This is a genomic window from Pseudomonas sp. S3_A09, from assembly GCF_054668065.1.
This window is the reverse complement of sequence record NZ_CP162752.1, coordinates 2,620,113-2,676,120: the sequence shown is the minus strand read 5'-3', so window position 1 is coordinate 2,676,120 and position 56,008 is coordinate 2,620,113. Positions and strand designations below refer to the sequence as shown.

The following is a 56,008-nucleotide window of genomic DNA, read 5'->3' as shown; positions in this document are numbered from 1 at the left end:
CTGGTGACGTCCTTTGTCGGCCAGGGCTTGATGGGGCTGATGCCCGCCCTGGCGACGATGCTCGGCGCCGACGTCGGTACGGCGCTGATGGCGAGGGTGCTGACGTTCGACTTGTCCTGGCTATCGCCACTGCTGATCTTTCTCGGGGTGATTTTCTTCCTGTCGCGCAAACAGACGCGGGCAGGGCAGTTGGGACGCGTGGGGATCGGCCTCGGGCTGATCATTCTCGCGCTGCAACTCATCGTCGAAGCCGCTGGGCCTATCACCCATGCCCAGGGCGTCAAGGTGCTGTTCGCTTCCTTGACCGGCGACATCCTGCTCGACGCCTTGGTCGGCGCCTTATTCGCGATGATCTCCTACTCCAGCCTGGCCGCCGTCCTACTGACCGCCACCCTGGCCGGCGCCGGTGTGATCGGCTTGCACGTAGCCATCGGCCTGGTGATCGGCGCCAATATCGGCAGCGGCGTGCTGGCCTTCCTCAGCACCAGCATGCAGAACGCCGCCGGTCGCCAAGTCGCGCTGGGTAGCCTGTTGTACAAATTGATCGGCCTGTTGCTGATCATTCCGGTACTCGACCCGCTGGTGCTGTGGATGGACGGCCTGGACTACAGCGCCCAAGGCATGGTCATCACCTTCCACCTGCTCTACAACGTCACGCGTTGCCTCATTCTGCTGCCCACCATCGGGCCGATGGCACGGCTGTGTGCCTGGCTGCTGCCCGAGCGCGAAGAAACCAATGGCAAGGCCAAACCCCGTCATCTTGACCTGGCCGCGCTCGCCACGCCGAGCCTGGCATTGGCCAACGCTGCTCGGGAAACACTGCGCCTGGGCGACCTGATAGACAACATGCTCACCGCCATGCAGGAAGTACTGCGCGGCAAACAGACGGCCATCACCCAGGAAATGCGCAGCCTCAGCGACGACGTCGAATCGCTGTACAGCGCGATCAAACTCTACCTGGCGCAAATGCCCCGCGAAGACCTCAGCGAGCAAGACAGCCGGCGCTGGGCTGAAATCATCGAGCTGTCGATCAACCTGAAACTGGCCGGCGACCTGATCGAACGCATGCTGCGCAAAGTCCAGCAGCAGAAAACCTCCCAGCGTCGCCAGTTTTCCGAAGTCGGCCTGGAAGAACTCACCGGCCTGCACGGCCAGTTGATCGCCAACCTGCGCCTGGGCCTTTCGGTATTCCTCAGCGCCGACCCGGAAAGCGCTCGCCAATTGCTGCGCGAAAAACGCCGCTTCCGCGCCCAGGAACGCCGCCTGGCCCATGCCCACGTGAGCCGATTGCAGCGAAAAATCGTACAGAGTCTGGAGACCAGTTCCCTGCACCTGGAACTGATTGCGGACATGAAACGCCTCAACTCGTTGTTTTGCAGCAGTGCTTATGTAGTGTTGGAAACGTCCGACACCGGCGCGCTCTCCGCCGAAGATATTGCCGACATCACACATTCGCCCTGAACGGATGATGGCCCGTGAAGTCAGTTAACATTGACCTCACACGCCAGGAAGCTTGTTATGCGTCGCCTGTTGTTCGCTTGCCTACTCATGGGTTCTGCCCACGCCTTTGCCTTTGACCGTCTGCAAGTCGAGGGCTACACCTTGCCCAATGGCCTGCAATTGTTGCTCAAACCGGGCACCGAGCGCGGGCATGTGGCGATCCGCCTGGTGGTAGGCGTGGGCCTGGATGACTTCGGCTGCGAAGACAAGGAATTGCCACACCTGCTGGAACACTTGCTGTTCAGCGGTATCGACGGTGGCGGCGAAGGCGAGCTGGAAGACCGCATGCAGGCCCTGGGTGGCGAGTGGAACGCCTACACCAGCAACGCCGATACCACCTTCGTGATCGAGGCGCCCGCGCAGAACCAGCGCAAGGTGCTGGACCTGCTGCTGGCGATCATCACTCGCACCGAACTGACCGACGCCAATATCAACGCCGCCAAGCGCGTGGTCGAACGCGAAGACGGCGGCCACTACTCACACCTGCAACGCCTGCTGGACCGTCAGGACCTGGGCCACACGGCCAGCAACCAGCTGGCCGTTGAACTGGGGCTCAAGTGCGCCGAACGCGCCCAGGTCGACCACCTGACCCGCGACCAGTTGGAGAACCTGCGCAAACACTGGTACGCGCCCAACAACATGACCCTGATCATCGTCGGCGACCTCGACAAACTGCTGCCGGCCTATCTGGAACGCACCTACGGCCAACTCGAACCGGTCGAGCCCAGCGAACATTTGGCGCTGCCTGAGATCCAGCACGCCGCCGCCAGCCATCGTGAACTCATCCACGGCTGGGTCGGCGACGGTGCCAAGCTGCACTGGCTGTTCCCTGAACCTGTGCTGGACGACGGGCATGACGAAACCTACGACCTGCTCAAGGACTACCTCGACTGGGCGTTGTACCGCCAACTGCGCCTCAAGCATGGTTTGTCCTACGGCCCGTGGAGCGAGCGCGAAGTACTCGGCGGCGTTGGTTTCCTCAGCCTGAATGCCGACCTTGAGCGGGAAAATCTCCCCGAAGCCGAACAGGTACTCCAGGACCTCAAGGCACACCTGCTCAAGGACGGTCTCGACCCGGCGGTATTCGCCCGCCTGCAACAAGCCGCCATCGCCCGTCAGGCCTGGGCGGTGCAGGGCAACAGCGCGTTGGCCGATTACTACTGGAGCGCATCCGGCGATTACAACAAAGGTCACTTCAGCGACCCGGTCAAACGCATCAAAGCCGTGAGCCTGGACCAGACCAACCAGGCCATGCGCGACGTGTTCAAGCAGCCGGGCTACTGGCGCATCGAAAAACCGCTGCTGAGCTACGATGCTCTGAGCTGGATCGGCGCCGGGCTGCTCGGCTTCATCGCTATTGTATTGATCGGGCTACGGAGTTATCGCAAACGGATCGCGTAATGAGGCACCGAACGCCAGGCTAAGACGCTATTCTGTCTGGGATTTTTTCCTACAAAGACTGCGAACTGTCGAATGCAAACCCTGACCCGCTTGATCACCCGCATCCTCGAACTGATGAAGCGTTACCCAGGGGTGATTGCACTCGGCGGCTTCATCTCGGGTGTGGGCAGCTTCATCCTGGTGGATCGCCAGCAGGGCATGGCCAGTTGGATCGCGGTGATCATGCTGGTGAGCTGGCTGTGGCTGATGTTGGAAAACAGCTTCACCCAGCTGTTCGCCCAGGTCTTCAAGCGCGAAATCCCCGAACCGCTGCTGCGCTACGCGACCCAGATGATCCACCAGGAAAGTCTGTTTTTTGTGTTGCCGTTCTTTTTCATCACCACAGCGTGGAACAGCGGCCAATCGATTTTCACCGGCCTTCTCGGCGCGGCGGCGCTGGTGTCGATCGTCGACCCGCTGTACTACAAATGGCTGGCGCCCAAACGCTCACTGTTTCTCGCGCTGCACACCTTCACCCTGTTCGCCGCGCTGCTCACCGCGTTGCCGATCATTCTGCACCTGACCACTGCCGAGAGTTACAAACTCGCCTTGGGCGTGGCCATGGCATTGTCGATTCCAAGCCTGGCAGTGAGCTTGCCGCTGCGCAGTATCAAAGGCTGGGCGATGTTGCTCGGGGTCACGGCTGCGATTGGTTGCGCCGGGTGGTTCCTGCGCAGTTGGGTGCCACCGGCCACCTTGTGGATGACCGAAGTGGCCATCAGCACTGAGTTGCAAGACCGCACGCCAGGCGACGATCTCAAGGAAGTCACCGCCGCCCAACTGCGCAGCGGCGGGCTGTACGCCTACACCGCGATCAACGCGCCGCGCGGGTTGGACGAGCGGATCTATCACGTGTGGCAATTCAACGGTAAAGAGGTCGACCGTATCGCCCTGGATATTCACGGCGGGCGCAAAGAGGGCTATCGCGCCTGGACCCACAAGCAGAACTTCCCCGGCGACGCCGTAGGCCGCTGGCAGGTACGGGTGCTGACCGAAGACGGGCAGGTGATCGGCGTGCTGCGCTTCAAAGTGACGGACTCAGCACAAACGGACAACCCAAAGTAGGCAGGTTCATGCTATTACGTAAGGATTGCGGATAGCCAAACAAGCTCGGAGCTTATGACCCCCCCTACGACGGCCGGTGCAGCCCACCTCGATACGTCCACCACCCCGCCACAGCTGAGGATTACGGGGGACTGGACGCTTGCCCACTATGCCAATCTGAAGAAGCTGTCAGACAAGCTCGACGGCCAATACGACGCTGGCGCGCGCATCGACCTTAACGGCCTAGGTGCCCTGGATACCGCCGGCGCCTCGCTGCTGGTGGAGTTGCTGGGGCCGACCCGCATCGAGCAATCTGCGGAGCAGACCGATTGCAGTTTGTCTGCCGCCGACCGCGCACTGCTCAAGACCGTCTACCGTTCCCTGAATGATTTTTGCGTGCCGGACAAGGCACCGGAAGAAGCTGCCGGGATTCAGGTGCTGGCCCGCATCGGTCGAGCCGTGGACACCGTCTGGCAGGACAGCAAGAAACTGCTGGGCTTTATCGGCCTGATTCTCGAAACCTTCGCCCGTGGCATTTTCCGACCCAAGCGCTGGCGCATCACGCCGATGGTCGCGCATATCGAACAGACCGGCCTCGATGCTGCGCCTATCGTAGCCTTGCTGACCTTTCTGGTGGGCGCGGTGGTGGCGTTCCTCGGGGCCACGGTGCTCAAGAGCTTCGGCGCGACGATTTTTACCGTGGACCTGGTGGCGTTCTCTTTTCTGCGCGAGTTTGGCGTACTGCTCACCGCGATCCTGATCGCCGGTCGTACGGCCAGTGCGTTTACCGCGCAGATCGGCTCGATGAAGGCCAACGAAGAAATCGACGCTATCCGCACGCTGGGCTTGGACCCAATGGAACTGTTGGTATTGCCGCGCGTGCTGGCGTTGCTGGTGTCCTTGCCGATGCTGACCTTCCTGGCAATGCTCTCAGGAATAGTCGGCGGTGGTGTGGTGTGCGCTGTAGCGCTGGATATTTCGCCAGCGATGTTTCTCTCGCTGCTGCAATCTGACATTGGTGTGCAGCATTTTCTGGTGGGCATGGTGAAAGCGCCGATCTTCGCTTTCCTGATCGCGGCCATCGGCTGCCTGGAAGGCTTCAAGGTCAGCGGCAGTGCTGAGTCCGTCGGCGCCCACACCACCTCCAGCGTGGTGCAATCGATCTTCGTGGTGATCGTGCTGGATGCGGTGGCCGCGCTGTTCTTCATGGAGATGGACTGGTGAGTCGCCTACACCGAGCGCCCGCCGAGGCGGTGATTGAAGTGCGCGGCCTGTGCAATCGCTTTGGCAGCCAGAGCGTGCACGAGAACCTCGACCTGGACTTGTACAAAGGCGAGATCCTCGCAGTGGTCGGCGGCTCCGGCAGCGGCAAGTCGGTGCTGCTGCGTAGCATCGTCGGCCTGCGTCGCCCCACTGAAGGTGAGGTGCGGGTGTTCGGCAAGAACCTGCCGAGCCTGCCGGAACATGAGCGCTCACTGGTGGAACGGCGCTTCGGCGTGTTGTTCCAGAAGGGCGCGCTGTTTTCCTCGCTGACTGTCACCGAGAACGTTGCACTGCCGTTGATCGAACACGCGGGCCTCAGTCGCCGTGACGCCGAGCATCTGGCCGCGGTGAAACTGGCCCTGGCCGGGCTGCCGCTGTCGGCAGCCGACAAGTACCCATCGTCGCTGTCCGGCGGCATGATCAAGCGCGCCGCCCTGGCCCGCGCGCTGGCGCTGGACCCGGATATCTTGTTTCTCGACGAACCCACCGCCGGCCTCGACCCGATTGGTGCGGCGCAATTCGACCAACTGATCCTGACCCTGCGCGATGCGTTGGGCTTGAGTGTGTTCCTGGTCACCCACGACCTGGACACGCTGTACACCATCACCGACCGCGTGGCGGTGCTGGCACAGAAGAAAGTGCTGGTGGCCGATGCCATCGATATCGTTTCGGAAACCGACGACGCGTGGATTCACGAATATTTCCACGGCCCCCGTGGCCGCGCGGCATTGGATGCCGCTCAATCGCTAGACGAGGTATGACATGGAAACCCGAGCCCATCATGTGATGATCGGTCTGTTCAGCGTGATCGTGGTGGTCGGCGCGATGCTGTTCGGCCTGTGGCTGGCCAAGTCCAGCGTCGACAGCGCCTTCCAGGACTACGAAGTGATCTTCAACGAGGCGGTCAGCGGCCTGTCCCAGGGCAGCGCGGTGCAGTACAGCGGGATCAAGGTGGGCGACGTCACCAGCCTGCGCCTGGACCCTAAAGACCCGCGCCGCGTTTTGGCACGCATCCGCCTAGCCGGACAGACACCGATCAAGGAAGACACCCAGGCCAAACTGGCGCTGACCGGCATCACCGGCACCTCGATCATCCAGCTCAGCGGCGGTACTCCGCAAAGTGCCGAGCTCAAGGGCAAGAACGGTGAGCTGCCGCAGATCATTGCGTCACCATCGCCCATCGCGCGCTTGCTGAACAACAGCAACGACCTGATGACCAGCATCAACCTGTTGCTGCACAACGCCAACCACATGTTCTCCCGCGAGAACGTCGAACGCCTGAGCAACACCCTGGACAATCTGCAACAAACCACCGGTGCCATCGCCGACCAACGCGGCGATATCAAGGTGGTGATGCAACAACTGATGCAGGTGAGCAAACAAGCCAGCGCCGCCCTGGAACAGACCACCGTGCTGATGCGCAACGCCAACGGCTTGCTCAATGAACAAGGCAAGCAGGCCTTCGGCAGTGCCGAGCAGGCCATGAAATCCCTTGAACAAAGCACCGCGACCCTCAACACCTTGCTGACCAACAACAAGGACTCGGTGAACAGCGGCATGCAAGGCCTCAACGAACTGGCGCCGGCCGTGCGCGAACTGCGCGAAACCCTCGGTTCGCTGCGCGCCATCTCCCGCCGCCTGGAAGCCAACCCCAGCGGTTACCTGCTGGGCAGCGACAAGAACAAGGAGTTCACGCCATGAAGCGTGCTTACCAAATAATCGCCCCTGTAGCCTTGGCGCTGGTGAGCGCGTGCTCGATCCTGCCCAAGGCCGACCCTTCGGATGTGTATCGCCTGGCCACCGCGCAGACCACCAGCCAGGCCACGCCGGTCAGTTGGTCACTGCGTGTGAACAAGCCGCAGACCAGCGAGTTTCTCGACAGCCCGCGCATTGCCGTGGTGCCCAATGGCGACCTGATCAGCAGTTATGCCAACTCGCGCTGGAGTGACCCGTCGCCGGTGTTGCTGCGCAACCGCTTTATGGATGGCTTCCAGCGCGATGGCCGGGTGACGCTGCTGAGCACCGACGATACCAATCTGCAGGCCGACTATGAGCTGGGCGGGCAATTGCAGGCGTTCCAGAGTGAGTACCACGGCAGTACGGTGGAGGTGGTGATTCGCCTGGATGCGAGGTTGGTGCGTGGGCGTGATCAGCGGATTATCGCCAGCCGACGCTTTGAGGTGAGGCAGCCGGTGAACGACACCCAGGTGCCGGCGGTGGTGGCCGGGTTTGGGCTGGCGGGGGATCAATTGAACAAGCAGGTGGTGGATTGGGTGGTTACGCAGGGCAATGCATCAGCGAAACGCTGAGGGCCTCTTCGCGAGCAAGCCCGCTCCCACAATCGACCGCGTTTCGTCAGGATGAACACGGTCTAATGTGGGAGCGGGCTTGCTCGCGAAAGCGGTACAAGCCTCAGCCAAAGAACCAGTAGCACACCGCAATCGCCGCCACGACACCGGCAAACTCTGCCAGCAACGCACATCCCACCGCATGCCTGGCGCGCTGAATCCCCACCGAACCAAAGTACACCGCCAACACATAAAAGGTGGTTTCCGTACTGCCCTGAATCGTCGCCGCCACCAGCGCCGGGAAGCTGTCCACGCCCTGGGTCTGCATGGTCTCGATCAGCATCGCCCGCGCGGCACTGCCGGAGAACGGCTTGACCATCGCAGTCGGCAAGGCATCGACAAAGCGCGTGTCCATGCCGGTCCAGGCGACCACATGGCGAATGCCTTCCAGGCCGAAATCCAGTGCGCCGGAAGCGCGCAACACGCCGACGGCGCACAGCATCGCCACCAGGTACGGCAGCAGGTTCTTCGCAACGTCGAAGCCTTCTTTAGCCCCTTCGACGAAGGCCTCGTAGACCTTCACCTTGCGCAATGCGCCGATCACCAGGAACAGCATGATCAAACCGAACAGCGTGAGGTTGCCGAGGATCGACGACAAGCCCGCCAGCGCAGTCGCGGAAAGTGTCGCCAGCAACGCCATGAAGCCGCCCAAGACCAGTGCGCCCGGAATCAGATAGGCCAGCACCACCGGGTCCCATAGCCGCAGGCGCTGCATGATCGCCACCGAAAGCAGGCCGACAAGGGTTGAGGCGCTGGTCGCCAGCAGGATCGGCAGGAACACCAGCGTCGGATCCGCCGCGCCTTGCTGGGCGCGGTACATGAAGATGGTCACCGGCAACAGCGTCAGCGACGACGCGTTGAGTACCAGAAACAGGATCTGTGCGTTGCTCGCGGTGTTGGGGATTGGGTTGAGCTCCTGCAGCGCCTTCATCGCTTTCAAACCGATGGGCGTTGCCGCGTTATCCAGGCCCAGGCCGTTGGCGGCGAAGTTGAGGGTGATCAAGCCGATGGCGGGGTGGCCGGCGGGCACTTCCGGCATCAGGCGGCGGAACAGTGGGCCGAGGGCCTTGGCTAGCCAATCGACGATCCCGGCCTTCTCGGCGATGCGCAGGAAACCCAGCCACAAGGTCAGGGTGCCGAACAGCAGCACCATCACTTCCACGGACAGCTTGGCCATGGCGAAAATGCTTTCGACCATTGCCGCGAAAATCCCGGCGTTACCGCCGACCAGCCATTGCGCCAGTGCCGACACCATTGCCACGACAAAGAAGCCAAGCCACAGGCCATTGAGCATCAGTTGAATCCCCCGAAGAATGGAGCGAATGATAGCGGGGCTGGCAGAAACGACAAACCCCGGAATTGTCCGGGGTTTGTCTTAGCGCTGTCGGCCTATCAGCTGCGGGTTGCTTGAGCAACCGGCGCGGCGTCCTTGCTGCGCCAGTGCGGCAGCGAGTTCCAGTAGCGCTCGCCCTTGGCGTCGTCGTACATGCCTTCCCAACGAGAGATGACCAACACGGCCAGGGCGTTGCCGATCACGTTCAAGGCGGTACGCGCCATGTCCATGATGCGGTCGACACCGGCGATAAACGCCAGGCCTTCCAGCGGAATGCCCACGCTGCCCAGGGTGGCCAGCAGCACCACAAACGACACGCCCGGGACACCGGCGATACCTTTGGAGGTGACCATCAGGGTCAGAACCAGCATCAATTGCTGGCCGACCGACAGGTCGATGCCATACAACTGGGCAATGAAGATGGCCGCGATGCTCTGGTACAGGGTCGAACCGTCGAGGTTGAACGAGTAACCGGTCGGCACCACGAAGCTGCAAATGGCTTTCGGCGCGCCGTAGGCTTCCATCTTCTCAATTACGCGCGGCAGCACGGTTTCGGAGCTGGCGGTGGAGTAGGCCAGGACCAATTCATCCTTGAAGATGCGCATCAGCTTGACCACCGAAAAGCCGAACAGGCGGGCAATCAGGCCGAGGATCACGAAGGCGAAGAACAGGATAGCGACGTAAACCAGGATCACCAGCTTGGCCAGCGGCAGCAAGGAGGCGAAGCCGAAGTTGGCGACGGTCACGGCGATCAGTGCGAATACGCCGATCGGGGCGTACTTCATGATCATGTGGGTGACTTTAAACATGCTCTCGGACACGCCCTGGAACATTGTCACCAGCGGCTCGCGCAGCTCAGGCTTGAGGCTCGACAAGCCGAGGCCGAACAGCACGGAGAAGAAGATGATCGGCAACATCTCGCCACGGGCAACAGCAGCGAAGATATTCGACGGGATCAGGTTGAGGATGGTCTCGATGAACGCATGCTCATGCTGCACTTCGGCGGCAGTGGCGGTGTACTTGGAGATGTCGACGGTACCCAGGGTACTCATGTCGATGCCTGCACCCGGGTGGAACAGGTTGGCCAGCAACAGTCCGACCACGATGGCGATGGTGGTGACGATTTCGAAGTAAAGGATGGTTTTGACGCCGATACGCCCGAGCTTCTTCGCATCACCGACACCGGCAATGCCGACGATCAGCGAGGAAATCACAATCGGGATCACGATCATCTTGATCAGGCGGATAAAGATATCGCCCGCTGGCTGCAACACATTGCTGATCCACCAGGCCTTTTCAGCACTGAAATGGTTGAGCACTGCACCGATTGCGATCCCCAGCACCAAACCGATGAGGATCTGCCAGGCGAGGCTTAGCTTTGCCTTCTTCATGTCATTACCCTTACTTCAAGTGAACTTAAGGCAAATGCGCCAGCTGCAACGCTCGAGAGCGAAAAAGTGTGTGCATCTGCCTCCATGGAAGGTCACCGCAGCGTGGCCGAAATGGCTTACTGGCAGGCGAAAAAAGGCGCAACTATTCCCATGCAAGGGGGCGACGTCTAATGCCGTAAACGCCTACCCTATGCCGAATCGGCATGGCTTTTTTTAATAATAACTGTCCGAACGGTCAGTTCAAATGTGACATTTTGTCCAGCAAACATGCCGTGAACCTGCCAAACCCGGCTCGCGCAGAGAATCAGGACGTCTCTGGAGCGTTGGCAGAAATGCCTGGGATTACCGCTGCTTAGCGTCGGAAATGTCCGATGGGCCTGGCCAAATTTTATCGATAGATGGTCGACCCGACACACTAAGTAATGGTTGGGAAAGTGCAGAAAGGAATTTTGCGGCTATGAGGGACATAAGAAGCGGCAATGAGCCTGATAAGCCCGTCGCAGGTTCAGCAAGCCATGAGCTTGTGAACCTGCGCCGCAGCTTTTCGCCTGACCCGGCCCTTGCGCAGGCACTCCCTGTACCCGTAGGTCACGCCGATCGCAATTGATCAGAGCAACCCGGCCCCCTGGTCATGCACCCCCTCTTTTCAGGCGGTGCAGACAGAAAGAAGCGTGGGGCTTCTTTCTATGGACGCTGGCCCCGTAGACGACACTCGCGTCAGACGGAACCTAGTACCAATTAGGATCTTTCTTCAGCTGCTCCATGAGCAACTTCTGCATGCCTTCATCCGGCTTACCGATAAACCGGTAATCGGCATGCCGCGTCGGGGATTTATCCGCCGGCAGGCCGGCAGGGACTTCCACCAACATGGCGTAGGCATCTTCCTTGTCTAGGCTGAAGGCAACGATCAGGCGCTTGTTCAGGCAGGTGTCCGCGGTTTCGCAGAGCGGCCCGACCAAGTACTTGTCGCCGTCTTCTTCCACGGCATTCATCTGCTCGGCGGTGCCTGACAGGTTCATGACCCATTCCGGCAGACGCTCTTCTTTCTTCACCACGCCTTGCCAGGTCTCACGGTATTGCGGATCCGCGCTGAGCAATTCGTTGGCTCGGGACTGACCGTCGTTGGCGGCCATTGCCAAGCCGCTGCCGCCCAGAAGCAGGGCGGCAGTAATGGCTTTGAAGGACAAAGTGGTCATTTTCAGCCTCGGCCGCGACGACCAAAGAAGAAGGAAGCGATGAACATCACCAGGAAGACCACAAACAGAATCTTTGCGATACCCGTGGCGGTGCCCGCGATACCACCGAAGCCCAGGACTGCAGCCACAATGGCGATGATCAGAAATGTGATTGCCCAACTCAACATGGTGATTCTCCTTATGCTTCTTTAAGAGGTAACAGCGGTAGTGCCGTGCGGCCACTCAACACGAGTGGCCATTTGGTGCCTAGAACACCCAACGGTCTTGGGATGGCAGCTCACTCAGGGAAGAGCCCTGGTCAACCATCCGCAATTGCGGGGCTGTTGCATCGGCAGCTACGCTGCCAACGGAACGGAAATGGGTCTGGGTCATGACTGGACGTTCAAACTGGGGAATCTGCTGCTGACTCTGCTGCCAATGTTGCAGCTGCTGGCCGCCAATCAACGTGACCATCAGGGCCAGGCTGGCAAACAGACCTTGCTGCAAGCGCAGTGGCGATACACGCAGTTGGTTGAGGCTTTGGCGAGTCATGCTGCTGTTCTCCCGCATTTGATTATTCGTTGGGAGAGCTATTGCAGAGCGCATGCCAGCTTTTTTACAAAATAAAACTCAATAAAATCAATAAGTTAAATATTCTCAATCCAACCACAGCACAGCATCCTGCACGATGCCCTCTCGGAGGCCGTGCGAAATGCACGATGTCCAGCGGTCGGATCGAGGGATAGAACCGGCAAAGCGAGTTGCCGAAGTAGCAAGACGGTATGAAACGCCATCAGGCGGGGCTTTGTAGGAAGGGATGCAGATATCTGCGCGACGCGGCCTTTTATCGATCAGAATAAACCATGCAACTTGCCCGATTATTACGGGACTAACCACCATCATTCATAGTTTAAGGAGCGCGGGACAGATGGAATCAGCCAAGGAACTTCAAGGCCGCATTCTTTTAGTGGATGACGAGTCCGCGATCCTCCGCACCTTCCGCTATTGCCTGGAAGATGAAGGCTACACCGTTGCCACTGCGAACAGCGCGGCCCAGGCCGATACCCTGATGCAGCGGCAGGTCTTCGACCTTTGTTTCCTCGACCTGCGGCTGGGCGAAGACAACGGCCTGGATGTGCTGGCGCAGATGCGAATCCAGGCGCCATGGATGCGCGTAGTGATTGTCACCGCCCATTCGGCAGTCGATACCGCCGTTGATGCCATCCAAGCCGGTGCTGCCGACTATCTGGTCAAGCCTTGCAGCCCCGATCAGTTGCGCCTGGCCACCGCCAAGCAGTTGGAAGTGCGTCAGCTCTCCGCGCGCCTCGAAGCCCTTGAGGGGGAAGTACGCCAGCCGAAAGACGGCCTCGACTCCCACAGCCCGTCGATGATGGTGGTGCTGGAAACCGCGCGCCAAGTGGCCGGCACAGATGCCAACATTCTGATCCTGGGCGAATCCGGCACCGGTAAAGGCGAGTTGGCCCGCGCTATTCACGGCTGGAGCAAGCGTTCGAAAAAATCCTGCGTCACCATCAACTGCCCGTCGCTGACGGCAGAGTTGATGGAAAGTGAATTGTTTGGTCATAGCCGCGGTGCATTTACCGGCGCGAGTGAAAGCACCTTGGGCCGCGTCAACCAGGCTGACGGCGGCACGCTGTTTCTCGACGAAATCGGCGACTTTCCCCTCACATTGCAACCCAAATTACTGCGATTTATTCAGGACAAGGAATACGAACGCGTCGGCGACCCGGTCACCCGCCGCGCCGATGTGCGCATCCTTGCAGCCACCAACCTGAACCTGGAAGACATGGTCCGCGACGGCCGCTTCCGTGAAGACTTGCTGTACCGCCTCAACGTGATCACCTTGCACCTGCCGCCGCTGCGCGAGCGCAGTGAAGACATCCTGACCCTGGCCGACCGCTTCCTGGCACGCTTCGTCAAGGAATACGCTCGCCCCGCGCGCGGTTTCAGTGATGAAGCGCGTGAAGCACTGCTCAACTACCGCTGGCCGGGCAATATCCGCGAGCTGCGTAACGTGGTGGAGCGCGCCAGCATCATTTGCCCGCAAGAGAAGGTGGAAATCACCCACCTGGGGATGGCCGAGCAACCGGGCAACAACGCCCCACGCATTGGCGCGGCGCTGAGCCTGGACCAGCTGGAAAAAGCCCATATCGGCGCCGTACTTGCCACCAGCGACACCCTGGACCAGGCAGCCCGCACCTTGGGCATCGACGCGTCGACCCTGTACCGCAAACGCAAACAGTACAACCTGTGAGCTGTACCTTATGAAGTTAGCGATGAAGCTGCGCACTCGGCTGTTCCTGAGTATCTCAGCGTTGATCACGGTCGCCCTGTTGGGTTTGATCCTGGGCCTGGTCAGCGTCATGCAAATGGCCAAGACCCAGGAATCCCTGATTCGCAGCAACTTCATTACGCTGGACCTGGGGCTGAAGCTGCGCCAGAGCCTGGGCGATCAATTGATCATGATGCTGGAGGACCGGCCCGACCCCGAGGCACTGAAAGCCTCCAAGCAACATTACTTCGACCTGCTGGACCAAGGCATTGCCCATGAACAGCGCGACAATCGTGGGAGTGGATTCAGCCTGGCCCGAAGCCAGTATCAGGACCTGTTGGATGCGTTTGACGAATCCCAGCAACCGACGCCCCCTCCAGGCGCCAAGGAAAAGCTCACTGAAACCTTCAATGCCTTGCGCAATGGCCTGATCAACGAGCACAAGCAGGCACTGGAAAACATCAGCAACAGCGAACACAAGTCGCGCGAGCGCGCTTTGCTGATCGCCGGTTTGCTGGGGTTGGTGGGGCTTGCGGTGTTAATCATTGGATTTGTCACAGCCCACGGTATTGCTCGGCGTTTCGGCGGCCCGATCGAAGCGTTGGCCAAAGCTGCCGACAAGATCGGCCAGGGCGATTTCGAAGTGACGCTGCCGATTTCGTCCGCAGCAGAAATGAACCAACTGACCCGCCGGTTCGGCATCATGGCCGAAGCGTTGCGCCAGCATCAGGCGACCAATGTCGATGAACTGCTGGCCGGCCAACAGCGCCTGCAAGCTGTACTCGACAGCATCGACGATGGCCTGCTGATGATCGACCGTCAGGGCCGTCTGGAACACCTCAACCCTGTAGCCCAGCGCCAATTGGGCTGGGATGAGGAACGCCTCGGTCAAGGCCTTGGCGAAGCACTGGTACGCCCCGAGTTGGATGAGCAGCTGCAACTGGTACTGCGTGGCGGCAGCCTGGAGCGAGCGCCGGAGGATTTGGAGGTGGAGGTCGAAGGTGAATTGCGCCTGCTGACCTACAGCCTGACCCCCGTCAGTCATACCCAGGGGCATATTCTCGGTGCGGTGATGGTGCTGCATGACGTCACCGAACAACGCGCCTTCGAACGGGTACGCAGCGAGTTTGTACTACGCGCTTCCCATGAGCTGCGCACGCCGGTGACCGGGATGCACATGGCCTTCGGGCTGTTCCGCGAGCGTGCGAAATTTCCGGCAGAGTCCCGTGAAGCGGATTTGCTGGATACGGTCAATGAGGAAATGCAACGCCTGATGCAGTTGATCAATGACCTGCTCAACTTCTCGCGCTACCAGAACGGCCTGCAGAAACTCACCTTGGGGCCATGCGATGTGACTGACCTGCTGGAACACGCCCGTGCGCGCTTCGTCGAGCCGGCCAATGCGCAAAACATCGAACTGCTGGTAGAAGCCCAATCCGACCTGCCCCGCTTGTATGCGGACCAGGCACAACTGGAACGGGTGCTCGACAACCTGCTGGGCAACGCCCTGCGCCACACGGCGGCCGGTGGGCAGATTCGCCTGCAGGCGCGCCGTCATGGCGAGCGAGTGATTGTCAGCGTCGAGGACAACGGCGAAGGCATCGCTTATGGGCAACAGGGACGAATCTTCGAGCCGTTCGTCCAGGTGGGCCGCAAGAAAGGTGGCGCCGGCCTGGGCCTGGCGCTGTGCAAGGAAATCGTGCAACTGCACGGCGGCCGCATGGGCGTGTATTCGCGACCGGGGCAGGGCACTCAATTCTATATGGCGTTGCCGCTTTAATTTCCGTTCAACGCACGCAGGATTGCGGCGCTTTCCGCATCCGGTGTGCCGTCGAAGAGTGACGGCCGGAAACGCATCTGAAACGCCGCAATGACATGACGCGTGGCGACATCCAGTTCGCCGGTCTGGGGCGTCTGGTAGCCCAGGCGTGCCAATTCTTCCTGGAACCAGGTGATGCTCGGCAGCTCAGCGGCATATTGCACTTGGAACCACGCAACAGCCTGGGCATTCGGCCACACCCCCAACCCTTCATCGGCCAGGCGCTTCCAGGGAAACAAAGGGCCCGGGTCCAGTTTGCGCAACGGTGCGATGTCACTGTGGCCAATGATGTTCTTGGGGTCGATGCCGTTGCGCTTGCTGATGTCCTTGAGCAGCACCACCAGGGATTTAACCTGCGCCTCCGAATACGGGTACCACACGCGACCGGTCGGAGTGTCTTTGTAGCCAGGATTGACGATCTCGATGCCGATGGAGCTGGAGTTGAGCCAGGTGCGCCCCATCCATTCGCTTTCGCCGGCATGCCAGGCGCGCTGACTCTCATCAACGAGCTTGTAGATGGTGCCGGAGGCATCGTCGCCGATCAGGTAATGGCTGCTGACTTGGCCATGGGTGAGCAATGCCAAGGAACGTTCAAGGTTGGTGGAGGTGTAGTGGACAATCACGAACTGCACGCGATTGTCGTGATTCACCGAAGGATGGCTGGTGTCCATGCGCGGGCCGCTGGCACAACCTGCAAGCAGAAGAAACACAAAGGCGAAGTACAAGGATTTCATGGCGGAAGACAGTACACTGAAGACGATAATGCAACAGTGTAACGTACCCTTTGTGACCCGACCGTCAAATTACAAAATGGAACATCTTTTAGGCAGGCTGCACCCGGTTCCTTCCCGCCGCCTTGGCCCGATACAACGCCTCATCAGCACGTTTGAGCGCCAGGTCACTGCGCTCTCCCGGCTGGAACTGCGCCACACCCATTGAAACGGTGATCGTCACCGGCTCGCCCTTGAAGTGAAACGGGCACGCTTCAATCGCTGCGCGCAATACTTCGCCCGCCGCCAGCGCATCCGTCAGGGATGAGTCCGGCATTAGCAATACAAACTCCTCCCCACCAAAGCGCGCGATAAAGTCGGTCGAACGCAGACGCTTGCGCAGTACGTTGGCGATGATTTTCAGCACTTTGTCACCCGCCAAGTGACCATAGCCATCGTTGATGCGCTTGAAGTGATCCAGGTCCAGCATCGCCAGCGAGAGGCTGTTGCCACGCTGGTGCCAAGTGTTGACCTCCTGATCGAGGCGCTCGCTCCAGGCTGCGCGGTTGGGCAGCCCAGTGAGCGGATCGATCAAGGCTTTCTGGCGTTGGACCTCCAGATGCTCGCGATAGCCCTGAGCCTCCTGCTCCATATTGGCAACGCGCTCGGCCAAGCCTTTCAAACGCGCTGCCGTTTCCTGCTCGCGCTGGTCACGCTGCTGTTGGTGCTCGTCCATGGTCCCGAGCAGGCCTTCGAGATGGCTCTCCAGTACGTGCTTGAGGCTGTCCAGGTCGGCCGCGCCCTGCACGCTGCTTTGCAGGCCATCGACCTGTTCGCGGATCTGCGTGTCCAGCTCGCGGGCCGCGGAGCGACTATCGGCGTGGCCATCGCTGGCAACCTGCAGGTGCCCCTGGAATGCTTCTAGGCGCTCGTTAAGCTGCTTGAGGTAAGCCTCGAACTCATGCTGGCCGCTGTCGGTGATCGCCAGCATCAACACCGCCAAGTCATCAAGGATAGGCAGCAGCTCGTACCAGTTCAGGCCATGGGCCAGGCGTTCGCGCATCGCTTCGGCCTGCGGCCGGTGGCGTTCGGGCAGCGAGAGCTCTTCCAGCAGGCCGAGCAGGGTGTCCTCGATGTGTTTGGCCACGGAGCTGTAGGACGGCTCCGGCGAGTCGGGCAAGGCATAGGTGCCGTCCGCTTGCAGCTCGTCGGGATCAGGCTCCTCGACCTCCAGCACCGGAGGGAGCGACAGACTGCCAATGGCAGTCTCATCCGGGGTTTCGACCTGAATTTCAGGTGTTTCGATGAAGGCGGCGAGGGCGCTTTCCGGTGCAGGCGCTTCGACTTGAGGCTCGGGCTCGGGCTCGACACGCGCTACGGGTGTTTCAATGGGTGCGGAGCGAGGCGGGGCTTCGTAGACGAACGTTTCGCTGGAGGCGTCAGCCACCTTGATGGGCGCGGCGTGCTCAATGACAGGGGCGACCGTTTCTTGAGGCTGTGGCGTAAAGGCGCGCAACGCTTGCTTCAGTTCCTCGGATTGCTCGGGCGGCTGTGCCTCGGCAGCGGCTGGTTTGGTCGGCGCAGGCTGCGGGGCCGGGCGAGGTGTCGGTTCGTTTGCCACCACCTCATTCGCGACGTCCTTGGAACCAAACAGGCGCTGTAAAAGCCCCGGCCCCGAACGCGCGGTATCGCCATCCGGCTCCAGGTTGTTGAGCGCCTGGCCTTGCAGGCCGCTCAACTCGCTGAGCAGCAAGGGGATCTCACGTGCCTGGCTGACCCGACCGTCCAACTGCTTGGCGAACGTTTTCAGTGGCCGGGCCACTTCACGCGGTAATGGCAGTTTTTGCAGCTGGGTGACCAAGGCCGTCAGCGCGGTACTGATCTGGTCGACTCGGGTTTCGCGGCGCTGCTCTGAATCCAGCACCGCCTTTTCCAGGCGCGGCAGCAAGGCGGCGAGGGCGGCGTCCATATCATCAGTGCGGACAACGTCACGCATTTCCTTCATGCATTGGTCAACCGCGCGGTCGGTGCCTTCAGCGGCCAGGGTGCTGCGCACCAGCCCACGGCGCAGCAGGTCGAGACGGGCGGCCCAACGGCGTTCGAGCTTTTCTTGTTGCTCGATGCTTTTAAGGTATTTTTCTTTCCAGCGCTGGGCGTCGTCGCTCATGCAAGGGGTCCGCGAGGGCCGGGGCTCAACGCGGGCAATGCATCAGCCGTGAGCGAACCCGGCAGACGAATCTCTACCGCGACCGGCAGGTGATCGGAGATGGGCTGCGCCAGCACCTGCACACTCTCAAGTGTGAGGGTAGGACTGAGCAGGATATGATCAAGACAGCGTTGCGGACGCCAGCTGGGGAACGTGGCTTCGGCTTGCGGCGCCAGCAGCCCGAGGTCGCGCAACGGAGAATTCTGCAGCAGGTCGCTGGCGTGGGTGTTCATGTCCCCCATCAGCACCTGGTGTTTGTAATTGCCAATCAGCTCTCGGATGTAGGCCAGTTGCATGGTGCGGGTGCGAGCCCCCAGCGCCAGATGCATCATCACCACCACCAAGGCTTCCGGGCCTTCGCCAAACCGTACGAGGATCGCACCCCGGCCCTTGGGGCCTGGCAGCGGGTGATCTTCGATAGCCGAGGGCTTCAAGCGACTCAGCACGCCATTGCTGTGCTGCGCCAGACGCCCGAGGTTGCGATTGAGTTGCTGGTACCAGTAAGGGAAGGCACCGAGCTGGGCCAAGTGCTCCACCTGGTTGATGTAACCGGAGCGCATGCTGCCGCCGTCGGCTTCCTGCAAGGCAACCAGGTCAAAATCGTTCAACAGCTTGCCGATCTTTTGCAGGTTGCCGGCACGCCCGTTGTGGGGCAGCAGGTGCTGCCAGCCACGGGTGAGGTAATGCCGGTACTTTTCGGTACTGATGCCTACCTGGATATTGAAGCTCAGCAGGCGCAGGCGGCTGTCTGCCGGCAGGCCCGTGGATTCCAGGTGATGTTCGTTGACCTGCGGATCATGCAGGCCAACCACACGTTCGGTACCCCAGCGGCGCATGACGGGCCCCTTACTTGGCTGCGCGCTCTTTGGCGATCAGTTGGTCGGCAACATTGAGGGTCTGCTCAGGGCCACCCGAGGTGCCCAGGTCAAACCGGTATTTGCCATTGACGATCATGGTCGGTACGCCCTGCACGCCGTACTTCTGCGCCAGCTCTTTAGCCTGTTTGATCTGGCCCTGGATGGCGAAGGAGTTGAAGGTGGCCAGGAACTTGTCCTTGTCTACACCTTGGGTGGCGACAAAGTCAGCCATTTCGTCCGGCTTGGTCAGGCGCTTGCCCTGCTTCTGGATCGCATCGAATACCGCGTTGTGGACCTTGTGTTCCACACCCATGGCTTCCAGGGTCAGGAACAACTGGCCGTGGGCATCCCATGGGCCGCCAAACATAGCCGGGATACGCCGGAAGTTCACGTCCTTGGGCAGTTTCTCAACCCATGGGTTGATGGTCGGCTCAAAGGCGTAGCAATGCGGGCAGCCGTACCAGAACAGCTCCACCACTTCGATCTTGCCGGGTTCCGAAACCGGAACCGGGTTAGCCAATTCAACATAGGTTTTACCGGCTTCAAGCGGCACGTCGGCAGCTTGTGCGGTCATGCCGAAGAGGCTGGCAGTGACGAGAGCGGCGCTGAGGATCAGATTACGCATGCTTTACTCCTGGACAAATAAAGTCGCCTCACGCGACCTTTGTTGTGACAGGTCTACGCGGGCATGAGTTCGTTAGTGTAACGGCACCGGCCACAAAAAAGGGCGGCCTGGGCCACCCTTTTTATGCTTGCATCGCGGGATTAATCGAGTGTTAACGTTACATGCACCTTAGTGCAGGCCCTGGATGTAGCTGGAGACCGCCGCAATGTCTTCATCACTCAGTTTGCGAGCGATGGTGCGCATGATTGCCGTGTCGCCATCATTGGCTCGCCCTGCCTCTTCCTTGCGGAAATCGGTCAGCTGCTTGGCGATGTAGGTAGCGTGCTGGCCGCTCAGGTGCGGGAAGCCGGCGGCCGCTATGCCCGCGCCATTGGGCGAGTGGCAACCGGTGCAGGCAGGCAGGCCTTTCTCCAGGTCACCGCCGCGGAACAGTTTCTCACCACGGGCCACCAGTTTCGGATCAGCAGCTCCCACACTGCCTTTCTGGCTGGCAAAATAAGCCGCGAGGTCTGCCAGGTCCTGATCGCTGAGGTTGGTCAGCAAGCCGGTCATTTCCAGGACCGTACGCTTGCCATCCTTGATGTCGTGCAGTTGCTTGGTCAGGTAACGCTCACCCTGGCCGGCCAGTTTGGGGAAGTTCGGCGCCGGGCTGTTACCATCCGGTCCATGGCAAGCACCACATACGGCGGCTTTCGCTTGACCGGCAGTGGCATCACCTTTGAGGGGGCCCTCTGCAGCGACGGCAGCGCCTGTGATGCCCAAGGTCAACAGCAGACTCACGATCAGTTTGTTCATCAGCTAATCCAACTACGGCTAAGGGGTTTAAGAGTTATCTACCGGGTTTACTCACCATCAATTCAATGATGGCCTGGTAATCCTCAGTACTGCAGTCCATGCACAAACCACGCGGCGGCATTGCCTTGAAACCCTGGGTCACGTGTTGCACCAGCGTGTCCATGCCCTGCGCCAGTCTTGGCGCCCAGGCTGCCTGGTCACCCCGTCTGGGGGCGCTGGGCAACTGGCCGGCATGGCAAGCCACGCAAACTCGGTTGTACACCGCTTCCGGATCCTGTGTAGCCTGAGCGCTGTAAAGCGGGACCAGGACACCGATAGCGAGCAACCACTTGGTCATACGTCGACCATTTCAGGGTTTGAGAGCGTTTTGCGTTCTAATGCGCAATAAAGGTCTATCGCTCCCGTGAACTTCATCCTTCGCTGGGACAAAGCACACACAAAATCTGCGGCATTATATACTGGCGCTACTGAAACGGAAACGACACCGCTTGCCGCACCCTTTTTCGGCACCGCCCACATCGGAAATCTCATGCAACTCAAGAATCCCATCCTCGGTCTGTGCCAACAGTCCACGTTCATGCTCAGCGCCGCCAAAGTTGACCAATGCCCCGATGACGAAGGCTTTGAAGTCGCCTTTGCCGGTCGTTCCAACGCTGGCAAATCCAGCGCGCTGAACACCCTGACCCACGCCAGCCTGGCACGCACCTCAAAAACCCCAGGCCGCACGCAGCTCCTCAATTTCTTCAAGCTAGACGATGATCGGCGTCTGGTCGACCTGCCGGGCTACGGATACGCAAAAGTACCTATCCCGCTGAAGCTGCACTGGCAGCGTCACCTGGAAGCTTATCTGGGCGGCCGCGAGAGTTTGAAGGGTTTGATTCTGATGATGGACATCCGCCATCCGATGACCGACTTCGACCTGTTGATGCTCGATTGGGCCGTCGCCAGCGGCATGCCGATGCACATCCTGCTGACCAAGGCCGACAAGCTGACCTACGGCGCGGCCAAGAACACCCTGCTCAAAGTGCAGTCCGAAATCCGTAAAGGTTGGGGTGATGCGATCACTATCCAGCTGTTCTCGGCGCCAAAACGCATGGGCCTGGAAGAGGCCTACACCGTGTTGGCAGGCTGGATGGAATTGGCCGACAAGGGCGCGGAATTGGCCGAGTAACTTTTCTGCAGGCAAAAAAAACCCCGGACTTCGTATGGGGAGGGGAAGTTCGGGGTTCAAGTTCCGGACCGCTAGGGCGGGGTCCAGATATCTGCCAACACTTAACACAACATAGGAGCATTGAAGGGCTTCACCACCCATTCAGTAACTCTGAGTAGCAATTCACGGGTTAAGTTCCGGCAGGTTCGAAAATCTATTTGAAATAACCGACGGCGACTTTCGGACTAAAGCACTCTGCCACCACGCAAGGTGATGGCAGAGCCCGGCAATCAGTGCGCTTCGTCCCAGTTGTTGCCCACGCCCACTTCCACCAGCAGCGGCACGTCCAACTGCGCAGCAGCACTCATGTGCTCGCGGATTTTCTCGCTGACTTGCGCCACCAGGTCCTCACGCACCTCAACCACCAGTTCATCGTGCACCTGCAGGATCACTTTGGCATCCAGCCCGGACTCGGTCAGCCAGTTGTCCACTCGCACCATGGCCTTCTTGATGATATCCGCCGCCGTACCCTGCATCGGCGCGTTGATCGCAGTACGCTCTGCCGCTGCGCGCTCCTGGGGCTTGTTTGAGTTGATATCCGGCAAGTACAGGCGACGGCCGAAGAACGTCTCGACATAACCTTGATCAGCCGCCTGGGCACGCGTGCGCTCCATGTATTCGCGAACGCCAGGATAACGGGCGAAATACACATCGATATACGCCTTGGCGGTCTTGGTATCGACGCCAATGTCCTTGCCCAGCTTCTGCGCCCCCATGCCGTAGATCAGGCCAAAGTTGATCGCCTTGGCACTGCGACGCTGATCCGAAGTGACGTCGCCCAATTCAACCTTGAACACCTCGGCCGCCGTAGCGGTGTGCACGTCCAGGTTGTCGCGGAAGGCATTCATCAAGCCTTCGTCCTTGGACAGGTGCGCCATGATCCGCAGCTCGATCTGCGAGTAGTCCGCCGCCAGTAGCTTGTAGCCCTTGGGCGCGACGAACGCCTGACGGATCCGCCGCCCTTCGGCGGTACGCACCGGAATGTTCTGCAGGTTCGGATCACTGGAGGACAACCGCCCGGTCGCCGCCACCGCCTGGTGATAAGAGGTGTGGATGCGCCCGGTGCGCGGGTTGATCTGCTCCGGCAGCCGGTCGGTGTAGGTGCTTTTGAGCTTGCTCATGCTGCGGTACTGCATCAGCACCTTTGGCAGCGGGTAATCATCCTCGGCCAGCTTGGCCAGCACCTCTTCAGCCGTAGAGGCTTGGCCCTTGCCGGTTTTTTTCAGTACCGGCAGGCCGAGCTTTTCGTAAAGGATCGCGCCAAGTTGCTTGGGCGAACCCAGGTTGAACTCCTCGCCAGCGATCTCGAACGCCTGTCGCTCCAGTTCGACCATCTTGTTGCCCAGCTCGATGCTCTGGATGCCCAGCAGATCCTTGTCGACCAGTGCGCCCTGACGCTCGATACGGGCCAGCACCGGCACCAACGGGATTTCGATATCCGTGAGCACACTCGCCAGGCTCGGGATCGCGCTAAGTTGTGCAAACAGCTCCTGGTGCAGGCGCAAGGTGATATCGGCGTCTTCCGCCGCATACGGGCCAGCCTGCTCCAACGCGATCTGGTCGAACGTCAGCTGCTTGGCGCCCTTGCCGGCGATGTCCTGGAAAGCGACGGTGTCGTAGTCCAGGTACTTCTTGGCCAGACTGTCCATGTCATGCCGTGTTGCGGTGGAGTTCAACACATAGGATTCGAGCATGGTGTCAAAGGCGATGCCGCGCACGGTAATGCCGTGTGCCGGGTCGCCGCCGATGGCGCAGTTGGCCAGGATATTCATGTCGAACTTGGCATGCTGGCCGACCTTGAGCTTGGTCGGGTCTTCCAACAGTGGCTTGAGGGCCAGGAGCACGGTGTCGCGATCCAACTGCTGCGGCGCGCCTATGTAGGAATGGGTCAGCGGAATGTAGGCCGCCTCATGGGGCTGGACGGCGAAGGAAACACCCACCAACTGCGCCTGTTGGGCGTCGATACCGGTGGTTTCGGTATCGAAAGCAAACAACGTCGCTTCGTTGAGCTTTTTCAGCCAGATATCGAAGGTCGCCTGGTCGAGGATGGTGGTGTAGCTCGCCTCTGTTGGCGCCACTGTTTCAACAACGGCTTCAACTGCAGGGGCCGCCTTGAGTTCTACGCGCTTGGCGTCGCGCTGGATTTCATCAAACCAGCTCTTGAACTCCAGCAGCGTGTACAGCTCCAGCAGCTTCTCGCGATCCGGCTCGATCAGGTGCAGGTCATCCAGGCCGACATCCAATGGCACATCACACTTGATCGTCGCCAACTGGTAGGAAAGAAACGCCATCTCCCGATGCTCTTCCAGCTTGGCGGGCAGCGTTTTGGCGCCACGAATAGGCAGGGACGGTACGATGTCCAACTGCTCATAAAGCTCTTTGATGCCGCCATTCACGCCGACAAGTAAGCCGGAAGCGGTTTTCGGACCAATGCCCGGAACGCCTGGAATGTTGTCGGATGAATCGCCCATCAACGCCAGATAGTCGATGATCTGCTCGGGAGCGACACCGAATTTCTCCTTCACGCCCTCGATGTCCATCGCGCTACCGGTCATGGTGTTGACCAAGGTAATGTGCCCGTCGACCAGCTGTGCCATGTCCTTGTCCCCGGTGGAAATCACCACCGGGCGGTCAGCGGCCGCACTGCTGCGGGCCAGAGTGCCGATCACGTCATCGGCTTCGACCCCCTCGACGCACAGCAACGGGAAGCCCAGGGCGATCACGCTCTGGTGCAGTGGCTCGATCTGCAGGCGCATGTCATCAGGCATGCTTGGGCGGTTGGCCTTGTATTCGGCGTACATTTCATCGCGAAAGGTCCCACCCTTGGCGTCGAACACCACCGCGAACGGACTGTTCGGGTACTGCTTGCGCAGGCTTTTGAGCATGTTCAACACGCCCTTGACCGCGCCGGTGGGCAGGCCTTTGGAGGTGGTCAGCGGTGGCAACGCGTGGAACGCGCGGTACAGATAGGAAGAACCGTCCACCAGGACGAGGGGTGCTTGGCTCATGAGCAGAATCAACCTTTTCGGCGGGTCAGGCGCTAGAATAGCCGGACCAATGACGACAAAGGGACAAGGTTATCATGCGTACATTCAAACGCCTGCTGTTGACCGGCTTGATCGCACTCGCCCCGATGGCTGCCATGGCGGCAGACGATGCGCCTGGGGGTGATCCGGAAGTGACCATTCGCACGGAAGGTGACAAGACTATCCAGGAGTACCGCCAGAACGGCTTTCTGTACGCAATCAAGGTCACCCCGAAGGGTGCGCCCCCGTATTTCCTGGTGCGCGCGGACGGAACCGACGCGAACTTCATCCGCTCTGACCAGCCGGATATGCTGATCCCGTCATGGAAGATCTTCGAATGGAAATGATTTCTTAACTTCAATTGGCGCCGCACACCGCGGCGCCCGTACTGGCAGTTTTAACCATGTCTGTGTTCACCCCCCTGGCTCGGCCCGAGCTGGAAACCTTTCTCGCCCCTTACGGGCTCGGCCGCCTGATCGACTTCCAGGGGATTGCCGCCGGTAGCGAAAACACCAATTTCTTTATCAGCCTGGAGCAGGGCGAGTTCGTCCTGACCCTGGTTGAACGCGGTCCGGTCGCGGAAATGCCGTTCTTCATCGAACTGCTCGACGTGCTCCACGACGCCGACCTGCCAGTGCCCTACGCGCTGCGCACTACCGATGGCGCGGCCCTGCGCGAGCTGAAAGGCAAGCCGGCGCTGTTGCAACCGCGCCTGGCCGGCAAGCACATCAAGGAGGCCAACGCCCAACACTGCGCCCAGGTCGGTGAGCTGCTAGGCCATCTGCACCTGGCAACACAGGGCGAAAAGGTGCTGGAACGCAAGACCGATCGCGGCCTGGACTGGATGCTCAGCGAAGGCGCGCAGCTGATTTCGCATCTGAACGATGCGCAGCAGCGCCTGCTGCAGGACGCACTGAGCGAGATCGAAGCCCACAAGGCTGGGATCCTTGCCCTGCCACGCGCCAATGTGCACGCCGACCTGTTCCGCGATAACGCGATGTTCGAAGGCACGCACCTCACCGGCCTGATCGACTTTTATAACGCCTGCTCCGGCCCGATGCTGTACGACGTGGCGATTGCCTTGAATGACTGGTGTTCGGACGCGGATGGCGTGATCGATGGGCAACGCGCCCGGGCATTGCTGGGGGCTTATGCGAGCCTGCGGCCGTTTACCGCCAAGGAAGCCGAGTTATGGCCGACGATGCTGCGCGTGGCGTGTGTGCGATTCTGGTTGTCACGCCTGATCGCGGCTGAGTCGTTCGCCGGGCAGGACGTGTTGATCCATGACCCGGCGGAGTTCGAGCATCGGCTGGTGCAGCGTCAGCAAGTGACTATCCAACTGCCGTTCGCCCTATAAAACTCGATCAATGTGGGAGCTGGCTTGCCTGCGAAAGCGGCGGGTCTGCAACGGAGATGCTGGCTGACCTAACGCTATCGCAGGCAAGCCAGCTCCCACAGGTCAGAGCGACTCCAGGCAACCCGCCAAATCATTGCCTAACTTCTCCAGCACCTGCTCATAGCCCTGAGCGGTAGCCGGGGTATAACCGCCCAACGCATCCAACTCCGCCAGCTTCACCGGCAGACCGGAGACCAGCGTTTCCGCCAGGCGCGGACGCAATGGCGGCTCGCTGAACACGCATGTCTTGCCGACTTCCTGCAAACGCGTACGCATCGCCGCCACATGCTGGGCGCCGGGTTGTACCTCAGCAGCCACGCTGAACACGCCGGCATGCTTAAGCCCGTAAGCCTCTTCGAAGTAATCGAAGGCTTCGTGGAACACGAAATAAGGCTTGCCATCGATCGGCGCCAGGCGGGCTTTCAGGCGAGCATCCAGAGCATCCAGGCGCTCGTCGAAGGCTTTAGCGTTGCTCTGGTAACGCGCGGCATTGGCCGGATCGGCGGCAGCCAAGTCAGCAGCCATGCGCGCAGCGATCACCCGAGCGTTGACGGTCGACAGCCACAAGTGCGCATCCAGGCTGCCTGGGCGGTGATCATGGTCGTGTTCGTCGGCATCATCGGCGTGGGAGTGGTTATCTTCAGCGAAACGACGCAACTTCATGCCTGGCAGATCCTGCACTGCCACTGTCGTAGCCGTACGACCTTTCAGCACGCGCGGCAGGAAACTCTCCATATCCGGGCCGATCCAGTACAGCAGGTCCACCGACTGCACACGCCGTACGTCGGATGGACGCAGCGCATAGTTATGCGGCGATGCACCCGGCGGCAATAACACCTCGGGAACGGCCACGCCATCCTGCACAGCCGCGGCGATCAGCTGCAACGGTTTGATGCTGGTCAGTACCTTGACCTCGGCCTGAGCGGCGCCAGTGATGAACAAACTGGTGACAAATACGACAAAAACGGGAAAAAGTCGGGACACGATGACCACTCAATGGCGTAGGAACGGGTAACATAATAACGTCTCTATCAAATATCTGTCGCCGCTCATGCCTAAAACACCGCTTGCCAGCCGTCCCCACGACCACTCTCACTGCGTGCATACCGCGCTGTCGGAGGCCGAGACCCTGTGCACACAGAAGGGTCTGCGCCTGACCGCCCTGCGTCGCCGCGTGCTGGAACTGGTGTGGCAGAGCCACAAGCCGCTGGGCGCCTACGACATTCTCGGCGTGCTCAGCGAGCAAGATGGCCGCCGCGCCGCACCGCCGACCGTGTACCGTGCCCTGGATTTCCTGCTGGAAAACGGCCTGGTGCACCGCATCTCCTCATTGAACGCCTTTGTCGGCTGCAGCCACCCGGAACACGCACACCAGGGCCAGTTCCTGATTTGCCGCGAGTGCCACGCCGCCATCGAGCTTGAACAAAAAAGCATCAGCGATGCCATCATCAAGAGCTCTGCCGACGTCGGCTTTCAGGTCGAAGGGCAAACGGTCGAAGTGGTCGGCCTGTGCTCGGGTTGCCAGGGGGTTTGATGAGCAACGCGTTAATCCGCCTGGAACAGGTCGGGGTCACGTTCGCCGGGCAACACGTGCTGGATAACATCGCACTGAGCGTGGAACCTGGACAGATCGTCACCCTGATCGGTCCCAACGGCGCCGGCAAGACCACCCTGGTACGCGCCGTGCTGGGCCTGCTCAAGCCCGACACCGGCAGCGTGTGGCGCAAACCCAAGCTGCGCGTCGGCTACATGCCGCAGAAGCTGCACGTCGACCCGACCCTGCCACTGTCCGTGCTGCGCTTTCTGCGCCTGGTGCCGGGCGTGGACCGCGCCCGCGCCCAGGCTGCGCTAAAGGAAGTCGGCGCCGAACAGGTGATCGACAGCCCGGTGCAAAGCATCTCCGGCGGCGAAATGCAGCGCGTACTGCTGGCCCGAGCCTTGTTGCGCGAGCCGGAACTGCTGGTGCTGGATGAGCCGGTGCAAGGTGTCGACGTCGCCGGCCAGGCCGAGCTGTATAGCCTGATCACCCGCCTGCGCGACCGTCATGGTTGCGGCGTACTGATGGTCTCCCACGATTTGCACCTGGTGATGAGCACCACCGACCAAGTGGTATGCCTCAACCGTCACGTGTGCTGCTCCGGACACCCGGAGCAGGTCAGCGGCGACCCGGCGTTCGTCGAGCTGTTCGGTAAGAACGCCCAGAGCTTGGCGATTTACCACCACCATCACGACCACGCCCACGATTTGCACGGCGCCGTGGTCGACGATCCCGCCGCCCCTCACACCCACGTTCATGGAGATAGCTGCAAGCATGGCTGATTTTCTGCTCTACGCCCTGCTGGCAGGCTTGGCTTTGGCACTGGTGGCGGGCCCACTGGGCTCGTTCGTGGTCTGGCGGCGCATGGCTTATTTCGGCGACACCCTGTCCCACGCGGCGCTGCTGGGCGTGGCCATGGGCTTCTTGCTGGATGTGAGCCCGACCATCGCCGTGACCGTGGGCTGCCTGTTGCTGGCGGTGCTGCTGGTGACCCTGCAACAGCGCCAGCCGCTGGCCTCCGACACCTTGCTGGGCATCCTGGCACCGAGCACCCTGTCCCTGGGCCTGGTGGTGCTGAGCTTCATGCACGAAGTGCGCATCGACCTGATGGCCTACCTGTTCGGCGACCTGCTGGCCATTAGCACCACCGACCTGGCCTGGATCCTCGGCGGCAGCGCCGCCGTGCTGGTGTTGCTGGTCGCGCTATGGCGCCCATTGCTGGCGATTACCGTGCACGAAGAGCTGGCCACGGTCGAAGGCCTGCCTGTGCCGAGTCTGCGCATGGCCCTGATGTTGTTGATCGCCGTGGTGATTGCTGTCGCGATGAAGATTGTCGGCGTATTGTTGATCACGTCGCTGTTGATCATTCCCGCCGCCGCCGCCCAGCGCCATGCCCGTTCGCCGGAGCAGATGGCGATCGGCGCGAGCCTGCTGGGGATGCTTGCAGTGTGCGGGGGCTTGGCGCTGTCCTGGTTCAAGGACACGCCGGCCGGGCCATCGATTGTGGTCACGGCCGCCGCCCTGTTTTTGCTGAGTTTTGTCCTGCCCCGTCGAGGGGTGTAGACTTGCTCGCTTTTTGCGCAAATAGAGAGTCGCAGGAATGAAGCCGTTCACCTCCCGTTATCTGCTCCTTGCCGCATTTTCCCTGCTGCTGGGCGCCTGTCAAAGCACACCGCCCGCCGCCCCCGAGGCCCCGGACGCTCGCGCTGCGGCCATCGCGCAGCTGGAACAAAACCTGGCCAGCAGCGAGTTGGCCACCGCTGAAGATCAACTGGCAGCACTGCAGACCCAGTCGCCAAACGACCCGGCGCTGGAGGCCTACCAGCGTCAATTGGCCGAAGCCTATCTGCAGCGCAGCCAGATCGTGCTGCAAAAAGGTGACGTAAACGCCGCCGCCACCGCACTGAGCCGTGCCCGCGCCCTGATGCCCAAGGCCCCGGCGCTGACCGGTGGCGTAAACAGCGCCATCACTCACGCCCGCAAAGCCGAGCTGGACCAAGCCGAGGCCGCCCTGAAAGCCGCCGAAGCCAAACCCGCGGCCAAAGTCATCGACCCGGCAGCACCCAGCACCACCGTGGCGCTGAACCTCACCCATATCGAAGACCTGCGACACCAGCTGGATGCAATTGCCACCGACGTGGTGAATTACCAGTGCGACGTGAGCATCCAGGCGCCGCGCAAAGAGGATTACCCGTGGCTGGCCACGTTGCTGACCAAACGGGTGAAGCGTATCGATTCGGACTATGACCTGAAGATTCACCGTCAGATTCTGAAGAATATTCCTGCGCAAGTTGTGCTGATTCCGCGCAAGGCGGAATAAAAGCATCGCAGGCAAGCCAGTTCCCATTTGAAGTGTGAACACATTCAAGTGTGGGAGCTGGCTTGCCTGCGATGACGATCTAACAAACAGCTAATGATTTAAGCCGGAATCGCCTTAGCCTTAGGCTCACGATCCCAAACCCGATGCTGGCCGATGGCGGCAAAAAACGCCTTGAACGCCTTGGCATCCGACCCCACGATCAGCCCCGCATCCACCTCAAGCTTCAGCAGGTCCAACAATGGCTTGGCGTCACTGGCAACGGTAATCGCCTTCAGGTGCTTGTACGCCTCCAACAGGAAGTGCAACGCCACCCCATCACCGCTCAAGGCTTTCACCGAGTCCTTTCCGCCAGGGACAAACACCGCATCAAACGCAATGGACGGCATACCTTCCATCGACGCATCCACTGGCAGGCTCTTGCCATCGGCCGTTTTCACCGGCGCCGAGGTGGGCCCCAGCAACTTGGCGTGCGCACCCTCTGCTTCCAGTGCCTTTTTCAGCGCGGCAATCGCTACGCCGTCCACGCCATTGGCTGCAAGGATCGCGACCTTGCGGGTCTTGATATCGCCCGGCAGCAGGTTCGCCTGGCTCAATGCCGGCGAACGTTCCGGCTTGGTTTGACGCTCCGGCACGGTGCCTTTAGTCGGCGCTGGCAGCCCGAGGTTCTGTGCCACGCGCTTGGCCAGTTCCAGGTCGATATTGGCCAGGATCTCGTTGACCTGACGCGCGCGAATGAACTCACGCTCCACCTTGCCCAACTCAAAGCTATAAGCGGCGATGATGTGCTCTTGCTCGTGCTTGCTCATGCTGCGGAAGAACAGGCGCGCCTGGGAGAAGTGATCGCCGAACGACTCGCTGCGCTCACGGATCTTGTGGGCATCGATACGCTCCGGATAAGTCTCGAAGCCACCATCCTGTGCCGCCGGCGGGGTTTCCTTAGGCCAGCCGCCATCAATCGAATTCGGCTCGTAGGACGCACGGCCTTTGTCGATGGTGCTGCGGTGCATGGCATCACGCTGATTGTTATGCAACGGCGTCACGGGCTGGTTGATCGGCAACTGGTGAAAGTTCGGGCCGCCCAGTCGGCTGATCTGTGTATCGGTGTAGGAAAACAGCCGGCCTTGCAGCAGGGGGTCATTGGAGAAGTCGATACCCGGCACGATATGGCCAGGGCAGAACGCGACCTGCTCGACTTCTGCAAAGAAGTTATCCGGGTTACGGTTCAGCACCATCTTGCCCAGCGGCGTGATCGGCACCAGCTCTTCCGGAATCAGCTTGGTCGGGTCGAGAATATCGAAGTCGAATGCATGTTCCTTATCCTCGGGAATAACCTGCACGCCCAATTCCCACTCGGGGTAGTCGCCCATCTCAATGGCTTCCCAGAGATCACGACGGTGGTAGTCGGTATCTTTACCGGCCAGCTTTTGCGCCTCGTCCCACACCAGCGAGCAGGTGCCTGCGGTAGGGCGCCAATGGAATTTGACGAAGTTGGATTGACCCTCGGCATTCACCAGGCGGAAGGTATGCACGCCAAAGCCTTGCATGCTGCGTAGGCTCTTTGGAATGGCGCGGTCAGACATCGCCCAGATCACCATGTGAGCGGATTCGGGCTGCAGCGAAACGAAATCCCAGAAGGTATCGTGCGCCGATCCGCCGGTAGGAATTTCATTGTGTGGTTCAGGCTTTACGGCGTGCACGAAGTCAGGAAACTTGATCGCGTCCTGAATGAAAAATACCGGCATGTTGTTGCCCACCAGGTCGAAGTTGCCTTCTTCGGTGAAGAACTTAACCGCAAAACCGCGCACGTCACGCACCGTATCACCCGAGCCACGTGGACCCTGCACGGTGGAAAAGCGCGTGAACACCGGGGTTTTATGCCCAGGATCACGCAGGAACCCAGCCTTGGTCAGCGCCGAATGGTTCTCATACGTCTGGAAATAACCATGGGCGCCGGTGCCACGGGCATGCACGATGCGCTCCGGGATGCGTTCATGGTCAAAGTGCGTGATTTTTTCACGCATGATGAAGTCTTCCAGCAGCGATGGGCCACGGGAACCGACTTTCAAGGTGTTCTGGTTGTCGGAGATCTTCACGCCTTGGTTGGTGCGCAGGGCCTGGCCGGTCGCATCGGAGCGGAATTCTTCCAGGGCCTGCAGCTTGGCGTTGGTGTTGCCACGGTCCAGGGTATCGGTACCCGCGAGTTCACTCTTCAGCGGGGTGGCTGGCTTCTTGGTACTCATCAGACAAAACTCCTTATTCAAAGTGGCCAGAGCGGTCCCCGGCTCGTTTGAGCAAAACCCCAGGCACGGCACCTGGGAAATCGAGTTGCTTAAGTAGTGACTGATGGGGTTTTGGGCCGTTCCTTTTTTATGACCTTTGATCGCGTTATTGCCAAATCGCTGGTTGAATGCGAAATAAATGCTAAGAAACACTATACGGACAGGCTAAAATGCGCGCCCGGCTAACCGCTGATCCCTTTTCCATGCGCCCCACAAGGTTCGCTACGTGATCGAGTTTCAAAACGTCCATAAAACTTACCGCGTCGCCGGTAAGGATATTCCCGCGCTGCACTCCACCAGCTTGAGTGTCGAAAACGGCCAGGTGTTCGGCCTGATCGGCCACTCTGGTGCGGGTAAAAGCACCCTGCTGCGTCTGATCAACCGCCTCGAAGAACCGAGTGGCGGGAAGATCACGGTCGACGGCGAAGAAGTCACCGCGCTGGACGCCAACGGCCTGCGCCGTTTCCGCCAGCAGGTCGGGATGATCTTCCAGCACTTCAACCTCCTGGCGTCCAAGACCGTCGCCGACAACGTGGCGCTGCCGCTGACCCTGGCCGGCGAGTTGTCGCGCAAGGAGATCGACCAGCGCGTTGCAGAGTTGCTCGCTCGTGTCGGCCTGTCGGACCACGCCAAGAAGTACCCGGCGCAGTTGTCCGGTGGCCAGAAGCAGCGCGTCGGCATCGCCCGCGCCCTGGCGACCAAGCCAAAGATTTTGCTGTGCGACGAAGCCACCAGCGCCCTCGACCCACAGACCACCGCCTCGGTGCTGCAGCTGCTGGCCGAGATCAACCGCGAGTTGAAGCTGACCATCGTGCTGATCACCCATGAAATGGACGTGATCCGCCGCGTGTGCGACCAGGTGGCCGTGATGGACGCCGGCGTGATCGTCGAGCAAGGCTCGGTGGCCGACGTGTTCCTGCACCCCAAGCACCCGACCACCAAACGCTTCGTGCAAGAGTCCGAGCAGGTCGACGAAAACGAGCAACGCGACGACTTCGCCCACGTACCCGGCCGCATCGTGCGCCTGACGTTTCAGGGTGAAGCGACTTACGCGCCACTGCTGGGCACCGTCGCCCGCGAAACGGGTGTGGACTACAGCATCCTCGCCGGCCGTATCGACCGCATCAAAGACATCCCTTACGGGCAATTGACCCTCGCCGTCACCGGTGGCGACATGGAAGCCGCGTTTGCGCGCTTCACCGCCGCTGACGTCCACATGGAGATCCTGCGCTAATGGACGTCCTGTTGAGTTTCTTCGCCAATATCGACTGGTCCGAAATCTGGCTCGCCACCGGCGACACCATGACCATGCTGTTCGGCTCACTGTTCTTCACCGTAGTGCTCGGTCTGCCGCTGGGCGTGCTGTTGTTCCTGACCAGCCCGCGCCAACTGTTCGAACAGAAAGGCCTGTACGCGCTGCTGTCGCTGATCGTGAATATCCTGCGTTCGCTGCCGTTCATTATTCTGTTAATCGTGATGATCCCGTTCACCGTACTGATCACCGGCACTTCGCTGGGTGTGGCGGGGGCGATTCCACCGCTGGTCGTGGGCGCAACGCCGTTCTTCGCGCGGCTGGTGGAAACCGCCCTGCGTGAAGTGGACCGCGGCATCATCGAAGCCACCCAATCCATGGGCGCCAGCACGCGCCAGATCATCACCAACGCCTTGCTGCCCGAAGCCCGTCCCGGCATTTTCGCAGCGATTACGGTGACGGCGATTACACTGGTGTCCTACACGGCGATGGCCGGTGTCGTCGGTGCCGGTGGCTTGGGTGACCTGGCGATCCGTTTCGGGTACCAGCGTTTCCAGACCGATGTGATGGTGGTCACCGTGGTGATGCTGTTGATCCTGGTGCAAATTCTGCAAACCGTCGGCGACAAGCTGGTGGTGCACTTTTCTCGAAAATAACGGCCATTGCCGGCCGCAAGCCGGTACATGCCCGAACAAGGAGCTTGTTGGATGAAAAAACTACTGGTTGCTTTCGCCGCCGTTGCCGCGTTTTCCGCCCACGCCGAGACCATTACGGTCGCTGCTTCGCCGGTGCCTCATGCGGAAATCCTGGAATTCGTGAAACCTGCGCTCGCCAAAGAAGGCGTAGACCTGCAGGTCAAAGTCTTCACCGACTACGTGCAGCCGAACGTACAAGTCGCTGAAAAGCGCCTGGACGCCAACTTCTTCCAGCACCAGCCGTACCTGGATGAGTTCAACAAGGCCAAGGGCACTCACCTGGTGAGCGTCGGCGCCGTGCACCTGGAACCCCTGGGCGCCTACTCCAGCAAGTACAAGAAGCTGGACGAGCTGCCTAGCGGCGCAAACGTCGTGATCCCGAACGACGCCACCAACGGCGGCCGCGCGCTGTTGCTGCTGGCCAAGAATGGCCTGATCACCCTGAAGGACCCGACCAACATCCTGTCGACCATCAAGGACATCACCAAGAACGAAAAGAACCTGAAGTTCCGCGAACTGGAAGCCGCCACCCTGCCGCGCGTGCTGACCCAGGTCGACCTGGCGCTGATCAACACCAACTACGCGCTGGAAGCCAAGCTGGATCCGTCCAAGGACGCATTGGTCATCGAAGGCAGCGACTCGCCTTACGTGAACATCCTGGTGACGCGCGAAGACAACAAAGACTCGGACGCTGTGAAGAAGCTGGTTGCTGCCCTGCACACGCCTGAAGTGAAGAAATTCATCGAAGAGAAGTACAAAGGCGCGATCAAGCCAGCGTTCTGATCTGACTCGATCTCCCAAACACTGGAGATCAAAAAATGTGGGAGCGGGCTTGCTCGCGAATGCGGAGTGTCAGTCGACGAAGATGTTGGCTGGCCCCCCGCAATCGCAGGCAAGCCAGCTCCCACATCTGTTTTGTGTTGTTGGCAGGGTTGGCGTCCGACTTATTTACGCAGTAGCAAGCCGGGCAATTGCGCTACCAGCTTCTGATTGTTCAACGGCGCCCGGATAAACCCACGCTGGGTCCCATCCGGTCCGATCAGCGCCAGGTTGCCACTGTGGTCGACGGTGTAGTTGGGCTTGCTGGTATCGGCCGGAATGAACGGAATGCTCACCGCATTCGACACCTTCTGCACCTCCTCCACGTTTGCGCCGGTCAGGCCCTGGAACTGCGGGTCGAAGTAGCCCAGGTACTGCTTGAGCTGAGTCGGCGTGTCGCGGTTCGGGTCGACGCTGACCAGGATCACCTGCAACTTATCCACAACGTCCTTGGGCAGTTCGCTCTTGATCTGGCGCAGCTGGGCGAGGGTGGTCGGGCAGATATCCGGGCAGAAGGTGTAGCCGAAGAACAGCAGGCTCCACTTGCCTTTCAATTCGTTGACCACCACTGGCTGGCCGTCCTGGTTGGTCATGGTCACCGGCGGCAACTGACGGCTTTGCGGCAACAGGATGATGCCAGCGTCAATCAAGGCGGTAGGGTCACCCTGGCCTTTGCCCGATAGCACTTTGTTAACGGTCAGGCCCATGATCAATGCCACCAGGGCCACCAGGATGAAGACAGTTTTTTGAGTTCGAGTCATAGGTTCAACAGTAGGTAGTGGTCGAGGAGCAGCGCGATAAACAGCAGCAGCAAGTACCAGATAGAGTACTTGAAGGTGTTGATCGCCGCGTGCGGCCGACCGCCACGGTACAACACCCAGGCCCATTGCAGAAAGCGCCCGCCCAACAGCAGTGCACACGCAAGGTACAACGGGCCGCTCATGTGGATCACATAGGGCATCAGGCTCACCGCCAGCAAGGCGCAGGTGTAGAGCAGGATATGCACCTTGGTGTAGTGCTCGCCGTGGGTCACCGGCAGCATCGGGATATCCGCCTTGGCGTATTCCTCCTTGCGGTGAATGGCCAGGGCCCAGAAGTGCGGCGGCGTCCAGGCGAAGATGATCAGCATCAACAGCAGGGGCTCGGCGCTGACATGCCCGGTGACCGCGACCCAGCCCAGCAGTGGCGGCGCAGCACCGGCCAGGCCACCGATGACGATATTCTGCGGCGTCGCACGCTTGAGAAAGCCGGTGTAGATCACCGCATAACCGAGCAGCGAGGCCAGCGTCAGCCAAGCCGCCAGCGGGTTGGTGAACGCCAGCAACAGCGCCAATCCTGCAACAGCCAGAAACAATGCAAACGCCAACGCCGCCAGCGGCGATACCCGCCCCTCCGCCAGCGGCCGCTTGTGAGTGCGCGCCATCACCGCATCGATACGCCGATCCACCACATGATTGACCGCCGCCGCACCGCCCGCGCACAGGGCAATCCCCAGGTTGCCAAATACCAGTACCGTCCACGGCACGCCTGCACGGGTCGCCAGGAACATCCCCACCAGCGAGGTAATGAGCATCAGCACCACCACCTTCGGCTTGGTCAGCTCCAGGTAATCACGCCAGATCGCCTGACCCTGACGCGCGCCGATCAAGGTCGCCATGGCATTTCTCCTTTAAGGGTGATGAGGCCCGATACGTGTTTACGCGGAATGAAACGCCAACCGAACGGCAACTGGTTGCGCACCCGGACCAGGCTGGTGCGGGCGTGGTAGTTGACCAGAACCAGCGTCAGCAACAAGGCCGCACCACCCGCGTTATGCCCGACCGCAACCGGCAGCGGCAGGTGGAAATACACATTGCTCAGGCCCAGGCAGATTTGCGCCACCAGGGCGATCAGTAGCAAGCCCGCCAAGCGAGTCATACCTACTGCACGCAGTTGCCAGGCCAGGCCGAGCAGCACCAGGCTGACGATGACGGCGCCAATGCGATGGGTCAGGTGGATGGCGGTGCGTGCCTCACTGTCCAGTTGCCCGCCCAGGTAGTTGGGCCCGATGTGCTGGGTAAGATGAAAGCCGTTGGCAAAATCCGCTGCCGGCCACCATTCGCCATGGCACGTCGGCAGATCGATACAGGCCACCGCCGCGTAGTTGGAACTGACCCACCCCCCAGCGCGATCTGGCCGATCACCAGCACCAGGCCCGCCGTCGCCCAATATTGCAGGCGCCTGGGCACAATCAAGGCGGGCAATACGCCGGACAAGCGCAGGGTCAGCAGAAACAGCAGGCTCAAGGTCGCAAAACCGCCTAACAAATGCCCGGTGACCACCTGCGGCCACAGCTTCAGCGTCACCGTCCACATGCCAAACGCGGCCTGCGCGAATACCACCGCCAGCACAAAGAGCGGCAACTTCACCGGCTGGCCTGGATCGCGCCGATGGCTCCACGAACGCGCGGCCAGCAGCACGATCAGCAAGCCCAGGGTGCCGGCGAAGTAGCGATGGGTCATCTCGGCCCAGCCCTTGTCCGCCTCGACCGGCGTATCAGGGAAATGCAGCTCGGCATGGGCCAACTGGGCTTCGGTCTTCGGCACGCTGATGAAGCCATAGCAGCCCGGCCAATCCGGGCAACCCAGACCGGCGTGGGTCAGGCGCGTATAGGCGCCGAGCAGCACGACGATCAGTGCCAGCAGGGTGGCAAACAACGCGAGGCGAAATCCAGGCTTGGCCATGACGATGCCCTTATCCGATGTTCGACAGTTTCAGCAGAAGGCGCAGGTCGTTGAGCAAGTCCTTGCCCTTGACCTTGGCGTCATAGCGCAGCACCAGGTTGCCGTGGGGATCGACAATCCACAGCTGCGCGTCACCCGGCGCGGCGGCGTCCTTGGTGAAGGTCGACAAGTCCAGCGAGTAGCGTTGCAACTGTGGATATTCCACTTTCAGCTTGGCCTCGTACTCCGCGCTCACCGGTTGCGCACTGGCCAGGGCATGGCTGGCACGGGAGGCATCACGGCCCAGGCTGATTTGCAGTTGGCGTGCGAGATACACCAATTGCTGGCAATCGGCTGCACAGGCGGTGGGCGCGGTCACCAGCAGTTGCCAGCGCTGCTCATCGGCCTGTACGCCTATATCAGCACGGGTCTGGCCATTACCGATCATCTCTCCGTGGTAGCTGCGGCTCTGCGGTACCCAAAACTGCAGCTTGTACATGAAGGTGGCCAGCGCCATCGGGCCGATCACCATCATCAGAATCAGGATCAACTGCCAACGGCCTTTGCGCCGATCGGGCGTTTCAGACATGTTGAGTGGATTGGTGGCCGCTCCCATGGGGCTTCTCCTTTTTGTTGTGCCATCCGAGGTAGAGATAAAGCGCCAGCAACGCCAGCGACATGGCGAACCACTGCACGGCATACGCCACGTGTTTTTCCGGGCCCATGGCGACGATTGGCCAGGTGGTTTCGTAGGTGCCGGGGCCGGCTTCGGCCCGCAGTTCGTAGGCGAATCCGTTGCGGCCCAGCTCGGACCAGAGCGCGGCAGGGTGCAAGGCCGTCAGCAGACGCGGCCATTGCGCGGTCGTGGGGTCCGCGCGCAACTGGAAGGTTTCGCCAGGCGCGATGTACACCCAGGCGTCAAGATTCACAGGCTGATCCGGCGTGGTGAAGATGGGCGGCGTGCGCCGATCCGGCCAGGGCAGCCAACCGCGATTGAGCAACAGCCACAGGCCGCTGGCCTGGTCGTGGAAGGGTTGCAACAGCTCTACGCCGGCTTTGCCGTCGCGCAGGCGATTGTCGAGAAACACGCTGTGCTCAGCGTCGAATTGACCGCGCAACCGCACGCGGCGAAAGGCGGGGTCAGCCTTGTCGTTGAGCTGCGCGCTGCTGATCGGGTCAGCCGCGCGCCGCTCGGCATAACTGTCCACCAGCAACTGCTTTTCATGGCCGCGAGACAGCTGCCAAAACCCCAGACCCACCATCAACGGCAGCAGCACCAACACCACCACAGTGGGTGCGACGCCTGGACGAAAGCATTTTATGGCGCTGGCTATACTTGTTTTCATTGCCCGCCCATCCCATTGGAGCCAGACCATGCTCAAAGCCGCTATTGCCCTGATGCTGATCGCGACCGTTGTGAGCCTGTTCAGTGGCTTGTTCTTCCTGGTCAAGGACGAGGGCAACTCCAACCGCCTCGTCACTGCCTTGACCGTGCGTGTCGTGCTGGCCGTGATCACCGTGGCGCTGATCGCCTGGGGCTTTTTCAGCGGCCAACTGGTTTCTCATGCGCCGTGGTAGGGCGCCTCACAGCACATAGACGAAGAAAAACAGCCCGATCCACACCACATCCACAAAGTGCCAATACCAACTGGCCGCCTCGAAACCGAACTGGTGCTCGGCATTGAAATGCCCCTTGAGGATGCGCATCAGCATCACGAACAAAATAACGGTGCCAATGGTGACGTGGGCGCCGTGGAAGCCGGTGAGCATGAAGAACGTCGCGCCGTACACGCCAGAGCCCAAGGTCAGGCCCAGCTCTTTGTAGGCGTGGATGTATTCCTCAGCCTGGAACCCGAGGAATGCCAGGCCCAACAGCACGGTGATCGCCAACCAGATTTTCAGCGCGCCGCGATGACCTTTGCGCAGCGCATGGTGGGCAATGGTGATGGTCACGCTGGAGCTCACCAGCAGGATGGTGTTCACCAGCGGCAGGCCCCAGGGGCTGATGGTGCCTTCAGGTGCCGGGTACATCTTCGGATCGGGGTTGTTCAGCAACGGCCAGGCAAATTCGAAGTTCGGCCACAGCATGTGCGCAATGCCCTTGTGGCCCTCGCCACCCAGCCACGGACCGGACATGTGCCGTACATAAAAAAGCGCACCGAAGAATGCGATAAAGAACATCACCTCGGAAAAGATGAACCAGGTCATGCCCCAGCGGAACGAGCGGTCCATCTGCGAACTGTACAAACCGGCACGGCTTTCCTTGATCACCGCGCCGAACCAGCCGAACAGCATGTAAGCCAGCAACAGCCCGCCGACGAAAAAGATCCACGGGCCGTGGGATTCCGCGCGCGCGGCCTTGAGGTCGTTGAACCACAGACCCAACCCGTACACCGTGATCAACAGGCCAAACGTGGCAATTATTGGCCATTTGCTTTGTGCTGGTACGTAGTACGTATCATGAGACGACATGTATTCGCTCTCCTGATTGAGGGGGCAAACAGTAGCTAGCCGCCGCTGTGGACAGCCACCGGCGGTTGGCGCGCAGTGATGTCGAACAGCGTGTACGCCAGGGTCAGATGCTTCACATCCTTGGGCATGTCGCGGTCGACGATAAAACGCACCGGCATCTCGATGCGTTGGCCCGGTTGCAGCACTTGCTGGGTGAAGCAAAAGCACTCGGTCTTGTGGAAGTACATCGCCGCTTCGGCCGGGGAAATACTGGGGACGGCCTGGGCAGTCATTGGCTTATCGGTAGGGTTGTGCGCCACGAACAGCATCTCGGTCACCGCGCCCGGGTTGACCACTACCTCGTCAGCCTTGGCATAAAAATCCCAGACCATGTCGATGGCGTTGGTGGACAAAAACTGCACTCTCACCTGGCGCGAGGAATCGACGATCTGCTCGCCCTCGTACTGCCCGGCCGTCTTGCCGTTGATGCCGAATGCCTTGCACATCACGTCGTAGATCGGCACCAGTGCAAAGCCGAAGGCGAACATCGCCACCACCAGGATCAGCAGCCGCGTGACCAGGCGCTTGGTGGGCAAGGACTCAGCCATGGCAGCCTCCCATCGTCCTGTTCATTTGACCTCCGGTGGCGTGGTGAACGTGTGGTACGGCGCAGGCGAAGGGATGCTCCACTCCAGGCCTTCAGCGCCATCCCAAGGCTTGGCCGGCGCGGGTGTACCGCCACGGATGCACTTGATCACAATGAACAGGAAGAAGATCTGCGTGGCGCCGAACATGAACGCGCCGACCGACGAGACCATGTTGAAGTCGGCGAACTGCAGGTTGTAGTCCGGCACCCGCCGCGGCATACCCGCCAGCCCGACGAAGTGCATCGGGAAAAACGCCATGTTCATGCCCACGAAAGACAGCCAGAAGTGCAGCTTGCCCAGGGTTTCGTCGTACATGTGGCCAGTCCATTTCGGCAGCCAGTAGTAGGCCGAAGCGAAGATGCCGAAGATCGCACCGGGCACCAGCACGTAATGGAAATGCGCCACCACGAAATAGGTGTCGTGGTACTGGAAGTCCGCCGGAGCAATCGCCAGCATCAGCCCGGAGAACCCACCGATGGTGAACAGGATCACAAAGGCCACGGCAAACAGCATCGGCGTCTCGAAGGTCAGCGAGCCTTGCCACATGGTGCTGACCCAGTTGAACACCTTCACCCCCGTGGGCACGGCGATCAGCAACGTGGCGTACATGAAGAACAGCTCGCCCACCAGCGGGATGCCCACCACAAACATGTGGTGCGCCCACACGATGAACGAGAGGAACGCGATACTCGCCGTGGCGTAGACCATCGAGGTGTAGCCGAACAGCGGCTTGCGCGAGAAGGTCGGGATGATCGAGCTGACGGCGCCAAAGGCCGGCAGGATCATGATGTACACCTCGGGATGGCCGAAGAACCAGAACACGTGCTGGAACAGCACCGGGTCACCGCCGCCAGCGGCACTGAAGAAGCTGGTGCCGAAGTGGATATCCATCAGCATCATGGTCACGCAACCGGCCAGCACCGGCATGACCGCAATCAGCAGGAACGCGGTGATCAGCCAGGTCCAGACAAACAGCGGCATTTTCATCAACGTCATGCCGGGGGCGCGCAGGTTGAGAATGGTGGCGACCACATTGATCGCGCCCATGATCGAGCTGATGCCCATCAGGTGGATCGCGAAGATGAAGAACGTCACGCTTTCCGGCGCGTAGGTGGTCGAGAGCGGGGCGTAGAAGGTCCAGCCGAAGTTCGGCCCACCGCCCGGCGTGAACAGCGTTGAGACCAACAGCAGGAACGCCGCCGGTAACAGCCAGAAGCTGAAGTTGTTCATGCGCGGCAGGGCCATGTCGGGCGCGCCGATCATCAACGGGATCATCCAGTTGGCCAGGCCTACAAACGCTGGCATCACCGCGCCGAACACCATGATCAGCCCGTGCATGGTGGTCATCTGGTTGAAGAACGCCGGCTGCACAATCTGCAGGCCTGGCTGGAACAACTCGGCCCGGATCACCATGGCAAATGAGCCGCCGAGCAGGAACATGGCAAAAGCGAACCACAGGTACAGGGTGCCGATGTCTTTGTGGTTGGTGGTCAGCACCCAGCGCATCAACCCCTTGGCGGGGCCGTGGGCATGGTCGGCGTGACCATGGTCATCGATCACAGCGCTCATGGCCGTTCTCCTGCAAGCGAGTGGGCGGGGCGGGTCGAGGTAGACGCCTTGAGGTAGGTCATTTGCTTTCCGCCTGCTTGATGGCCAGCACGTCTTTAGGCGTGACCATGTCGCCTTTGTTGTTGCCCCAGGCATTGCGCTCGTAGGTCACTACGGCAGCGATATCCACTTCCGAGAGCTGTTTGCCAAAGGCCGCCATCGCGGTGCCGGGCTTGCCGTGGTAGACAATGCTCAGGTGATCAGCTGCGGGGCCGGTGGCGATCTTCGAGCCCTTGAGCGCCGGGAACATCGGCGGCAGGCCCTGGCCTTCGGCCTGGTGACAGGCCACGCAGGTGGTGTGGTAGACCTTGTCGCCACGGGCCACCAACTCTTCCAACGTCCACTCTTTAGAGGTCAGCTCCTTGAGCTTGGCGGCCTCTGCCTTGCGCTCGCCAAGCCAGGTCTCGTAATCGGCCTTGGACTTGACCTCGACCACAATGGGCATGAAACCGTGGTCCTTGCCGCACAGTTCGGCGCACTGGCCACGGTAGATGCCGGGTTTCTCAACGCGGGTCCAGGCCTCATTGACGAAACCGGGAATGGCGTCGCGCTTGACCGCAAAGGCCGGCACCCACCAGGAGTGGATCACGTCGGCGGCCGTCACCAGAAAGCGCACCTTGGCGCCCACTGGCAATACCAGGGGCTGGTCGACTTCCAGCAGGTAGTGTTCACCTTTGGTCGCCTGGTTGTGGATCTGCTCGGCGGGCGTGGCCAGGTTGCTGAAGAACTCCACGTCCTGGCCCAGGTATTTGTAATGCCACTTCCACTGGTAGCCGGTGACCTGGATATCGATATCCGACTCACTGCTGTCGTAGATATTGATCAAGGTCTTGGTCGCAGGAATGGCCATCGCGATCAGGATCAACAAGGGCACGACGGTCCAGAGGATTTCCACGGTGGTGCTCTCGTGGAACTTGGCCGCGACCTGGCCCGTGGACCGGCGATGAAGGATCATCGACCAGAACATCGCGCCAAACACGATGATGCCGATCACCACACAGATCCAGAAAATGGTCATGTGCAGGTCGAACACAGCGTGACTGACTTCTGTCGCCCCTGGCGCCATATTCGTTGTCCAGGCGGCATGTGCCTGGCCGAATACCGACCACAACAGGAGGCCCATCCAAACGTGTGGATGTCGCATCATTGCGGGTTCCCCTTATCGTTCTTGTTATCCCGCCGGTTTGCACCTGCGTCGAAGGGAGCGGCTTCCATACTGCTTACAACCGCCTGGCCTTGCCTGCTTATGCAGTCTGGCGTCATCAGCTAATCGCGTACAAACCCGAGTATAGACACGCTCTGCAACCCTGCAATGCGTAGGGGCAAATGAGTAGAAATGACCGGAAATAGCCAATAAAACCGGGAGCGGAATCGTTTATCCGACGAACGATGGCAATTCGATATAACGGTGGCGCATAACCATGAAATAATTATGACAAATGCGTCTTAGACGCTCGTATAAACGAGCTACCTTATCCTCTCCCTTTTCCTACACCTGCATCACTGGAGCTTTCATGAACACCGCCGCATTGCGCGAGCAGATTTCCCGTGCCCATCAACACGAAGCCAGCACAGGCCAGCTTGCCCAGCAACTGGAAAAACAATTGCCGCACCTGCATTCGGCCATCTCCCTGGCTGACGGTGATCGCCACATTGTCATGACCCGCTTTGTCACCGCCTACATCGATCTCGTCCCCGATTTACTCGACGCCGCCAACGACGTGGCCCGCGAAGCGGGTATCGAAAGCCAGATCAAGCCGGTGCTGAAGATCGCCGAGCATTTCTTCCTGCAACCGCCCGCCATCCTCGCCGGCCACGAAGGGCTCGACGGCCTGCTGGACGAGGCCTACCTGGCGCATCGATTGGTGGAAGAGGTGAACGATCTCTATATCAAGCATTTTGGCCAGCCATTGATTCCGGCCGACACGACTGTCGCTAATGTCATCGCCCACCAACTGATCGGCGAAGCCTTCGCCAACCAGTTGGATGAAGCGGTACACCACGCCGTGGATGAAATGCTCAACGAAGACAGCTTTGCGCTGGAGTCGGTCGAAGCCTATCGCGAACAGCTGAAGAGCCCGGACACAGAAGCCGCGTGGAAACGCTGGCCGTGCCTGTCGCGGCAGTGGGGGGTTGAGTTGGCGTTGGATCAGCCCGCCTAGATCTTCGATCTAATACAAAACCCACGTGGGAGCGGGCTTGCTCGCGAATGCGGTGACTCAGTCAACATTTCCGGTGACTGACACCCTGCATTCGCGAGCAAGCCCGCTCCCACATTTTTGATCCGGTTTCGTCAGCTCACAGACGGCGCCGAACCTATCCCCGTCGTCGTCCGCACCCGACCTTCCAACCGGCGCTTCAACCCGCGCGCTTCGATCACCAGCGTCGAGCCCTTGGCCGCATTGGCCCGCCCCCATTCTTCCAGTAGCTCCAGGCAGGAATGGTCGATGTAACTCAAGTTGCTCAACGGCACGTGCACGGTGCTGCCCGCAGGTACCGTCGAGAGCACCTGGGTCAACGCCGGCACCTTCAGGAAGGTCGCCGCCCCCGTCAGACGCAGCTCCATCTCTCCTTCCTGGGGCAAGTCGATCAAGCTGACCTTGAGCCGCGAAGCCTTGAACGCCAGCTTGACCAACGTCAACCCAAAGCCCACCAGTACGCCGGTCAGCAGGTCGGTAAAGATGATCGCCAACGCCGTGGCTGCGTAGGTAAACATCGGCATCCGCCCATAGCGCCCCAGTGCCTTGAACGCCTTGATGTCCACCAGCTTGATCCCGGTGTACACCAACACACCCGCCAGGCTCGCCACCGGGATGCTTTGCAGCACACTCGACAGCAACAGCACGAACGCCAGCAGCCACAGCCCGTGGAACATCGCCGACAAACGCGTGGTCGCACCGGCCTGCACGTTGGCCGAGCTGCGCACGATCACACCAGTCATCGGCAAGGCACCAAGCAGACCACAGAGCATGTTACCGACACCCTGGGCGGACAACTCCTTATCGAAATCAGAACGCTGACCACTGTGCATGCGGTCGACCGCCGCGGCGGAGAGCAGGGTTTCGGCGCTCGCGATAAACGCCACGGCGAAGGCGGCAATCAGCAACTGGGGGTCAGCGAGGTTGAGCAGGTCGCTGGGACGCAGCCAGTCGATAGCGTCGGCGAGGTTTTCCGGGACTTCCACGCGTTTGACCTGCAACGCCAGCACCAGGCTGACCACCGTGGTCAGGCCTACACCCAACAAGGCACCCGGCACAAAGCGCAGGCGTTGCGGGCGTAATTTGTCCCAGGCGTACATCACCAGCATCGTCGACAAACCGAGCAATCCCGCCTGCCAACCCAGGCCGCCGCCCAGGATAGGAATCGCCTCGGCCAACGCCGCTGGGAACCCCGTCAGGTTATCCAGCCCAGAAGGCTTGGGCGCGCCGTCGAGCATCACGTGAATCTGGGATAACACAATCAATACGCCAATCCCCGCCAGCATACCGTACACCACCGCCGGCGCCGTGACGCGGAACCAGCAGCCCAGGCGCAAACGCCCGGCCACCAGTTGCAGGAAACCCGCCAACAACAGGATCGGCCCGAGCATCAGCATGCCGTGCTGGCGCACCAGCTCGAACACCAACACCGCCAGGCCCGCCGCCGGGCCACTGACCTGCAGCGGCGAGCCTGCCAACCAACCCACCACCAGGCCACCGATGATTCCGGTGATCAAGCCCTTGGCCGGGGGCATGCCTGAGGCAATCGCGATCCCCATGCACAGCGGCAGGGCGACCAGAAACACAACCACAGAGGCGAGCAGCTCCCGTGGCAGTACAGCTTTCAATTGAGCAGCACGCATGATGACTCTCCCGAGGCATTTACCGGGCGCGGCAAAGCCTGGCTGCGTCCATGGCAGCCACCGCTTTACCCGGCAGGGAAGTGTTTTAGAAGCGCGCTTTAGGCGTCGCGGAAGGAATCGGCCCGTCGCCGCTCAATGGGCGGAACGCAGACTGGTCCGCATCGTAGGCCCGGATTTCACTGGTCTCGATGTTGTAGATCCAACCATGAATAAATAAATGACCGTTGGCCATGCGCGAAGCCACGGAGGGGTGGGTGCGCAAATGTTGCAGCTGGGCGATGACGTTTTCTTCGGTCAGCACCTTCATGCTCTCGCCTTCGTTGGCGCAGTCGCAATTGTCATGGACCATGGTCTTGGCGACCTCGGCATGCCGCAACCAGGCTTTGACCGTCGGCATCTTCTCCAGGCTGTCGGGGTTGAGTACCGCGCGCATGGCGCCGCAATCGGAGTGCCCGCAGACGATGATGTGCTGTACGCCCAAGGCCAGTACCGCGTACTCGATGGCCGTGGACACACCGCCGTTCATCTGGCCGTAAGGCGGCACCACGTTGCCGACGTTACGCGTCACGAACAGGTCGCCAGGCGAACTTTGGGTGATCAGCTCGGGCACGATGCGCGAGTCGGCACAGGTAATGAACATCGCCCGTGGGCTCTGAGCCGTGGCAAGTTTTTTGAAGAGCTCTTCCTGCTGGGGGAAGACGTCGTGATGGAAATGCAAAAAGCCGTCAACGATATGCTTTAGCGCTGCATCGGCGGTTTCAGCCACCGAAGAGGCAGAAGCCGACGCAGCCAACGGCTGTTTATCCTTGTCACTCATGATTCATCCTCTTGATTAATGCAGGGGAGTTTTCAGGTCAGTTCGACGCTTAGCCAATGGAAAAGTTGTAATACGCCAGAGGCCAGAGCGCCGACTCATCAGTCACTCGCTGAACAAGGTAACCGTCGAAACTTAACTCAAACTGAATGAACCGCTCTAGATCGCGGGTTTCAGTGATATCAAAACGCGACCATTCCTACAGGAGTTTCGCGTTTCACCTCTTCAGTTTACAACAAAGCCATCTGTCTGCCCGGAGGGCAAAAGGCCGTGCAATCCAGATTAAAACCTTCCCGCCGATCAAGACCAAGACGCTTGATCGCTTTACTGAAGCGTTGAGCCAGCAAATCGGCAAACGGCCCTTCACCCCGCATGCGCACGCCGAAGCGGCTGTCATACACCTCACCACCACGCACCTGGCGCACCAGGCTCATCACATGGGTCGCGCGCTGCGGGTAATGCGCCGCCAGCCAATCTTCGAACAGCGGCGCCACCTCCAGCGGCAGGCGCAGCATCATGTACGCGGCACTTTGCGCGCCAGCGGCATGGGCTTCGGTCAGCAGACTCTCCAATTCACTGTCGTTGATCATCGGGATCATCGGCGAACACAACACGCCCACCGGAATCCCCGCCTCACGCATCACCCGAATCGCCCGCAACCGTGCCTTGGGCGCCGCCGTGCGTGGCTCCAGGATGCGCTTGAGTTCGTCGTCCAGGCTGGTGAGGCTGATCATCACGGCCACCAGCCGCTGGCGCGCCAACTCAGTGAGCAGGTCCAGATCGCGCAAAATCAGCGATCCCTTGGTGATAATGGTCACCGGGTGGCGATAGCGCAGCAGCACTTCCAGGATTTGCCGGGTGATCTTGTACTCGCGCTCGATCGGCTGGTACGGGTCGGTATTGGACCCCAGATTGATCGGCGCGCACACATAACCCGGCCTCGACAGTTGCTGCTCCAACACATCGGCGGCGTTGGTCTTGGCGATCAGTTTGGTTTCGAAATCCAACCCCGGTGACATGTCCCAATAAGCATGGCTGGGCCGCGCATAGCAGTAGATGCAGCCATGCTCGCAGCCACGGTAGGGGTTGATCGAACGATCAAACGGCAGGTCCGGCGAGTTGTTGCGGGTGATGATGCTCTTGGCCGTCTCGATACGCACTTCAGTGCCCTGAGTCGGTGGCACTTCCTGAAACCAACCATCGTCCTCGGCCACGCTCACCGTAGGCGCAAAGCGGTTATGCAGGTTGGTGGCCGTGCCTCGGCCACGGGGCGGCAGGAGAGAACTCATGGGCATACCTCTATACTGTATCCACATACAGTATTTGAACCTGGCATTTCGCGCCAGCACCGTCGAGCGGGAAGTTTCGAGGCCATCTCCTGACAGCTGAAAACGCACCGTATTACATACGAACTTTCACGACATAAATCGCCACACTTGAGTCGTGGATTAAACTTTTGTTCTGCAACTATGATCCAGTCTCAACTTAGTAACCAACCAGAAGGACCTCTATATGTCTCAGGACGAACTGCGCTTAACGTGTGAAGATTTTGAAAAAGATAACAGCCCTGAAGTGTTGCTCGAACGTTTTAACAATGGGGTTCTTTCGTACGCCATGTACGCCTCTTCATCCAGGAAAGACGGCCACTACGACACCACATCATCGCCAACGGACCTGGACAATGACGGCGACTTTGACGACGAGGACAAGGCAATTTTTCTGACCATGGCCAACGCGTTTGCAATGACCTGCCAGAAAACTCGGAATTAAACTAATTACACCGACTAACTACAGCCGCCCAACTTATATCAATAACCTATAAGTTGGGCTTCCCACTCTAACTTTAGTTAATTCTTATCGCCCGATTTTTTACGTATGTCTGCAACTTGAGCAGCACTGATTGCGCCACCTGTATTACCCCAGCTGCCCCGGACAAAACTGACAACATCAGCCACTTCCTGATCCGACAGGCGCCAAGCGAATGCCGGCATGGTGAACGTGGACGGTGCCGTGTGAGTGGCCGGCAAGGTACCACCGTTCAACACGATATTGATCAATGACGTGGCATCCGCCGTCTGCAACACCGGGTTGCCCGCCAGCGCTGGGAACACCCGTGTGTAGCCATGGCCGTCGGTACGGTGGCAGGCCGCGCAGTTGTCGATATACACCGAGGCGCCCCGCTGGCTGTCGTCGCCTTTCCACAAGGCCTCGGCCACTTGCTTGTCATACGTGTGCGGTGAGTCCTTGGGGTCCACCGCCGGTAAACTCTTGAGGTAACGGGCGATAGCCGTCAGGTCATTTTCCGACATGTACTGCATGCTGTGGACGACAACGTCGCTCATGCCACCAAATACTGCGCTGCGGTCACTGCGGCCGGTCTTGAGGAACTGCACCAGTTGCTCCTCGCTCCAGCTACCGAGGCCGTCCTTGTGATCGCCACGCAGGCTTTTCGCGATCCAGCCTTCGAGCGGCGCGCTGCCGGCCAGGAAGGCGTTGCCGTCAGTGGCACTCAGGGCTTTTTCCTGCATGGTCAACGCCCGTGGCGTATGGCACGCACCGCAATGGCCAAGGCCCTCCACCAGGTAGGCACCCCGACTGATCACCGGGTCGACGACGGCTTGCGCCTGATGCTCCTCGACGGCAGGCGCAAACATCCAGCGCCATGCCGCCAACGGCCAGCGCATGCTCAAGGGCCACGGAATGTCACTGTCCTTGTTCTCTTGAGCGACGGGTTCCACCCTCTTCATGAAGTACGCGTACAACGCCTGCATATCGCTGTCGCTGACACGTGCGTAAGACGGGTAGGGCATCGCCGGGTAGAGCGTACTACCGCTCTTGGCGACGCCATGGCGCACAGCCTTGTCGAAGTCTTCGAAGCTGTAGTCGCCCAGGCCGCTCTTGTCCGGGGTGATGTTGGTGGAATAGATCACGCCAATGGGGGTTTCCATTGGCAGGCCACCGGCAAACGGTTTTCCGCCCTTGGCGGTGTGGCAGGCCACGCAGTCACCCGCGCGGGCCAGGTATTCACCTTGCTTGATCAAGTCAGTTTCAGCGGCGCTGACAGAGCAACTGCTGAAAAACGCGAAGGTCGCGATAACAAGTGCTTTCATGGTCATCGCTCCTTATGCCTGAACCAGTGGGCCGGGGTTTTTCAGGTACTGCTCGCGGATCGCCCGCGCCGACCAGTAGGTCAACGCCGCCACCAGGCCTGTAGGGTTGTAGCCCAAGCCTTGTGGGAAAGCGGATGCACCTGGGACAAACACGTTGTGCACATCCCAGCACTGCAGGTAGCGATTCAATGCACTGGTTTTAGGGTCGGTGCCCATGATCGCGCCACCGTTGAGGTGGGTGGTCTGGTACGACGCCGTGTTGAAGTGTTCGCCGACTTTTTTGCCGAGCACGGCAATTGCCTTGGGGTTCATCGCTTCAGCGACCTTGCCCATTTTCTCGACCATGAAGCGGTTCATCTTGATGTCGTTTTCCTGCCAATCGAACGTCATCCGCAGCAACGGCTGGCCGTAGGCATCGCGGTACACCGGGTCCAGATCCAGGTAGTTACCCCGGTAGGACTGATGGGCACCGTGGGCATCCATCGACACCTGGTGGGTGTAGTAATCGGCGGTGGCGCGCTTCCAGGCGCTGCCCCACGCCGGGGTGCCCGGCGGGTTGGACGTACCGGCAATCGGTCGACTGCCGGCCTGGTTGACCCACATCGGCGAACCGCCCACAAAGCCATGGGGCCCGTGGTCGAAGTTGTCGGCGTTGAAATCATCGATGGCCACGCCATTGCCGCCGGCGCCGATGAAGTTGTTGGTGTGGGTGTCCTTGTCGAAGAACGCCTTGATGGTGGCCATGTTCTGGTAGGCGAAGTTTCTGCCCACCACGCCCTCGTTGGTGATCGGGTCGTAGGGCTTGCCGATACCGGAGAGCAGCATCAAGCGCACATTGTGGAACTGGAATGCGCCGAGGATCACCAACTCCGCTGGTTGCTCGCATTCCCGGCCCTGGGCGTCGATGTACGTCACGCCAGTGGCCTTGCTCTTGGTGCTGTCGAGGTTGACCTTGAGCACGTGGGAATTGGGCCGCAGTTCAAAGTTCGGCACCTGGCGCAACGCCGGCAGGATGTTCACGTTCGGCGATGCCTTGGAATACATGTAGCAGACGTAGCCGCTGCAAAAACCACAAAAATTGCACGGCCCCATCTGGGCGCCATAGGGATTGGTGTAAGGCCCCGAAGTGTTGGCTGAGGGCAGGTTGTAGGGTTTGTAACCCACCTCGGCAGCCGCTTTCTGAAACAGCTGTGCGGAGACGGTGTTTTTCTGCGACTCCAGCGGGAAAGGGTTGGAGCGATCCGGCGCATACGGGTTACCGCCACGGCCTTCGCCTACCAATTGCCCTTTTACGGTCCAAGCCTGTCCAGAGGTGCCGAAGACTTTTTCCGCGTAGTCGAAAAACGGCTCCAGCTCTTCATAGCTCACGCCGAAGTCCTGGATGGTCATGTCCTTGGGAATGAAGTGTTTGCCGTAGCGTTCTTCATAGTGGCTGCGCATGCGCAACTCGATCGGGTCGACACGGAAATGCACGCCGGACCAGTGCAGGCCCGCTCCGCCCACACCGTTGCCCGGCAGAAATGCGCCCAGCTGACGGTTGGGCAGGGCAACGTCATTCACGCTATGTCGAATGGTCACTGTCTCCTTGGAGATGTCCTGGAAGAGTTTTTTACGCACGCTGTAGGTCAATTCGTCGATGACCTGGGGATAGTTGCCGTCCGGGTAAGTGTCCTGCATAGGACCGCGCTCTAGCGCTACCACGTTGAGGCCTGCTTCTGTCAGCTCCTTGGCCATGATCGCGCCGGTCCAGCCGAAGCCTACGATCACTGCATCCACTTTCTTCATAATGGTCGCCACGTTTATGCCCTCTCGCCGCGGATGGAAACTGCCGGGAAGGGGTATTGCTCGTTGCGTTCAACCCAGTCCATGAAATCGGCGCGGGCGCCGGGAAAACCGATCATGGTCCAGCCGACCATGCCTTTGTTGCCGCCGTGGATCGGGTCGCAGAAGAAGCCTTCCTTGGTGTTTTGCAGCAACAGGTTGAAGAACAGCTTTGGTGGCACCGCCTCGAAATGCGCCGTCACCTCACTGCCGCCCGCCTCCAGACGACGCAACATGTCGTCTCGGGTAGCGCTGTCTTGCGCAGCAAAAACTTTGCCGTTGAACGCTTTCGACCATGCATCCGTCGCGGCAATGCCCAGGCGATAGATCTCCTTGGGCACCAATTTGCTCTGCCACCCCATCTCCGGCGGCGCATCGGCGTTGAATGGGCCTTGCATGAACCACAGGGCTCCGCTGGCGTAAGGCGTGTTCATCTGGCGGTCGATGTATTCCGGCGCACCCGCTTCCAGAGCGCCTGGGCCTTGGGCATCGGCGGGGATCAATTGCGCGACGGCGGCATTGATAAACGCCCACTCCTCAGCCGTGAAATAAGTTGGCTCGTAGGCCTTTTCGCTGGCTGCAGGCTGGACGGGCGCGGCCTGGGCCGGCTCAGGCGTCGCCATCAGCATCGAGCCGCCAAGGCCGGTGCTGGCAACCGTGACCACCGGGATCAAGGTCAAGGATTTGCGCAGAAAGTCACGCCGGGGGTTGTCTTGATCTTGATCAGACATGGTGGCACCTCATCATGTGGTCACGGGTTTATCAGCCGGCTTCTAGTGAGCGATTTGGCTTTTTAAGAAATCAATAGTTACAAATGATAGCAGGCTATGTATCAGGAAAAGCGTTTCAGCGACTAAAGACTGAGTATTCACAGTCCTTTGACGGGCCCCAACCTGAGTGCCATTCACCGACCTCCTGCTCGGTCATGTCAACAATGCTCAAGAATCAATGGCTGCCGGTCTTCGGCCCCAGCAATGGCTTCAAGGACGGTGTTCGCTACATGATGGGAGCCGATGTCGACAAATTGCGCACGGCTTTGGGGAATGGCGATTACAGCACCCGCGCGTTTGCGTTGTGCTCGATGAAGGACTGGATCACGACAACGGGAAAAGAAGAGAAACAACAGTAGGAGCCGGCTTGCCGGCTCCTGCAGTGGGCCATCTGTTAGTCTTTTTTCAGCTTCGGGTTAGGAAAGAACTGCACCGCCTGCACCTTGGGGTCCGCAGGCGCCTTCAACGCCGACGTGTTCACCCGTGTGCCCAATTCCTTGGGGACCGACAACCCTTGGTCATTCAGCGTGTCGGTGTAACCGCAGGCCACGCACTCGCGATGCGGCACGTTGTCCTCGGTCCACATCTTCAACTTGTCCGGCTCGCTGCACGCCGGGCAGACCGCCCCGGCGATAAATTGCTTTTTAGTAATCACAGGCCCTTCACTCATGCTGCCGCGTCCTCACTCAGGCCGCTGTGGCGCAAGAGTGCGTCAATCGACGGCGCACGTCCGCGGAAGTCGACGAACAGCACCATCGGCTCCTGAGAACCGCCACGCGCCAGGATTGCCTCACGGAAGGCGCGGCCAGTCTCAGCGTTGAGCACGCCCTCTTCTTCAAACTTGGAGAAGGCATCCGCCGACAGCACTTCGGCCCACTTATAGCTGTAGTAACCCGCGGCGTAACCACCGGCGAAGATGTGCGCGAAGCTGTTCGGAAAACGGTTGTAGGCCGGCGGACGCATCACCGACACCTCATCGCGCACGCCTTCCAGCACTTGCGCCACGCTGCGGCCATCACCGTGGGTGGCGTGCAGTTCAAAGTCGAACAGCGAGAACTCCAGCTGACGCACCATCATCAAGCCAGACTGGAAGTTTTTCGCCGCGAGCATTTTTTCCAACAAGTCCTGGGGCAGTGGCTCGCCGGTTTCGTAGTGACCGGAGATCAGCGCCAGGCCTTCCGGCTCCCAGCACCAGTTCTCCATAAACTGGCTCGGCAATTCCACCGCATCCCAGGCCACGCCATTGATGCCCGACACGCCAGCATGTTCAACACGGGTCAACAGGTGGTGCAGGCCGTGGCCGAACTCGTGGAACAGCGTGGTGACTTCATCGTGGGTCAGCAGGGCAGGCTTGCCACTGTCGGCCGGGGTGAAGTTGCACACCAGGTTGGCCACCGGGCTTTGCAGCACGCCATCGATCGTGCGACGACGATCGCGGGCGCCGTCCATCCAGGCACCGCCACGCTTGTTGGCGCGGGCATAGAGGTCGAAGAAGAAGCGGCCGACGTGCTGGCCGTTTTCCTTGATTTCAAACAGGCGGACATCCGGGTGCCAGGTGTCGAAGCCTTTCTGCTCGGCGATTTCGATGCCGTACAGGCGCTGCACGATGGCAAACAGGCCGCCCAATACTTTGTCGATGGGGAAGTAGGCGCGCAGGGCCTCCTGGGAAACGCTGTAGCGTTGCTCACGAAGTTTTTCGCCGTAGAAACCGCTGTCCCAGCTTTGCAGGTCGGCGCAGCCTTGTTCGGCGGCATAGGCCTTGAGCTGTTGCAGGTCCTGAGCGGCAAACGGCTTGCTGCGCTTGGCCAGGTCGCGCAGGAAGTTCAGCACCTGATCGCTGGACTCGGCCATTTTGGTGGCCAGGCTCAGTTCGGAGAACGACGCATACCCCAGCAGCTTGGCCAGTTCCTGACGCAGGTCGAGGATCTGTTCCATGACCGGACCATTATCATTCTGACCGGCATTCGGGCCTTGGTCCGACGCACGGGTACAGTAGGCCGCGTAGACTTCTTCACGCAGGGCGCGATCCTGGGCGTAGGTCATCACCGCGTAGTAGCTGGGGAATTCCAGGGTGATCAGCCAGCCGTCGAGGCCTTTGGCCTGTGCGGCGGCCGCCATTTGCGCCTTGGCCGAATCGGTCAGGCCGGCAAGGGTGGCTTCGTCGGTGACGTGTTTGGTCCAGGCCTGGGTGGCATCCAGCAACTGGTTGGAAAATTTGCTGCCCAACTCGGACAGTTTGCTCTGCACTTCGGCGTAACGCTTTTGCTGCTCCGGCGGCAAATCGATACCCGACAGGCGGAAATCACGCAGGGCGTGTTCCAGGATGGTTTTTTGCGCCACGTCGAAACCGGCGGCTTCCGGGCTGTTGGCCAAGGCTTCGAAAGCCTGGAACAATTCGCGGTTCTGGCCCATCTCGGTGGAGTAAGCACTCAACGCCGGCAGGCAGCCTTCGTAGGCTTCGCGCAGTTCGGCGCTGTTGCACACGGCATTGAGGTGGCTGACCGGGCTCCAGGCGGCACCCAGGCGGTCATTCAGTTCATCCATCGCCAGGACCAGCCCGGCCCACGTCGGATGTTTACCCTGGCTTTGCAGGATGCCTTCGATGGCGACACGGTTGTCGGCGAGGATCTGTTCGATGGCCGGCTGGACGTGCTCGGCACGGATCGCCGAGAACGGCGGCAGGTCGTAGGACTGCAGAAGCGGGTTGTTCGCGCTCACGGTTGGCACCTTGGCTGAAGAAATAGGTAAGAACAAAGATGGGGCCATCTTAATTACAATCAACGCCCACCGCAGCTATCAGCAGAAGAGAGAGAGGCTATCGTGACCCTTCGCACCTACCAAAACCATACGCCAACCCTGGGCGCCGGGGCTTTTGTCGATATTTCGGCGGTGGTGATCGGCGATGTCGAAA

At 60.3% G+C, this 56,008-nt stretch carries 53 protein-coding genes and 2 pseudogenes (2 of these 55 only partly in view); 24 read left to right on the top strand and 31 right to left on the bottom strand.

Translation table 11 applies throughout. The features are described 5' to 3' along the window. From AB4N92_RS12705 to AB4N92_RS12675, 7 genes are all read left to right on the top strand, one after another. Positions 1-1,461 carry the 3' portion of a Na/Pi cotransporter family protein gene (locus tag AB4N92_RS12705; protein ID WP_038452474.1) on the top strand. Its footprint begins 198 nt before the window's first position, so the window shows 1,461 of its 1,659 coding nt (coding positions 199-1,659); its start codon lies off the left edge, out of view; the stop codon is at positions 1,459-1,461. Positions 1,462-1,518: 57 nt separating this feature from the next. Further along, positions 1,519-2,901, top strand: coding sequence for a M16 family metallopeptidase (locus AB4N92_RS12700; protein ID WP_010207858.1), 1,383 nt, complete (start codon positions 1,519-1,521; stop codon positions 2,899-2,901). A 72-nt stretch (positions 2,902-2,973) separates the two neighbouring features. Further along, complete coding sequence (locus AB4N92_RS12695) at positions 2,974-4,005, top strand: DUF5924 family protein (RefSeq protein ID WP_010207857.1); 1,032 nt, start codon at positions 2,974-2,976, stop codon at positions 4,003-4,005. Between the two features lie 54 nt (positions 4,006-4,059). Next, on the top strand, positions 4,060-5,208 hold the full coding sequence (locus AB4N92_RS12690) for an ABC transporter permease (protein ID WP_042571124.1): 1,149 nt from the start codon (positions 4,060-4,062) through the stop codon (positions 5,206-5,208). Beyond that, the gene (locus AB4N92_RS12685; protein WP_044286413.1) at positions 5,205-6,008 is read left to right on the top strand and encodes an ABC transporter ATP-binding protein; all 804 of its coding nucleotides are present in this window, start codon (positions 5,205-5,207) and stop codon (positions 6,006-6,008) included. The genes AB4N92_RS12690 and AB4N92_RS12685 overlap by 4 nt, the downstream gene beginning before the upstream one ends. 1 nt (position 6,009) lies before the next feature. Next, positions 6,010-6,948 carry an MlaD family protein gene (locus AB4N92_RS12680; RefSeq protein ID WP_010207852.1) on the top strand — a complete coding sequence of 313 codons (939 nt, stop codon included), beginning with the start codon at positions 6,010-6,012 and terminating at the stop codon, positions 6,946-6,948. After that, positions 6,945-7,556 (top strand): ABC-type transport auxiliary lipoprotein family protein, encoded by a 612-nt coding sequence (locus AB4N92_RS12675; protein WP_021491396.1) that lies wholly within the window; start codon positions 6,945-6,947, stop codon positions 7,554-7,556. Before AB4N92_RS12680 ends, AB4N92_RS12675 begins: the two co-directional genes overlap by 4 nt. Before the next feature lie 103 nt (positions 7,557-7,659). Here AB4N92_RS12675 and AB4N92_RS12670 read toward each other — a convergent pair whose 3' ends face one another. The 5 genes from AB4N92_RS12670 to AB4N92_RS12650 form a co-directional block, all read right to left on the bottom strand. After that, complete coding sequence (locus AB4N92_RS12670; RefSeq protein ID WP_010207849.1) at positions 7,660-8,889, bottom strand: nucleoside recognition domain-containing protein; 1,230 nt, start codon at positions 8,887-8,889, stop codon at positions 7,660-7,662. A 98-nt stretch (positions 8,890-8,987) separates the two neighbouring features. After that, positions 8,988-10,319, bottom strand: a complete 1,332-nt coding sequence (gltP, locus tag AB4N92_RS12665; protein ID WP_010207848.1) for a glutamate/aspartate:proton symporter GltP — start codon at positions 10,317-10,319, stop codon at positions 8,988-8,990. A gap of 728 nt (positions 10,320-11,047) precedes the next feature. Beyond that, positions 11,048-11,515 carry an inhibitor of vertebrate lysozyme family protein gene (locus AB4N92_RS12660; RefSeq protein ID WP_010207846.1) on the bottom strand — a complete coding sequence of 156 codons (468 nt, stop codon included), beginning with the start codon at positions 11,513-11,515 and terminating at the stop codon, positions 11,048-11,050. 2 nt (positions 11,516-11,517) lie between these two features. Next, positions 11,518-11,682 carry a DUF1328 domain-containing protein gene (locus tag AB4N92_RS12655; RefSeq protein ID WP_003170804.1) on the bottom strand — a complete coding sequence of 55 codons (165 nt, stop codon included), beginning with the start codon at positions 11,680-11,682 and terminating at the stop codon, positions 11,518-11,520. A 79-nt stretch (positions 11,683-11,761) separates the two neighbouring features. Beyond that, positions 11,762-12,046, bottom strand: a complete 285-nt coding sequence (locus AB4N92_RS12650; RefSeq protein ID WP_029529043.1) for a hypothetical protein — start codon at positions 12,044-12,046, stop codon at positions 11,762-11,764. A gap of 376 nt (positions 12,047-12,422) precedes the next feature. On the opposite strand from AB4N92_RS12650, the gene algB reads away from it, so the two are divergent. Continuing rightward, complete coding sequence (gene algB, locus AB4N92_RS12645; RefSeq protein ID WP_042571122.1) at positions 12,423-13,769, top strand: sigma-54-dependent response regulator transcription factor AlgB; 1,347 nt, start codon at positions 12,423-12,425, stop codon at positions 13,767-13,769. Positions 13,770-13,779: 10 nt separating this feature from the next. After that, a complete protein-coding gene (locus AB4N92_RS12640) occupies positions 13,780-15,567 on the top strand; it encodes an ATP-binding protein (protein WP_010207841.1) in 1,788 nt (595 codons plus the stop codon). Here the strand turns inward: AB4N92_RS12640 and AB4N92_RS12635 are convergent. From AB4N92_RS12635 to AB4N92_RS12610, 6 genes are all read right to left on the bottom strand, one after another. Next, positions 15,564-16,340: an N-acetylmuramoyl-L-alanine amidase gene (locus tag AB4N92_RS12635; protein ID WP_236266998.1), complete on the bottom strand. Its 777-nt coding sequence runs from the start codon at positions 16,338-16,340 to the stop codon at positions 15,564-15,566. The genes AB4N92_RS12640 and AB4N92_RS12635 overlap by 4 nt on opposite strands. Before the next feature lie 88 nt (positions 16,341-16,428). After that, on the bottom strand, positions 16,429-18,483 hold the full coding sequence (locus AB4N92_RS12630; protein ID WP_183702514.1) for a GGDEF domain-containing protein: 2,055 nt from the start codon (positions 18,481-18,483) through the stop codon (positions 16,429-16,431). Further along, positions 18,480-19,358 (bottom strand): endonuclease/exonuclease/phosphatase family protein, encoded by an 879-nt coding sequence (locus AB4N92_RS12625; RefSeq protein ID WP_010207836.1) that lies wholly within the window; start codon positions 19,356-19,358, stop codon positions 18,480-18,482. The genes AB4N92_RS12630 and AB4N92_RS12625 overlap by 4 nt, the downstream gene beginning before the upstream one ends. A gap of 10 nt (positions 19,359-19,368) precedes the next feature. Further along, positions 19,369-20,004, bottom strand: a complete 636-nt coding sequence (gene dsbA / locus AB4N92_RS12620) for a thiol:disulfide interchange protein DsbA (protein ID WP_010207835.1) — start codon at positions 20,002-20,004, stop codon at positions 19,369-19,371. Positions 20,005-20,172: 168 nt separating this feature from the next. Next, positions 20,173-20,799, bottom strand: a complete 627-nt coding sequence (locus tag AB4N92_RS12615) for a c-type cytochrome (RefSeq protein ID WP_010207834.1) — start codon at positions 20,797-20,799, stop codon at positions 20,173-20,175. A 34-nt stretch (positions 20,800-20,833) separates the two neighbouring features. Continuing rightward, a complete protein-coding gene (locus tag AB4N92_RS12610) occupies positions 20,834-21,136 on the bottom strand; it encodes a c-type cytochrome (protein WP_021491398.1) in 303 nt (100 codons plus the stop codon). A 192-nt stretch (positions 21,137-21,328) separates the two neighbouring features. Between AB4N92_RS12610 and yihA the strand changes: the two genes are divergently transcribed. Further along, positions 21,329-21,970: a ribosome biogenesis GTP-binding protein YihA/YsxC gene (yihA, locus tag AB4N92_RS12605; RefSeq protein ID WP_010207832.1), complete on the top strand. Its 642-nt coding sequence runs from the start codon at positions 21,329-21,331 to the stop codon at positions 21,968-21,970. A 269-nt stretch (positions 21,971-22,239) separates the two neighbouring features. Here yihA and polA read toward each other — a convergent pair whose 3' ends face one another. Then, complete coding sequence (polA, locus tag AB4N92_RS12600) at positions 22,240-25,017, bottom strand: DNA polymerase I (RefSeq protein ID WP_010207831.1); 2,778 nt, start codon at positions 25,015-25,017, stop codon at positions 22,240-22,242. Positions 25,018-25,091: 74 nt separating this feature from the next. Here polA and AB4N92_RS12595 point away from each other — a divergent pair, with 74 nt between their 5' ends. Continuing rightward, entirely contained in the window at positions 25,092-25,382 is a 291-nt protein-coding gene (locus tag AB4N92_RS12595; RefSeq protein ID WP_010207830.1) for a DUF2782 domain-containing protein, read from the top strand. Between the two features lie 56 nt (positions 25,383-25,438). Beyond that, positions 25,439-26,392: a homoserine kinase gene (locus AB4N92_RS12590; RefSeq protein WP_236266997.1), complete on the top strand. Its 954-nt coding sequence runs from the start codon at positions 25,439-25,441 to the stop codon at positions 26,390-26,392. 102 nt (positions 26,393-26,494) lie between these two features. On the opposite strand, the gene AB4N92_RS12585 is transcribed toward AB4N92_RS12590, so the two are convergent. Further along, the gene (locus AB4N92_RS12585; protein WP_021491401.1) at positions 26,495-27,424 is read right to left on the bottom strand and encodes a zinc ABC transporter substrate-binding protein ZnuA; all 930 of its coding nucleotides are present in this window, start codon (positions 27,422-27,424) and stop codon (positions 26,495-26,497) included. Positions 27,425-27,482: 58 nt separating this feature from the next. On the opposite strand from AB4N92_RS12585, the gene AB4N92_RS12580 reads away from it, so the two are divergent. Genes AB4N92_RS12580 through AB4N92_RS12565 form a run of 4 tightly spaced genes read left to right on the top strand, consistent with a single transcriptional unit; the run spans position 27,483 to position 30,288 of the window. Next, positions 27,483-27,965, top strand: a complete 483-nt coding sequence (locus AB4N92_RS12580) for a Fur family transcriptional regulator (protein WP_010207825.1) — start codon at positions 27,483-27,485, stop codon at positions 27,963-27,965. Further along, positions 27,965-28,750, top strand: a complete 786-nt coding sequence (gene znuC / locus AB4N92_RS12575) for a zinc ABC transporter ATP-binding protein ZnuC (RefSeq protein WP_010207823.1) — start codon at positions 27,965-27,967, stop codon at positions 28,748-28,750. Before AB4N92_RS12580 ends, znuC begins: the two co-directional genes overlap by 1 nt. Further along, on the top strand, positions 28,743-29,531 hold the full coding sequence (gene znuB / locus AB4N92_RS12570) for a zinc ABC transporter permease subunit ZnuB (protein ID WP_010207821.1): 789 nt from the start codon (positions 28,743-28,745) through the stop codon (positions 29,529-29,531). Before znuC ends, znuB begins: the two co-directional genes overlap by 8 nt. A 37-nt stretch (positions 29,532-29,568) precedes the next feature. Beyond that, positions 29,569-30,288, top strand: coding sequence for a PA5502 family lipoprotein (locus AB4N92_RS12565; protein WP_236266996.1), 720 nt, complete (start codon positions 29,569-29,571; stop codon positions 30,286-30,288). 98 nt (positions 30,289-30,386) lie between these two features. Here the strand turns inward: AB4N92_RS12565 and katE are convergent, their stop codons facing one another. Further along, positions 30,387-32,528: a catalase HPII gene (katE, locus tag AB4N92_RS12560; protein ID WP_010207817.1), complete on the bottom strand. Its 2,142-nt coding sequence runs from the start codon at positions 32,526-32,528 to the stop codon at positions 30,387-30,389. A gap of 265 nt (positions 32,529-32,793) precedes the next feature. Between katE and AB4N92_RS12555 the strand changes: the two genes are divergently transcribed. The 3 genes from AB4N92_RS12555 to AB4N92_RS12545 are packed head-to-tail and all read left to right on the top strand — an operon-like array spanning position 32,794 to position 35,297. Beyond that, positions 32,794-33,801, top strand: a complete 1,008-nt coding sequence (locus AB4N92_RS12555; protein ID WP_010207815.1) for a methionine ABC transporter ATP-binding protein — start codon at positions 32,794-32,796, stop codon at positions 33,799-33,801. Beyond that, positions 33,801-34,475 carry a methionine ABC transporter permease gene (locus tag AB4N92_RS12550; RefSeq protein WP_010207814.1) on the top strand — a complete coding sequence of 225 codons (675 nt, stop codon included), beginning with the start codon at positions 33,801-33,803 and terminating at the stop codon, positions 34,473-34,475. Before AB4N92_RS12555 ends, AB4N92_RS12550 begins: the two co-directional genes overlap by 1 nt. A 51-nt stretch (positions 34,476-34,526) precedes the next feature. After that, positions 34,527-35,297, top strand: coding sequence for a MetQ/NlpA family ABC transporter substrate-binding protein (locus tag AB4N92_RS12545; RefSeq protein ID WP_047542367.1), 771 nt, complete (start codon positions 34,527-34,529; stop codon positions 35,295-35,297). A gap of 161 nt (positions 35,298-35,458) precedes the next feature. On the opposite strand, the gene AB4N92_RS12540 is transcribed toward AB4N92_RS12545, so the two are convergent. The 5 genes and pseudogenes from AB4N92_RS12540 to AB4N92_RS12520 all read right to left on the bottom strand — a co-directional run bounded on the left by AB4N92_RS12540 (position 35,459) and on the right by AB4N92_RS12520 (position 39,381). Next, the gene (locus tag AB4N92_RS12540; protein ID WP_010207811.1) at positions 35,459-36,094 is read right to left on the bottom strand and encodes an SCO family protein; all 636 of its coding nucleotides are present in this window, start codon (positions 36,092-36,094) and stop codon (positions 35,459-35,461) included. Then, positions 36,091-36,990, bottom strand: a complete 900-nt coding sequence (gene cyoE, locus AB4N92_RS12535; protein ID WP_021491404.1) for a heme o synthase — start codon at positions 36,988-36,990, stop codon at positions 36,091-36,093. Before cyoE ends, AB4N92_RS12540 begins: the two co-directional genes overlap by 4 nt. Then, a pseudogene (locus AB4N92_RS12530) lies at positions 36,978-38,056 on the bottom strand (COX15/CtaA family protein). The gene cyoE and the pseudogene AB4N92_RS12530 overlap by 13 nt, the downstream one beginning before the upstream one ends. A 10-nt stretch (positions 38,057-38,066) precedes the next feature. Continuing rightward, positions 38,067-38,651 carry a hypothetical protein gene (locus AB4N92_RS12525; RefSeq protein ID WP_010207807.1) on the bottom strand — a complete coding sequence of 195 codons (585 nt, stop codon included), beginning with the start codon at positions 38,649-38,651 and terminating at the stop codon, positions 38,067-38,069. Beyond that, positions 38,617-39,381, bottom strand: coding sequence for an SURF1 family protein (locus tag AB4N92_RS12520; protein ID WP_236266995.1), 765 nt, complete (start codon positions 39,379-39,381; stop codon positions 38,617-38,619). Before AB4N92_RS12520 ends, AB4N92_RS12525 begins: the two co-directional genes overlap by 35 nt. A gap of 28 nt (positions 39,382-39,409) precedes the next feature. Between AB4N92_RS12520 and AB4N92_RS12515 the strand changes: the two genes are divergently transcribed. Continuing rightward, positions 39,410-39,613, top strand: a complete 204-nt coding sequence (locus tag AB4N92_RS12515; protein WP_016978774.1) for a twin transmembrane helix small protein — start codon at positions 39,410-39,412, stop codon at positions 39,611-39,613. Between the two features lie 6 nt (positions 39,614-39,619). Here the strand turns inward: AB4N92_RS12515 and AB4N92_RS12510 are convergent, their stop codons facing one another. The 4 genes from AB4N92_RS12510 to coxB are packed head-to-tail and all read right to left on the bottom strand — an operon-like array spanning position 39,620 to position 43,888. Beyond that, positions 39,620-40,507, bottom strand: coding sequence for a cytochrome c oxidase subunit 3 (locus AB4N92_RS12510; RefSeq protein WP_010207803.1), 888 nt, complete (start codon positions 40,505-40,507; stop codon positions 39,620-39,622). A gap of 35 nt (positions 40,508-40,542) precedes the next feature. Then, positions 40,543-41,094 (bottom strand): cytochrome c oxidase assembly protein, encoded by a 552-nt coding sequence (locus tag AB4N92_RS12505; RefSeq protein WP_010207802.1) that lies wholly within the window; start codon positions 41,092-41,094, stop codon positions 40,543-40,545. Between the two features lie 21 nt (positions 41,095-41,115). After that, complete coding sequence (gene ctaD, locus AB4N92_RS12500) at positions 41,116-42,702, bottom strand: cytochrome c oxidase subunit I (protein WP_010207801.1); 1,587 nt, start codon at positions 42,700-42,702, stop codon at positions 41,116-41,118. Positions 42,703-42,760: 58 nt separating this feature from the next. Next, the gene (coxB, locus tag AB4N92_RS12495) at positions 42,761-43,888 is read right to left on the bottom strand and encodes a cytochrome c oxidase subunit II (protein ID WP_010207796.1); all 1,128 of its coding nucleotides are present in this window, start codon (positions 43,886-43,888) and stop codon (positions 42,761-42,763) included. Positions 43,889-44,255: 367 nt separating this feature from the next. Between coxB and AB4N92_RS12490 the strand changes: the two genes are divergently transcribed. Next, positions 44,256-44,903, top strand: a complete 648-nt coding sequence (locus AB4N92_RS12490) for a hypothetical protein (protein ID WP_198831548.1) — start codon at positions 44,256-44,258, stop codon at positions 44,901-44,903. A 131-nt stretch (positions 44,904-45,034) separates the two neighbouring features. Here the strand turns inward: AB4N92_RS12490 and AB4N92_RS12485 are convergent, their stop codons facing one another. The 3 genes from AB4N92_RS12485 to AB4N92_RS12475 all read right to left on the bottom strand — a co-directional run bounded on the left by AB4N92_RS12485 (position 45,035) and on the right by AB4N92_RS12475 (position 48,685). Then, positions 45,035-46,582, bottom strand: a complete 1,548-nt coding sequence (locus tag AB4N92_RS12485; protein ID WP_010207793.1) for a SulP family inorganic anion transporter — start codon at positions 46,580-46,582, stop codon at positions 45,035-45,037. An 85-nt stretch (positions 46,583-46,667) separates the two neighbouring features. Beyond that, positions 46,668-47,399 carry a carbonic anhydrase gene (locus AB4N92_RS12480; RefSeq protein ID WP_010207792.1) on the bottom strand — a complete coding sequence of 244 codons (732 nt, stop codon included), beginning with the start codon at positions 47,397-47,399 and terminating at the stop codon, positions 46,668-46,670. Between the two features lie 227 nt (positions 47,400-47,626). Beyond that, the gene (locus tag AB4N92_RS12475; protein WP_045791461.1) at positions 47,627-48,685 is read right to left on the bottom strand and encodes a PA0069 family radical SAM protein; all 1,059 of its coding nucleotides are present in this window, start codon (positions 48,683-48,685) and stop codon (positions 47,627-47,629) included. Between the two features lie 223 nt (positions 48,686-48,908). Here AB4N92_RS12475 and AB4N92_RS12470 point away from each other — a divergent pair, with 223 nt between their 5' ends. Then, complete coding sequence (locus tag AB4N92_RS12470; protein WP_021491408.1) at positions 48,909-49,166, top strand: hypothetical protein; 258 nt, start codon at positions 48,909-48,911, stop codon at positions 49,164-49,166. Between the two features lie 77 nt (positions 49,167-49,243). On the opposite strand, the gene AB4N92_RS12465 is transcribed toward AB4N92_RS12470, so the two are convergent. Genes AB4N92_RS12465 through AB4N92_RS12455 form a run of 3 tightly spaced genes read right to left on the bottom strand, consistent with a single transcriptional unit; the run spans position 49,244 to position 53,058 of the window. Further along, the gene (locus AB4N92_RS12465) at positions 49,244-50,506 is read right to left on the bottom strand and encodes a cytochrome c (RefSeq protein WP_236266994.1); all 1,263 of its coding nucleotides are present in this window, start codon (positions 50,504-50,506) and stop codon (positions 49,244-49,246) included. A 12-nt stretch (positions 50,507-50,518) separates the two neighbouring features. Then, positions 50,519-52,303: a GMC family oxidoreductase gene (locus tag AB4N92_RS12460; RefSeq protein WP_010207781.1), complete on the bottom strand. Its 1,785-nt coding sequence runs from the start codon at positions 52,301-52,303 to the stop codon at positions 50,519-50,521. Positions 52,304-52,305: 2 nt separating this feature from the next. Then, positions 52,306-53,058, bottom strand: a complete 753-nt coding sequence (locus AB4N92_RS12455) for a gluconate 2-dehydrogenase subunit 3 family protein (protein WP_021491411.1) — start codon at positions 53,056-53,058, stop codon at positions 52,306-52,308. Positions 53,059-53,279: 221 nt separating this feature from the next. On the opposite strand from AB4N92_RS12455, the pseudogene AB4N92_RS12450 reads away from it, so the two are divergent. Further along, positions 53,280-53,456, top strand: a pseudogene (locus tag AB4N92_RS12450) (protein tyrosine phosphatase); the annotation flags it as partial. Positions 53,457-53,491: 35 nt separating this feature from the next. Here the strand turns inward: AB4N92_RS12450 and AB4N92_RS12445 are convergent. Next, complete coding sequence (locus AB4N92_RS12445; protein ID WP_010207776.1) at positions 53,492-53,767, bottom strand: YheV family putative zinc ribbon protein; 276 nt, start codon at positions 53,765-53,767, stop codon at positions 53,492-53,494. Continuing rightward, a complete protein-coding gene (gene prlC / locus AB4N92_RS12440) occupies positions 53,764-55,863 on the bottom strand; it encodes an oligopeptidase A (protein WP_175439657.1) in 2,100 nt (699 codons plus the stop codon). Before prlC ends, AB4N92_RS12445 begins: the two co-directional genes overlap by 4 nt. Before the next feature lie 54 nt (positions 55,864-55,917). Between prlC and AB4N92_RS12435 the strand changes: the two genes are divergently transcribed. Beyond that, on the top strand, positions 55,918-56,008 hold the 5' end (the start) of the coding sequence (locus AB4N92_RS12435; protein ID WP_010207773.1) for a gamma carbonic anhydrase family protein. It continues 452 nt past the right edge of the window; 91 of the gene's 543 nt are visible here — the first part of the coding sequence; the start codon lies at positions 55,918-55,920; its stop codon lies off the right edge, out of view.

Excerpts from the sequence above, each read along its gene's own strand:
- AB4N92_RS12700 (WP_010207858.1), top strand. The coding sequence starts at position 1,519 with ATGCGTCGCCTGTTGTTCGCTTGCCTACTCATGGGTTCTGCCCACGCC.
- AB4N92_RS12695 (WP_010207857.1), top strand. The coding sequence starts at position 2,974 with ATGCAAACCCTGACCCGCTTGATCACCCGCATCCTCGAACTGATGAAG.
- AB4N92_RS12690 (WP_042571124.1), top strand. The coding sequence starts at position 4,060 with ATGACCCCCCCTACGACGGCCGGTGCAGCCCACCTCGATACGTCCACC.
- AB4N92_RS12680 (WP_010207852.1), top strand. The coding sequence starts at position 6,010 with ATGGAAACCCGAGCCCATCATGTGATGATCGGTCTGTTCAGCGTGATC.
- AB4N92_RS12675 (WP_021491396.1), top strand. The coding sequence starts at position 6,945 with ATGAAGCGTGCTTACCAAATAATCGCCCCTGTAGCCTTGGCGCTGGTG.
- AB4N92_RS12670 (WP_010207849.1), bottom strand. The coding sequence starts at position 8,889 with ATGCTCAATGGCCTGTGGCTTGGCTTCTTTGTCGTGGCAATGGTGTCG.
- gltP (WP_010207848.1), bottom strand. The coding sequence starts at position 10,319 with ATGAAGAAGGCAAAGCTAAGCCTCGCCTGGCAGATCCTCATCGGTTTG.
- AB4N92_RS12660 (WP_010207846.1), bottom strand. The coding sequence starts at position 11,515 with ATGACCACTTTGTCCTTCAAAGCCATTACTGCCGCCCTGCTTCTGGGC.
- AB4N92_RS12655 (WP_003170804.1), bottom strand. The coding sequence starts at position 11,682 with ATGTTGAGTTGGGCAATCACATTTCTGATCATCGCCATTGTGGCTGCA.
- AB4N92_RS12650 (WP_029529043.1), bottom strand. The coding sequence starts at position 12,046 with ATGACTCGCCAAAGCCTCAACCAACTGCGTGTATCGCCACTGCGCTTG.
- algB (WP_042571122.1), top strand. The coding sequence starts at position 12,423 with ATGGAATCAGCCAAGGAACTTCAAGGCCGCATTCTTTTAGTGGATGAC.
- AB4N92_RS12640 (WP_010207841.1), top strand. The coding sequence starts at position 13,780 with ATGAAGTTAGCGATGAAGCTGCGCACTCGGCTGTTCCTGAGTATCTCA.
- AB4N92_RS12635 (WP_236266998.1), bottom strand. The coding sequence starts at position 16,340 with ATGAAATCCTTGTACTTCGCCTTTGTGTTTCTTCTGCTTGCAGGTTGT.
- AB4N92_RS12630 (WP_183702514.1), bottom strand. The coding sequence starts at position 18,483 with ATGAGCGACGACGCCCAGCGCTGGAAAGAAAAATACCTTAAAAGCATC.
- AB4N92_RS12625 (WP_010207836.1), bottom strand. The coding sequence starts at position 19,358 with ATGCGCCGCTGGGGTACCGAACGTGTGGTTGGCCTGCATGATCCGCAG.
- dsbA (WP_010207835.1), bottom strand. The coding sequence starts at position 20,004 with ATGCGTAATCTGATCCTCAGCGCCGCTCTCGTCACTGCCAGCCTCTTC.
- AB4N92_RS12615 (WP_010207834.1), bottom strand. The coding sequence starts at position 20,799 with ATGAACAAACTGATCGTGAGTCTGCTGTTGACCTTGGGCATCACAGGC.
- AB4N92_RS12610 (WP_021491398.1), bottom strand. The coding sequence starts at position 21,136 with ATGACCAAGTGGTTGCTCGCTATCGGTGTCCTGGTCCCGCTTTACAGC.
- yihA (WP_010207832.1), top strand. The coding sequence starts at position 21,329 with ATGCAACTCAAGAATCCCATCCTCGGTCTGTGCCAACAGTCCACGTTC.
- polA (WP_010207831.1), bottom strand. The coding sequence starts at position 25,017 with ATGAGCCAAGCACCCCTCGTCCTGGTGGACGGTTCTTCCTATCTGTAC.
- AB4N92_RS12595 (WP_010207830.1), top strand. The coding sequence starts at position 25,092 with ATGCGTACATTCAAACGCCTGCTGTTGACCGGCTTGATCGCACTCGCC.
- AB4N92_RS12590 (WP_236266997.1), top strand. The coding sequence starts at position 25,439 with ATGTCTGTGTTCACCCCCCTGGCTCGGCCCGAGCTGGAAACCTTTCTC.
- AB4N92_RS12580 (WP_010207825.1), top strand. The coding sequence starts at position 27,483 with ATGCCTAAAACACCGCTTGCCAGCCGTCCCCACGACCACTCTCACTGC.
- znuC (WP_010207823.1), top strand. The coding sequence starts at position 27,965 with ATGAGCAACGCGTTAATCCGCCTGGAACAGGTCGGGGTCACGTTCGCC.
- znuB (WP_010207821.1), top strand. The coding sequence starts at position 28,743 with ATGGCTGATTTTCTGCTCTACGCCCTGCTGGCAGGCTTGGCTTTGGCA.
- AB4N92_RS12565 (WP_236266996.1), top strand. The coding sequence starts at position 29,569 with ATGAAGCCGTTCACCTCCCGTTATCTGCTCCTTGCCGCATTTTCCCTG.
- katE (WP_010207817.1), bottom strand. The coding sequence starts at position 32,528 with ATGAGTACCAAGAAGCCAGCCACCCCGCTGAAGAGTGAACTCGCGGGT.
- AB4N92_RS12550 (WP_010207814.1), top strand. The coding sequence starts at position 33,801 with ATGGACGTCCTGTTGAGTTTCTTCGCCAATATCGACTGGTCCGAAATC.
- AB4N92_RS12545 (WP_047542367.1), top strand. The coding sequence starts at position 34,527 with ATGAAAAAACTACTGGTTGCTTTCGCCGCCGTTGCCGCGTTTTCCGCC.
- AB4N92_RS12540 (WP_010207811.1), bottom strand. The coding sequence starts at position 36,094 with ATGACTCGAACTCAAAAAACTGTCTTCATCCTGGTGGCCCTGGTGGCA.
- cyoE (WP_021491404.1), bottom strand. The coding sequence starts at position 36,990 with ATGGCGACCTTGATCGGCGCGCGTCAGGGTCAGGCGATCTGGCGTGAT.
- AB4N92_RS12525 (WP_010207807.1), bottom strand. The coding sequence starts at position 38,651 with ATGGGAGCGGCCACCAATCCACTCAACATGTCTGAAACGCCCGATCGG.
- AB4N92_RS12520 (WP_236266995.1), bottom strand. The coding sequence starts at position 39,381 with ATGAAAACAAGTATAGCCAGCGCCATAAAATGCTTTCGTCCAGGCGTC.
- AB4N92_RS12515 (WP_016978774.1), top strand. The coding sequence starts at position 39,410 with ATGCTCAAAGCCGCTATTGCCCTGATGCTGATCGCGACCGTTGTGAGC.
- AB4N92_RS12510 (WP_010207803.1), bottom strand. The coding sequence starts at position 40,507 with ATGTCGTCTCATGATACGTACTACGTACCAGCACAAAGCAAATGGCCA.
- AB4N92_RS12505 (WP_010207802.1), bottom strand. The coding sequence starts at position 41,094 with ATGGCTGAGTCCTTGCCCACCAAGCGCCTGGTCACGCGGCTGCTGATC.
- ctaD (WP_010207801.1), bottom strand. The coding sequence starts at position 42,702 with ATGAGCGCTGTGATCGATGACCATGGTCACGCCGACCATGCCCACGGC.
- coxB (WP_010207796.1), bottom strand. The coding sequence starts at position 43,888 with ATGATGCGACATCCACACGTTTGGATGGGCCTCCTGTTGTGGTCGGTA.
- AB4N92_RS12490 (WP_198831548.1), top strand. The coding sequence starts at position 44,256 with ATGAACACCGCCGCATTGCGCGAGCAGATTTCCCGTGCCCATCAACAC.
- AB4N92_RS12485 (WP_010207793.1), bottom strand. The coding sequence starts at position 46,582 with ATGCGTGCTGCTCAATTGAAAGCTGTACTGCCACGGGAGCTGCTCGCC.
- AB4N92_RS12480 (WP_010207792.1), bottom strand. The coding sequence starts at position 47,399 with ATGAGTGACAAGGATAAACAGCCGTTGGCTGCGTCGGCTTCTGCCTCT.
- AB4N92_RS12475 (WP_045791461.1), bottom strand. The coding sequence starts at position 48,685 with ATGAGTTCTCTCCTGCCGCCCCGTGGCCGAGGCACGGCCACCAACCTG.
- AB4N92_RS12470 (WP_021491408.1), top strand. The coding sequence starts at position 48,909 with ATGTCTCAGGACGAACTGCGCTTAACGTGTGAAGATTTTGAAAAAGAT.
- AB4N92_RS12465 (WP_236266994.1), bottom strand. The coding sequence starts at position 50,506 with ATGAAAGCACTTGTTATCGCGACCTTCGCGTTTTTCAGCAGTTGCTCT.
- AB4N92_RS12455 (WP_021491411.1), bottom strand. The coding sequence starts at position 53,058 with ATGTCTGATCAAGATCAAGACAACCCCCGGCGTGACTTTCTGCGCAAA.
- AB4N92_RS12445 (WP_010207776.1), bottom strand. The coding sequence starts at position 53,767 with ATGAGTGAAGGGCCTGTGATTACTAAAAAGCAATTTATCGCCGGGGCG.
- prlC (WP_175439657.1), bottom strand. The coding sequence starts at position 55,863 with ATGGCCCCATCTTTGTTCTTACCTATTTCTTCAGCCAAGGTGCCAACC.